This window comes from Brachybacterium squillarum M-6-3, from assembly GCF_000225825.1.
Taxonomy (GTDB): domain Bacteria; phylum Actinomycetota; class Actinomycetes; order Actinomycetales; family Dermabacteraceae; genus Brachybacterium; species Brachybacterium squillarum.
Genome location: NZ_AGBX01000007.1, coordinates 562,540 through 620,210, shown reverse-complemented (window position 1 = coordinate 620,210; position 57,671 = coordinate 562,540). Strand labels below are relative to the sequence as shown.

The 57,671-nt window shown below is 73.7% G+C and carries 49 protein-coding genes and 1 tRNA gene (2 of these 50 only partly in view); 42 read left to right on the top strand and 8 right to left on the bottom strand.

All coding sequences use genetic code 11. The features are described 5' to 3' along the window. Together OM98_RS12470 and OM98_RS12465 are read right to left on the bottom strand one after the other, a co-directional pair. Positions 1-350 carry the 5' portion of a HAMP domain-containing sensor histidine kinase gene (locus OM98_RS12470; RefSeq protein ID WP_010534966.1) on the bottom strand. Its footprint begins 916 nt before the window's first position, so only the first 350 of its 1,266 coding nucleotides appear in the window; it begins with the start codon at positions 348-350; the stop codon falls past the left edge of the window. After that, positions 347-1,156 carry a response regulator transcription factor gene (locus OM98_RS12465; protein ID WP_050812668.1) on the bottom strand — a complete coding sequence of 270 codons (810 nt, stop codon included), beginning with the start codon at positions 1,154-1,156 and terminating at the stop codon, positions 347-349. The genes OM98_RS12470 and OM98_RS12465 overlap by 4 nt, the downstream gene beginning before the upstream one ends. Positions 1,157-1,509: 353 nt before the next feature. Between OM98_RS12465 and OM98_RS12460 the strand changes: the two genes are divergently transcribed. The 5 genes from OM98_RS12460 (at position 1,510) to pabB (ending at position 6,280) form a co-directional block, all read left to right on the top strand. After that, positions 1,510-2,397 (top strand): M23 family metallopeptidase, encoded by an 888-nt coding sequence (locus OM98_RS12460; protein WP_245528776.1) that lies wholly within the window; start codon positions 1,510-1,512, stop codon positions 2,395-2,397. Next, entirely contained in the window at positions 2,394-3,446 is a 1,053-nt protein-coding gene (gene tsaD / locus OM98_RS12455; RefSeq protein ID WP_010534963.1) for a tRNA (adenosine(37)-N6)-threonylcarbamoyltransferase complex transferase subunit TsaD, read from the top strand. Before OM98_RS12460 ends, tsaD begins: the two co-directional genes overlap by 4 nt. 78 nt (positions 3,447-3,524) lie before the next feature. Further along, a tRNA-Arg gene (locus tag OM98_RS12450) sits at positions 3,525-3,597 on the top strand. 71 nt (positions 3,598-3,668) lie between these two features. After that, positions 3,669-4,463, top strand: coding sequence for an SDR family NAD(P)-dependent oxidoreductase (locus tag OM98_RS12445; protein ID WP_010534962.1), 795 nt, complete (start codon positions 3,669-3,671; stop codon positions 4,461-4,463). A gap of 2 nt (positions 4,464-4,465) precedes the next feature. Then, positions 4,466-6,280, top strand: coding sequence for an aminodeoxychorismate synthase component I (gene pabB, locus OM98_RS12440; protein ID WP_010534961.1), 1,815 nt, complete (start codon positions 4,466-4,468; stop codon positions 6,278-6,280). A 28-nt stretch (positions 6,281-6,308) separates the two neighbouring features. Here pabB and OM98_RS12435 read toward each other — a convergent pair whose 3' ends face one another. Then, the gene (locus OM98_RS12435; protein ID WP_010534960.1) at positions 6,309-8,576 is read right to left on the bottom strand and encodes a bifunctional alpha,alpha-trehalose-phosphate synthase (UDP-forming)/trehalose-phosphatase; all 2,268 of its coding nucleotides are present in this window, start codon (positions 8,574-8,576) and stop codon (positions 6,309-6,311) included. Between the two features lie 296 nt (positions 8,577-8,872). Between OM98_RS12435 and lysA the strand changes: the two genes are divergently transcribed. The 22 genes from lysA (at position 8,873) to OM98_RS12325 (ending at position 32,139) form a co-directional block, all read left to right on the top strand. Beyond that, a complete protein-coding gene (gene lysA, locus OM98_RS12430) occupies positions 8,873-10,285 on the top strand; it encodes a diaminopimelate decarboxylase (RefSeq protein ID WP_010534959.1) in 1,413 nt (470 codons plus the stop codon). A 176-nt stretch (positions 10,286-10,461) separates the two neighbouring features. Then, positions 10,462-11,787 (top strand): homoserine dehydrogenase, encoded by a 1,326-nt coding sequence (locus OM98_RS12425; protein WP_010534958.1) that lies wholly within the window; start codon positions 10,462-10,464, stop codon positions 11,785-11,787. A gap of 5 nt (positions 11,788-11,792) precedes the next feature. Further along, positions 11,793-12,851, top strand: coding sequence for a threonine synthase (gene thrC / locus OM98_RS12420; protein WP_010534957.1), 1,059 nt, complete (start codon positions 11,793-11,795; stop codon positions 12,849-12,851). Continuing rightward, positions 12,848-13,762 carry a homoserine kinase gene (gene thrB, locus OM98_RS12415; RefSeq protein ID WP_010534956.1) on the top strand — a complete coding sequence of 305 codons (915 nt, stop codon included), beginning with the start codon at positions 12,848-12,850 and terminating at the stop codon, positions 13,760-13,762. The genes thrC and thrB overlap by 4 nt, the downstream gene beginning before the upstream one ends. A gap of 333 nt (positions 13,763-14,095) precedes the next feature. Beyond that, on the top strand, positions 14,096-16,057 hold the full coding sequence (rho, locus tag OM98_RS12410) for a transcription termination factor Rho (RefSeq protein WP_010534955.1): 1,962 nt from the start codon (positions 14,096-14,098) through the stop codon (positions 16,055-16,057). A 161-nt stretch (positions 16,058-16,218) separates the two neighbouring features. After that, a complete protein-coding gene (locus tag OM98_RS12405; protein WP_029362847.1) occupies positions 16,219-18,246 on the top strand; it encodes an aldo/keto reductase in 2,028 nt (675 codons plus the stop codon). Beyond that, positions 18,243-19,229 (top strand): LacI family DNA-binding transcriptional regulator, encoded by a 987-nt coding sequence (locus OM98_RS15935; protein ID WP_010534953.1) that lies wholly within the window; start codon positions 18,243-18,245, stop codon positions 19,227-19,229. The genes OM98_RS12405 and OM98_RS15935 overlap by 4 nt, the downstream gene beginning before the upstream one ends. A gap of 166 nt (positions 19,230-19,395) precedes the next feature. Then, positions 19,396-19,608, top strand: a complete 213-nt coding sequence (gene rpmE, locus OM98_RS12395; RefSeq protein WP_010534952.1) for a 50S ribosomal protein L31 — start codon at positions 19,396-19,398, stop codon at positions 19,606-19,608. Between the two features lie 130 nt (positions 19,609-19,738). Continuing rightward, positions 19,739-20,863, top strand: a complete 1,125-nt coding sequence (gene prfA / locus OM98_RS12390; RefSeq protein ID WP_010534951.1) for a peptide chain release factor 1 — start codon at positions 19,739-19,741, stop codon at positions 20,861-20,863. Next, entirely contained in the window at positions 20,860-21,810 is a 951-nt protein-coding gene (locus OM98_RS12385) for a N5-glutamine methyltransferase family protein (protein WP_010534950.1), read from the top strand. Before prfA ends, OM98_RS12385 begins: the two co-directional genes overlap by 4 nt. Then, positions 21,807-22,715, top strand: coding sequence for an L-threonylcarbamoyladenylate synthase (locus OM98_RS12380; RefSeq protein ID WP_010534949.1), 909 nt, complete (start codon positions 21,807-21,809; stop codon positions 22,713-22,715). Before OM98_RS12385 ends, OM98_RS12380 begins: the two co-directional genes overlap by 4 nt. Then, on the top strand, positions 22,712-23,890 hold the full coding sequence (locus OM98_RS12375; RefSeq protein WP_010534948.1) for a glycosyltransferase family 4 protein: 1,179 nt from the start codon (positions 22,712-22,714) through the stop codon (positions 23,888-23,890). Before OM98_RS12380 ends, OM98_RS12375 begins: the two co-directional genes overlap by 4 nt. After that, positions 23,877-24,371: a Cg1360 family ATP-synthase-associated protein gene (locus OM98_RS12370; protein WP_010534947.1), complete on the top strand. Its 495-nt coding sequence runs from the start codon at positions 23,877-23,879 to the stop codon at positions 24,369-24,371. Before OM98_RS12375 ends, OM98_RS12370 begins: the two co-directional genes overlap by 14 nt. Before the next feature lie 148 nt (positions 24,372-24,519). After that, complete coding sequence (gene atpB / locus OM98_RS12365; RefSeq protein WP_010534946.1) at positions 24,520-25,509, top strand: F0F1 ATP synthase subunit A; 990 nt, start codon at positions 24,520-24,522, stop codon at positions 25,507-25,509. A gap of 84 nt (positions 25,510-25,593) precedes the next feature. Then, entirely contained in the window at positions 25,594-25,821 is a 228-nt protein-coding gene (gene atpE, locus OM98_RS12360; RefSeq protein WP_010534945.1) for an ATP synthase F0 subunit C, read from the top strand. A 10-nt stretch (positions 25,822-25,831) separates the two neighbouring features. Further along, on the top strand, positions 25,832-26,371 hold the full coding sequence (locus OM98_RS12355; protein WP_050812667.1) for a F0F1 ATP synthase subunit B: 540 nt from the start codon (positions 25,832-25,834) through the stop codon (positions 26,369-26,371). Positions 26,372-26,380: 9 nt separating this feature from the next. After that, the gene (locus OM98_RS12350; protein WP_010534943.1) at positions 26,381-27,196 is read left to right on the top strand and encodes a F0F1 ATP synthase subunit delta; all 816 of its coding nucleotides are present in this window, start codon (positions 26,381-26,383) and stop codon (positions 27,194-27,196) included. Between the two features lie 77 nt (positions 27,197-27,273). After that, complete coding sequence (gene atpA, locus OM98_RS12345) at positions 27,274-28,899, top strand: F0F1 ATP synthase subunit alpha (protein WP_010534942.1); 1,626 nt, start codon at positions 27,274-27,276, stop codon at positions 28,897-28,899. 69 nt (positions 28,900-28,968) lie between these two features. Continuing rightward, positions 28,969-29,892, top strand: a complete 924-nt coding sequence (locus tag OM98_RS12340; protein ID WP_010534941.1) for a F0F1 ATP synthase subunit gamma — start codon at positions 28,969-28,971, stop codon at positions 29,890-29,892. Between the two features lie 48 nt (positions 29,893-29,940). After that, complete coding sequence (gene atpD / locus OM98_RS12335) at positions 29,941-31,416, top strand: F0F1 ATP synthase subunit beta (protein WP_010534940.1); 1,476 nt, start codon at positions 29,941-29,943, stop codon at positions 31,414-31,416. Further along, on the top strand, positions 31,413-31,682 hold the full coding sequence (locus tag OM98_RS12330; protein WP_010534939.1) for a F0F1 ATP synthase subunit epsilon: 270 nt from the start codon (positions 31,413-31,415) through the stop codon (positions 31,680-31,682). Before atpD ends, OM98_RS12330 begins: the two co-directional genes overlap by 4 nt. A 13-nt stretch (positions 31,683-31,695) precedes the next feature. Next, positions 31,696-32,139 carry a DUF2550 family protein gene (locus OM98_RS12325; protein ID WP_010534938.1) on the top strand — a complete coding sequence of 148 codons (444 nt, stop codon included), beginning with the start codon at positions 31,696-31,698 and terminating at the stop codon, positions 32,137-32,139. A gap of 7 nt (positions 32,140-32,146) precedes the next feature. Here OM98_RS12325 and OM98_RS12320 read toward each other — a convergent pair whose 3' ends face one another. Next, complete coding sequence (locus OM98_RS12320; RefSeq protein WP_010534937.1) at positions 32,147-33,379, bottom strand: N-acetylglucosamine-6-phosphate deacetylase; 1,233 nt, start codon at positions 33,377-33,379, stop codon at positions 32,147-32,149. A 58-nt stretch (positions 33,380-33,437) separates the two neighbouring features. Continuing rightward, positions 33,438-34,148: an endonuclease NucS gene (gene nucS / locus OM98_RS12315; RefSeq protein ID WP_010534936.1), complete on the bottom strand. Its 711-nt coding sequence runs from the start codon at positions 34,146-34,148 to the stop codon at positions 33,438-33,440. Positions 34,149-34,273: 125 nt separating this feature from the next. On the opposite strand from nucS, the gene OM98_RS16390 reads away from it, so the two are divergent. The 3 genes from OM98_RS16390 to OM98_RS12300 all read left to right on the top strand — a co-directional run bounded on the left by OM98_RS16390 (position 34,274) and on the right by OM98_RS12300 (position 37,469). Continuing rightward, positions 34,274-35,368: a hypothetical protein gene (locus OM98_RS16390; RefSeq protein ID WP_139017709.1), complete on the top strand. Its 1,095-nt coding sequence runs from the start codon at positions 34,274-34,276 to the stop codon at positions 35,366-35,368. Then, a complete protein-coding gene (locus tag OM98_RS12305) occupies positions 35,365-36,462 on the top strand; it encodes a hypothetical protein (RefSeq protein WP_010534934.1) in 1,098 nt (365 codons plus the stop codon). Before OM98_RS16390 ends, OM98_RS12305 begins: the two co-directional genes overlap by 4 nt. Positions 36,463-36,566: 104 nt before the next feature. Then, complete coding sequence (locus tag OM98_RS12300) at positions 36,567-37,469, top strand: tetratricopeptide repeat protein (protein ID WP_010534933.1); 903 nt, start codon at positions 36,567-36,569, stop codon at positions 37,467-37,469. A gap of 73 nt (positions 37,470-37,542) precedes the next feature. Here the strand turns inward: OM98_RS12300 and glgB are convergent, their stop codons facing one another. From glgB to glgX, 3 genes are all read right to left on the bottom strand, one after another. Continuing rightward, complete coding sequence (gene glgB, locus OM98_RS12295) at positions 37,543-39,756, bottom strand: 1,4-alpha-glucan branching protein GlgB (protein ID WP_010534932.1); 2,214 nt, start codon at positions 39,754-39,756, stop codon at positions 37,543-37,545. Then, entirely contained in the window at positions 39,749-41,728 is a 1,980-nt protein-coding gene (locus tag OM98_RS12290; protein ID WP_050812682.1) for a maltotransferase domain-containing protein, read from the bottom strand. Before OM98_RS12290 ends, glgB begins: the two co-directional genes overlap by 8 nt. 156 nt (positions 41,729-41,884) lie before the next feature. Further along, positions 41,885-44,146: a glycogen debranching protein GlgX gene (gene glgX, locus OM98_RS12285; protein WP_010534930.1), complete on the bottom strand. Its 2,262-nt coding sequence runs from the start codon at positions 44,144-44,146 to the stop codon at positions 41,885-41,887. A 226-nt stretch (positions 44,147-44,372) separates the two neighbouring features. Between glgX and OM98_RS12280 the strand changes: the two genes are divergently transcribed. The 12 genes from OM98_RS12280 to OM98_RS12225 all read left to right on the top strand — a co-directional run. Further along, positions 44,373-45,557: an AAA family ATPase gene (locus OM98_RS12280; protein WP_010534929.1), complete on the top strand. Its 1,185-nt coding sequence runs from the start codon at positions 44,373-44,375 to the stop codon at positions 45,555-45,557. 20 nt (positions 45,558-45,577) lie between these two features. Continuing rightward, a complete protein-coding gene (locus tag OM98_RS12275) occupies positions 45,578-46,474 on the top strand; it encodes a DUF58 domain-containing protein (protein WP_010534928.1) in 897 nt (298 codons plus the stop codon). Then, on the top strand, positions 46,461-46,952 hold the full coding sequence (locus OM98_RS12270; protein WP_010534927.1) for a hypothetical protein: 492 nt from the start codon (positions 46,461-46,463) through the stop codon (positions 46,950-46,952). Before OM98_RS12275 ends, OM98_RS12270 begins: the two co-directional genes overlap by 14 nt. Then, a complete protein-coding gene (locus OM98_RS12265; protein WP_010534926.1) occupies positions 46,943-47,965 on the top strand; it encodes a vWA domain-containing protein in 1,023 nt (340 codons plus the stop codon). Before OM98_RS12270 ends, OM98_RS12265 begins: the two co-directional genes overlap by 10 nt. Next, a complete protein-coding gene (locus tag OM98_RS12260; RefSeq protein WP_175285983.1) occupies positions 47,962-48,960 on the top strand; it encodes a vWA domain-containing protein in 999 nt (332 codons plus the stop codon). The genes OM98_RS12265 and OM98_RS12260 overlap by 4 nt, the downstream gene beginning before the upstream one ends. Next, the gene (locus OM98_RS12255; protein ID WP_010534924.1) at positions 48,957-49,871 is read left to right on the top strand and encodes a hypothetical protein; all 915 of its coding nucleotides are present in this window, start codon (positions 48,957-48,959) and stop codon (positions 49,869-49,871) included. Before OM98_RS12260 ends, OM98_RS12255 begins: the two co-directional genes overlap by 4 nt. After that, positions 49,865-51,061, top strand: a complete 1,197-nt coding sequence (locus OM98_RS12250; RefSeq protein ID WP_010534923.1) for a cysteine desulfurase family protein — start codon at positions 49,865-49,867, stop codon at positions 51,059-51,061. The genes OM98_RS12255 and OM98_RS12250 overlap by 7 nt, the downstream gene beginning before the upstream one ends. A gap of 136 nt (positions 51,062-51,197) precedes the next feature. Continuing rightward, complete coding sequence (gene mnmA / locus OM98_RS12245; protein ID WP_010534922.1) at positions 51,198-52,274, top strand: tRNA 2-thiouridine(34) synthase MnmA; 1,077 nt, start codon at positions 51,198-51,200, stop codon at positions 52,272-52,274. Next, a complete protein-coding gene (locus OM98_RS12240; RefSeq protein ID WP_010534921.1) occupies positions 52,271-53,341 on the top strand; it encodes a hypothetical protein in 1,071 nt (356 codons plus the stop codon). Before mnmA ends, OM98_RS12240 begins: the two co-directional genes overlap by 4 nt. Before the next feature lie 30 nt (positions 53,342-53,371). Then, positions 53,372-54,061 (top strand): aspartate/glutamate racemase family protein, encoded by a 690-nt coding sequence (locus OM98_RS12235; protein ID WP_010534920.1) that lies wholly within the window; start codon positions 53,372-53,374, stop codon positions 54,059-54,061. A gap of 244 nt (positions 54,062-54,305) precedes the next feature. Continuing rightward, positions 54,306-56,768, top strand: coding sequence for an NAD-dependent DNA ligase LigA (gene ligA, locus OM98_RS12230; RefSeq protein WP_010534919.1), 2,463 nt, complete (start codon positions 54,306-54,308; stop codon positions 56,766-56,768). Continuing rightward, a protein-coding gene (locus OM98_RS12225) for a dihydrodipicolinate synthase family protein (protein WP_010534918.1) crosses the window boundary here: on the top strand, positions 56,761-57,671 show its 5' portion. It continues 34 nt past the right edge of the window; the window shows 911 of its 945 coding nt (coding positions 1-911); the start codon lies at positions 56,761-56,763; its stop codon lies off the right edge, out of view. Before ligA ends, OM98_RS12225 begins: the two co-directional genes overlap by 8 nt.

Genomic DNA, 57,671 nt, shown 5'->3' with positions numbered 1-57,671 from the left:
CGGGTCATCTCCCGCAGCGGGGAGGTCATGCCGCGCGCCATGATCTGGGTGAACACCAGGGCGGTCAGCACCACCACCGGGATCGTCAGCAGCGGGGTCAGGCCCACGGCGCTGCCCAACCAGGTGAACCCCGCGGCGCCGGTGACGACGGTGACCACCAGCACACCGAGCTTCACCTTGAAGGAGCGCACGCTGTCCAGCGGTCGCACGTCCAGGGTCTCCTCGACCCGGCGACGGGCGGCCGTGCGCACCTGCGGGCCCACCCAGCGCCGCGGCGGGACGCTGCCGCGCGGGGCCGACCCGCCCGGCAGCCCGGTGGGATCGGAGCCGGCGGGATCGGAGGAGGTCATGGCCGCTCCGGCTCCTCCGGCAGCTCGGGGGTGGCGGGGGAGGTCGGCACCTGCTCGGGGTGCTCGAGGGCGTAGCCCACGCCGTGCACCGTGCGCACCAGGTCGGAGCCCAGCTTCCGGCGCAGCGCCTTGACGTGGGAGTCGACGGTGCGGGTGCCGGTGGCGTCCACCCAGTCCCAGACATCCGCCAGCAGCTGCTCGCGGGTCAGCACGGTGCCCGGGGCGCTCGCCAGGCACAGCAGCAGGTCGAACTCGGTGGGGGTGAGGTGCGCGGGCACCCCGGCGCGCATCACCCGTCGCCCGGCGCGGTCGATCACCAGGTCACCGATCTGCAGCGCCATCTGCTGCTCCGCGGGCGCGGCGGGCGCCGGGGCCTGACGCACCCGGCGCAGCAGGGCCTTCAGCCGGGCCACCAGCTCCCGCATGGAGAAGGGCTTGGTCATGTAGTCGTCGGCGCCGACGCCGAGTCCCACCAGCATGTCGGTCTCGTCGTCGCGGGCGGTCAGCATGAGCACCGGCACCGGTTCTGCGGCCTGGATCCGCCGGCACACCTCGAGACCGTCGAATCCGGGCAGCATCACGTCGAGCACCACCACGTCGGGCCGCACCTCCTCGACGGTGCGCACCCCGGAGGGGCCGTCGCCGGCGGTGGTGACCTCCCACCCCTCGGCGGCGAGGCGGTCGGCGATGGCGCGGGTGATGGTGGGCTCGTCCTCGACCACCACCACACGCACGGGGGACTCGGGGCCGTCCGGGCCGCTCGCGGAGGCGGCGCCGGACACGGCGGAACTCTCGGGCGTCGACATGCCGCCACTGTAGACCGCGGGCCCTCACCGGGACCGGCCGGGCGGCGCCCCTGCCCCGGGGCTCCCCGCCCCCTCCACGAACCCTGCACGCGACCCCGGTGGGAAGTGGGGTGCATCACCCGTGTCGCTGCAGGCTGTGGCGCCAGCGTCAAGAGGTCCCCTCACCCCCGGGGCGCTCGGCAAAGAATCTGCAAAAGGCCAGTTGACGGCCTCGGAGGTCCCGGCGGGACGCCCCTAGATTGGCGGGGCAGTTCGATGACCCGCCCTCCTTCCCCGTTCGGCGTCACGGACCCCCATCCGGCAGTTCCCCCGCATCCCCTGACGCCCCACCCCACGACGGAAGCAGGTCACCAGTGGCGAATCATCGCGCCGACGGACGCGCCCATGTGCGCAAGCGCCGCCTGAGCGGCGGCACCCACTGCGAGGCCGCCCTCCCCGCCGGCCTGGTCAAGGTCGGGGTGCTCGGCGCCCTGGCGACCGCCACCATCGCCGCGCCGCTGGCCGCGGCCGCCGCCGGGGTCGAGGACGCCGGCACCGCCGTCGCCGACACCGTCACCGCCGAGGCCCCCGTCGAGGTCGAGGCCGCCGCCGTCGAGCTGCCCGTCGCCTCCACGCCCGAGGCCCGCGAGGACGAGGACGCCTCCCGCTCCGAGGACCGCGAGGACGCCGAGAGCACCGAGGACGCGGAGGGGGCCGAGGGGGCGACCGCCACCGGCGTCGCCGCCGTCGAGGCCACCGAGCTCTCCGTCGAGGTCCCCGAGCCTGAGCCCGAGGTCACCGAGGCCGCCGCCTCCAGCGACGAGGCCGCCGAGGAGGGCGCCGGGGGCACCGAGGAGTCCGCCCCGGCCAGCTCCACCGGCTACATCGCCCCGGTGAACGCGCCCACCACCTCCGGCTACGGCTACCGCACCCACCCCGTGCTCGGCACCAGCAAGATGCACGACGGCGTGGACTTCGGCGCCACCTGCGGCACCCCCGTCAAGGCCGCCGCCGCCGGCACCGTCGTGGCCGTCGAATACCACAGCGCCTCCGGCAACCGGGTGAAGATCGACCACGGCAACGGCGTCGTCACCGGCTACTACCACCTGCAGGGCTTCAACACCTCGGTGGGCGCCACCGTCGCCCAGGGCGACACCGTCGGCTACGTCGGCTCCACCGGTCGCTCCACCGGCTGCCACCTGCACTTCTCCAAGATGGACGAGGCCGGGAACTACTCCGACCCGATGTCGCTGCTGCGGTGACCCGCACGCCGCTCGTCCTCGGCGTCGAGTCCTCCTGCGACGAGACCGGCTTCGGCCTGGTCTCCGGGGGCGTCCTGCTCGGGCAGGGTCTCGCCTCCAGCGCCTCCCAGCACGCCGACTTCGGAGGGGTGGTGCCCGAGATCGCGGCCCGTGCCCATCTCGAGGCGGCCGTGCCGACCCTGCGGATCGCCCTGGCCGACGCCGGCGTCGAGCTCGGGGACATCACCCACGTCGCCGCGACCTCCGGGCCGGGCCTGGCCACCGCCGTGCACGTCGGCCTCGCCGCCGCGAAGTCGGTCGCCTGGTCGCTGGACGTGCCGCTGTACGGGGTGCACCACCTGGCCGGTCACGCCGCCGCCGACACCCTCGAGCACGGTCCGCTGCCCGCGCAGAGCATCGTGCTGATCGTCTCCGGCGGGCACACCTCGATCCTCGCCGTCGGCGACCTGGTGCGCGACCCCATCGAGCACCTCGGCGACACTCTGGACGATGCCGCCGGGGAGGCCTTCGACAAGGTGGCCCGCCTGCTGGGCCTCGGCTACCCGGGCGGCCCCGCGATCTCCCGCGCCGCCTCCACCGGCGACCCCACCGCCTTCGCCTTCCCCCGCGCCATGCTGCGGCCGGGCGATGCCCCCTTCTCCTTCTCCTTCTCCGGGCTGAAGACCGCCGTCGCCCGCACCGTGGAGACCATCCGCCGCGCCGGGGACGAGGTGCCCGTGGCCGACATCGCCGCCTCCTTCGAGCAGGCCGTGGTGGACGTGCTGGTCACCAAGGCGATCCGCGCCGTGCAGGAGCGGGACCTGGGCACCATGGTCATCGTCGGCGGCGTGGCCGCGAACGCCCGACTGCGGGAGGTCGCCGCCGAGCGCTGCGCCGCCGCCGGCATCGAGCTGCGGGTGCCGCCGCCGCGGCTGTGCACCGACAACGGCGCGATGATCGCCGCGGTCGGGGACCTGCTGGTGCGCTCCGGCGCCGAGGCCAGCGGGCTCGGCATCGCCGCGGACCCCTCCGCCGTGCTGCACGGCGCGCAGCTCCCGCTGCCGCGGTGAGTCCTCTCTCACTCCCGTCCCGCGCGGCCGGTGCGTGCGCTCGCGCGACCCCCGCCCCTTGCTAGACTTCCGAGGTCCGCCCGCGTAGCTCAGTGGATAGAGCGTCTGCCTCCGGAGCAGAAGGTCGTAGGTTCGAATCCTGTCGCGGGCACCGGATGCCCCGAGGCCCGTCACCATCACGGTGGCGGGCCTCGCGGCACGTCCGGGCAGTACCGTGAGGCCATGCAGATCGACCTCAGCTCCCGCACCGCCCTCGTCACCGGCTCCACCCAGGGCATCGGCCGCGCCATCGCCGCCGACCTCGCCGACGCCGGCGCGACCGTCGCCATCAACGGCCGCCGCGCCGAGACGGTCGAGTCCACCATCGCGGAGCTGCGCGCCGAGAACCCCGAGCGTCGCCTCGTGGCCGCCGCCGGCGACGTCACCGCGGCCGAGGGCGCCGAGGCGGTGCTCGCGGCGACCGGCGAGGTGGACGTGCTGGTCAACAACCTCGGCATCTTCGGCGCCACCCTGGCCCTGGAGGTCACCGACGAGGAGTGGCTGCGCTACTTCGAGGTGAACGTGCTGGCCGCGGCCCGCCTGATCCGCCTGGCGCTGCCCGGGATGATGGCGCGAGGCTGGGGCCGGGTGCTGTCGATCGCCAGCGACTCCGCTCTGGTGATCCCCGCGGAGATGATCCACTACGGCATGTCCAAGACCGCGCTGCTGGCCGTCTCCCGCGGCTACGCCAAGGAGGCCGCCGGCTCCGGCGTCACCGTGAACTCCGTGATCGCCGGCCCCACCCACACCCCGGGCGTGGAGGACTTCGTGTACGAGATGGTGGACGCCTCCCTGCCCTGGGACGAGGCCCAGCGCGAGTTCATGCGCGCCCACCGCCCGCAGTCCCTGCTGCAGCGCCTCATCGAGCCCGCCGAGATCGCCCACCTGGTGGCCTACCTCGCCTCCCCGCTGGCCTCGGCGACGACCGGTGCGGCGGTGCGGGTGGACGGCGGCTACGTCGACTCGATCGTCCCCTGAGCGTGCCCCCCGCGCGCCGTGAGTTCCTCGCGCCGCGGGCGCGGTTCGACGATGCCGCCCGCGGCCGCTCCCTGATCGTCGATGCGGTGGACGAGGCGATCGTCGTCGATCGCCCCGCGGAGCTGCGTCCGGCGCTGCGTCGGGTGCAGGCGGCCGTCGACGGGGGCGCCTGGGCGGTGGTGATGCTCTCGTACGAGGCGGCTGCGGCCTTCGATCCCGCCGCGCGGGTGCAACCCGGCCGCGCCCCGGAGCCGCTGGCATGGTTCGGGCTCTGCGACCCGCCGCGAGAGGTGCCCTACCTCGCCGAGTTGCCGCAGGGCCTCGGCGGTTACCAGGCCGAGCCGTGGCAGTGGGCCTGGGAGGAGTCCGAGCACGCCGCCGCCGTGCAGCGGGTGCGGGCCGCGATCGCCGCGGGGGAGACCTACCAGGCGAACCTCACCACCATGCTGCACGGACACCTGGGCGGCGACCTGCTCGCCGCCTACCGGGACCTCGCCGCCGCCCAACACGCCGCCCACGCCTGCTGGCTCGACCTCGGCGGGCAGGCGATCCTCTCCGCCAGCCCCGAGCTGTTCCTGCAGCGCGAGGGCCAGCGGATCACCACCACGCCGATGAAGGGCACCGCCGCCCGCGGCGAGGGCCCCGCGGCCGACGCCGCCGCCCGCGCCGACCTCCGCGCCAGCGCCAAGGAGCGCGCGGAGAACGTGATGATCACCGACCTGCTGCGCAATGACCTGGCCCGTCTCGCCGTCCCCGGCAGCGTGGACGTGCCCTCGCTGCTCGCCGTCGAGCCGTATCCGACCCTCTGGCAGATGACCAGCACCGTCACCGCCCGGGCGCGGCCGGGCGCCGGCCTGGAGGACATGCTGGAGGCCACCTTCCCCTGCGGCTCCATCACCGGCGCCCCGAAGCTCGCCACCATGGGACACCTCGCCGCCCTGGAGACCGAGCCGCGCGGCGTCTACTGCGGCACCCTCGGCCTGCTCGGGCCGGACACCGCACGGCTCTCCGTCGCCATCCGCACCCTGGTGGTGGATCGGGCCACCGGTGCCTCCCGCTACGGCGTGGGAAGCGGGATCACCTGGGCCTCCGAGCCCGCCGCCGAATGGGCCGAGCTGCACGCCAAGACCCGCGTGCTCGATGCCCTGGCCGGGGGAGCGGCCCCGACCCCGCAGCCCGACCGGGACCTGGCCGGCTTCGGCCTGATCGAGACCCTGCGCGTCCAGGACGGCGCGCCGCGGCACCTGGCCGCGCACCTGGACCGCCTGCTCGCCGGCGCCGAACGCTTCGGCATCGAGGCCGAGCGGGAGGCGCTCGCCGCACAGATCCGGCAGTGCGCCGCCGCGGCGGGGGAGGGCGTGCTGCGGGCGTGCCTGCTGCTGGACGGTGCGCTCGACCTCACCGTACGCGCCCAGCCGCCCGCTCCGGAGCGCCCCGTGCGGCTCTCCCTGGACACCGTGGTGCAGGATCCCGAGGCGCCCGCGATCCGCCACAAGACCACCGAGCGCGGCCACTACACGGCGGCGCTCGACCGGGCCCTCGCCCGCCACCCGGAGGCCGAGGACGTGATCCTGCGCGGCCGGGACGGCCGGGTCACCGAGACCACCATCGCGACCCTCGTCGCCCGCGTCGACGGCACCTGGGTCACCCCGCCGGTCACCGACGGCCTGCTGCCAGGCATCGCCCGCCGCCTCGCCCTGGAGGCGGGGGAGATCACCGAGCGTCCGCTCACGGCGGACGACCTGCGGGCGGCGGAGGAGATCACCCTCCTCAGCGCCGTGCGCGGATGGCGGCCAGCCGTCCTGCTCGAACGGTAGGTCGCGCGAGGCAGCCGCTCCCGGAGGCTCAGGCGCTGCGGCGCAGCTCCGCCATCCGGGTCAGAACCTCGCGCACCGCCTCCGGGTCGGCCACCCGGTGATGCGCGGCGGTGTCGCCCTCGCCCACCTTGATGCCGAGGTCCCGCTCGCCGAGCCGCCCGAAGACCGATTCGTCGGTGACGTCGTCGCCCAGGTACAGGATGGCGTCGGCGGCGCTGGCCCGTGCCAGCGCTTCCACCGCGATGCCCTTGGAGGTGTCGACCACCGAGAACTCCACGACCTCCTTGCCGGGGGTCACGGTCACGTCCGGCAGGGTCTGCGCGTACTCCAGCGCCGCCTCGGTGGCGTTGGTGCCGCCGCGGCCGCGGGCGTTGCGGGTGTGCAGGACGGCCGCCGCGGGCTTCGTCTCCACCTCCGCGCCCGGGTGGGCGGCGGCGATCCGGTGCAGGGTGCGGGTGATCGAGGCGAGCAGGTGCTCCTTCTCCTCGGTCATGGTCAGCGCCGCCGAGTCCAGCACCTCCGCGTGCATCCACGGCGGCAGCGCGCCCACCTCGGCGCCGTGCGAGCCCACCAGCACCACCGAGCTCGGCATCCGGGTGTGGTGGTCCAGGTTCGTCAGCGCCCGACCGGAGACCAGCGCCACCGCGGCGCCGTCCATCTCCGCCAGCTCCCGCAGCGCGCCGAGGGAGCGGTGGTCGGCCTCGACCGCGTGGCGGTCCGCCACGATCGGCGCCAGCACCCCGTCGAAGTCGCTCGCCACCAGGATCCGCGGCACCTCGGCGAAGGCTTCCAGCGCCGCCGCCAGGGCGTCCGGCCCAGGCGCCTCGTTCCCGGCCAGCCGCACCGGCACCGTCGTCGACTCGGGGCGGCCCACCTGTTCCAGCTCCTGCAGGAAGGCGTGGGCCCAGGCCTGCACGTCGTGGTCGACCACCTGTCGGCGCAGGGAGGTCATCGCCTCGCGCTGCTCCTCCTCCGGCAGCTTCAGCGCGCGCAGGATCGCGGACTTCAGGTCGTCGATGTCGTGGGGGTTCACCCGGATCGCGGCGCGCAGCTCGTCGGCGGCGCCCGCGAACTCGGAGAGCACCAGCACCCCCTGCTCGTCGGCGCGGGAGGCCACGTACTCCTTGGCCACCAGGTTCATGCCGTCCCGAAGGGCCGTCACCAGCACCACGTCGGCGGCCATGAACAGGGCCGTCATCTCGCGCCGGTCGAAGGAGCGGTGCAGGTAGGACACGGCGGGACGGCCGATGGGGGCGTGGTCGCCGTTGATCCGGCCCACGGTCAGCTCCACCTCGTCGCGCAGCTGCCGGTAGGCCTCCACCCGCTCCCGCGAGGGCGTGGCGACCTGCACCATCACCACTTCGCGGGGGTCCACGGCGCCGTCGTTCAGCAGCTCGCCCCAGGCCTTCAGTCGGTGGCGGATGCCCTTGGTGTAGTCCAGCCGGTCCACGCCCAGCACGATCTTCTCCGGGTTCCCGAGGTCCTCGCGCAGCTGACGGGCGCGCGCCCGGATCTGCTCGTCCTCGGTGAGGGCGGAGACCGCCTGGGTGTCGATCGAGATCGGGAAGGTGTGGGCGACGACCTCCCGGGCCGGCGCCGAGCCGAGGCCGGGCACGGTGATCCGCTGCCCGTCCACGTGATGGCCCAGCAGCTTGCGCACCGCGGCCACGAAGTTCTGGGCGTCGCTCTCGCGCTGGAAGCCGACCACGTCGGAGCCGAGCAGGCCCCGCAGTATCTGGTTGCGCTTGGGGAGCTGGCTGAACAGCTCCACCGGCGGGAAGGGGATGTGGTTGAAGAAGCCGATCCGCACGTCGCTGCGGGTCTCGCGGATCATCTGTGGCACCAGCTGCAGCTGGTAGTCGTGCACCCAGACGATCCCGCCCGGCTCCGTCACCGCCGCCGCGGCCTTCGCGAAGCGACGGTTCGCGGCCACGTAGGCGTCCCACCAGGTGCGGTGGAACTCTGGATCGACGATCACGTCGTGGTACAGCGGCCACAGGGTGGCGTTGGAGAAGCCCTCGTAGTACTTCTCCACCTCCTCCTGGGCGAGCGCCACCGGGTACAGGGACATGCCGTCCGCCTCGAAGGGCTCCGGCGCCTCGCCCGCGGAACCCGCCCAGCCCACCCAGGCGCCCGAGTCGACCGTGCGCATCACCGACTCCATCGCGGTGACCAGACCGCCCGGGCTGGTGACCCACTCGGTGGCCCCGTCGGGCAGGGTGCGGGCATCCACCGGCAGCCGGTTCGCGACCACCACCAGCTCGTGCAGGGCATCGGGGCGGGGGGCTTCGGTCACGGCGGGTCCTCCAAGGGGTCGCGGCTCGGCGGTGGGCGGGACCCACGCTATCAAGTGCGATGCCTCACGGCCGTGCTGCGGGGGTCCCGTTCCCGGGGTGTTCACCTGCCCGCTGACCTGCGCGGATGGTGACCAATCGGGGCAGCGGGGACGCGGGGACGCCGGGCGGTCGGCCCACGGGCCGGACCGGTCGCCGGAGCCCGTGCGGCGCCCGTCTAGGGTTCTGGGGTGCCCGCGCGGCGGACCCGCCCGCACCGGCCGCCCGCCCCCTGAGTTCCCGTCCCCCAGGAGAGACCATGCGCGCCCACGAGGCCGGAGCCCTCCACGGCAACGACGCCGCCCCCACCTGGCTGCCCTACCCGGCCGACGTCAACCACCTGATCCCCGGGCTGTGGTCGCAGACCTGCCGCCGCGATGCCGACGGCGCCGTCGAGGTGGGCGGCGTGAGCGTCACCCGGCTCGCCGAGGAGGTCGGCACCCCCGCCTTCGTGCTCGACGAGGACGATTTCCGCGCCCGCGCCCGGCGATTCCGCGACGCCGCCGCTGAGGCCTTCCGCGCCCACGCCGGGGGAGAGGTCTACTACGCCGGCAAGTCCTTCCTGTGCACCGAGGTGGCCCGCTGGGTGGACGAGGACGGCCTGGGCCTGGACGTCTGCACCGGCGGCGAGCTCGCCGTCGCCCTGCGCGCCGGCTTCCCGCCCGCCCGCACGGCGCTGCACGGCAACAACAAGTCCGACGCCGAGATCCGCCGCGCCCTCGAGGTCGGGGTGGGCCGCATCGTGGTGGACTCCCTCGGCGAGATCGACCAGGTGGAGCGGATCGCCGCGGCCCTCGGCACCACCGCCCCCGTGATGCTGCGCATCACCACCGGCGTCGAGGCGCACACCCACGAGTTCATCGCCACCGCCCACGAGGACCAGAAGTTCGGCCTCTCCCTCAGTGCCGGCGACGCCTTCGAGGCCATCCGCCGCACGCTGGAGGCCACGCACCTGGAGCTGGTGGGCCTGCACTCCCACATCGGCTCCCAGATCTTCGACGTCGGCGGCTTCGAGGTCGCCGCGCGCCGCGTGATCGACCTGGTCGCCCGGGTGCGCGAGGAGCTCGGCCACACGATCACCCAGCTCGACCTGGGCGGCGGCTTCGGCGTCATGTACAACACCCAGCACACGCCCTCCACGCCCGAGGCGCTGATGGACGGCATCGCCGGGATCGTGGAGAAGCAGTGCCACGAGGCGGAGCTGCCGGTGCCCCACGTCTCCTTCGAGCCCGGCCGCGCCATCGCCGGCCCCTCCACCCAGACCCTCTACACCGTCGGCACCGTGAAGGACGTCCGCCTGGGCGGCCCCCACCACCGGGTGTACGTCTCCGTGGACGGCGGCATGAGCGACAACATCCGCACTGCCCTCTACGACGCCGACTACTCCTGCCTGCTCTCGAACCGGGTCTCGGGGGAGCGCCCCGAGGTGGTGCGCGTGGTCGGCAAGCACTGCGAGAGCGGCGACATCGTGGTCAAGGACGAGTACCTGCCCGCCGACGTCGAGGCCGGGGACCTGGTCTCCGTGCCCGTCACCGGCGCCTACTGCTACGCCCTGGCCTCCAACTACAACCACGTGCCCCGCCCGCCCGTGGTCGCCGTGAAGGACGGCGCCTGGCGCACCCTGCTGCGGCGGGAGACCGAGGAGGACCTGCTGGGCCTGGACCAGGGCTGAGCCGGCCAGGGACGACCGGATCGCGGCCCGCCCGGTCTCACCCGTTCATCCCCGCCGCCCGGCCCCGCGCCGCTCGGATACAGTGCCAGTGCCTCCCGGGCGCCCCCGCGCGCCCGACCCCGGGTCCTCTCCCCACGACGGCCCCGCGAACCTCCCACGGAAGGACGACCACGCCCATGACCTCCGTGTCCCCCGCCTCCCTGCCCGCCCTGCGCGTCGCCGTGCTCGGCGCCGGCACCGTCGGCACCGAGGTGATCCGCCTGATCGCCGAGCAGGGCGAGGACCTCGCCCACCGCATCGGCGCCCGCCTCGAGGTGATCGGCGTCGCCGCCCGCGACCTCGAGCGCGACCGCGGCCCCCACGTGCCCCGCGCGCTGCTCACCGCCGACGCCTCCGCCCTGGTGCGCCAGGCCGACCTCGTCATCGAGGTGATGGGCGGCATCGAGCCCGCCCGCAGCCTGCTGCTCGAGGCCATGGAGCACGGCGCCAGCGTCGTCACCGCCAACAAGGCGCTGCTGGCCCAGGACGGCGTCACCCTCTACGAGGCGGCCGACGCCCACGGCGTGGACCTCCACTTCGAGGCCGCCGTCGCCGGCGCGATCCCCCTGGTGCGCCCCGTGCGCGAGTCCCTCGCCGGCGACCGCATCCAGCGGGTGCTCGGCATCGTCAACGGCACCACCAACTACGTGCTCGACGCGATGACCCGCACCGGCGCCAGCTTCCAGGACGCCCTCGCCTCCGCCCAGGAGCTGGGCTACGCCGAGGCCGACCCCACCGCCGACGTGCAGGGCCACGACGCCGCCGCGAAGGCCTCGATCCTCGCCTCCCTCGCCTTCCACTCCCGGGTGAACCTCTCCGAGGTGCACTGCGAGGGCATCACCGAGGTCTCCGCCCAGGACATCGCGGCTGCCTCCCGGATGGGCCGCACCATCAAGCTGCTCTCCATCGTCGAGCGCGTCGGCGAGGGCGAGTCCGAGCGGATCTCCGCCCGCGTCTACCCGGCGCTGATCCCCTCCTCCCACCCGCTGGCCTCCGTCTCCGAGGCCTTCAACGCCGTGTTCATCGAGGCCGACGCCGCCGGTTCCCTCATGTTCTACGGCCAGGGCGCGGGAGGCGCCCCCACCGCCTCCGCCGTGCTCGGCGACGCCGTCTCCGCCGCCCGGCAGCGGGTGCACGGCGGTGTCGGCCCCCGCGAGTACAGCTACGCCGAGCTGGCCGTGGCGCCGCTCGCGGAGCTGCGCAGCGCCTTCTACGTCTCCCTCACCGTGCAGGACCGGCCCGGCGTGCTCGCCGCGATCGCCGGCACCTTCTCCGCCCACGGCATCTCCATCTCCACCATCCACCAGGAGCTGCTGGAGGACGGGGAGGAGCCCGCCCGCGCCCACATCGGTATCACCACCCACACCGCCGTCGAATCGGCCATGACCGCCGCCCTGACGGACTTCGCCGGGACCGCGACGGTCCTGGACGTCGACTCCGTCCTGCGCATCGAAGGAGAATGACCCGCATGGCCCACCAGTGGCGCGGCGTGCTCGCCGAGTACCGCGAGCACCTGCCCTTCGCCGAGACCGACACCCTGCTGAGCCTGGGGGAGGGCGGCACCCCGCTCGTCGCCGCCCCCGCGCTGTCCCGCCGCACCGGCGCCGAGGTGCACGTGAAGGTGGAGGGGCAGAACCCCACCGGCTCCTTCAAGGACCGCGGCATGGTCTCCGCGATGACCAAGGCGCTCGCCGACGGCGCCACCACCGTGGTGGGCGCCTCCACCGGCAACACCTCCGCCTCCGCCGCGGCCTACGCCACCGCCGCGGGCATGTCCTGCGTGGTGCTGCTGCCCGAGGGCAAGATCGCCGCCGGGAAGCTCGCCCAGGCCGTCGTGCACGGCGCGCAGCTGGTGCAGGTGCAGGGCAATTTCGACGACTGCCTGGAGATCGCCCGCAAGCTCCACGCCGAGCACCCCGTCGAGCTGGTCAACTCGGTGAACCCCTACCGCCTGCAGGGTCAGAAGACCGCCGCCTTCGAGGTCTGCGACGCCCTCGGCCGCGCCCCCGACCTGCACCTGCTGCCCGTCGGCAACGCCGGCAACATCTCCGCCTACTGGATGGGCTACCGCGAGTACCACGAGCAGGGTGTCGTGGACTCGACCCCCGCCATGTGGGGCTTCCAGGCCGCCGGCGCCGCCCCCTTCGTGGCCGGGCGCCCGATCCCGAACCCGGAGACCGTCGCCACCGCCATCCGCATCGGCGCCCCCGCCTCCTGGCACCTGGCCGTCGAGGCGCGGGACACCTCCGGCGGCGTGATCGAGGCCGTCACCGACGAGCAGATCCTCGCCGCCCAGCAGATCCTCGCTGCCGAGGTCGGCGTCTTCGTCGAGCCCGCCTCCGCCGCCGGCGTCGCCGGGCTGCTGGCCAAGGCCGAGCGCGGCGAGGTGCCCGCGGGCGCCACCGTCGTCATCACCGTCACCGGCAACGGCCTCAAGGACATCGACACCGCACTGCGCGGCCACGAGCTCACCCCCACCGTGGTGCCCGTGGACCTCGGCGCCGTGGTCGAGGCCATCGGCCTGTGAGGATCCAGCACACCCGGGTCCGCGTCCGGGTCCCCGCCACCTCCGCGAACCTCGGCCCCGGCTTCGACGCCCTGGGCCTGGCCCTGGACCTGGTGGACGACCTCGAGCTGGAGGCGACCACCGGGGGCCTGGACATCGAGGCCACCGGGCAGGGCGCGGACACCGTGCCGACGGGGGAGGAGCACCTGGTGGTGCGCTCCCTGCGGCACGGGCTCGACCACGTGGGCGCCCCGCAGGTCGGGATGCGGCTGCGCACCGTGAACCGGATCCCGCACGGCCGCGGCCTCGGCTCGAGCGCCGCCGCCACCGTCGCCGGGCTGCTGCTGGCCCGCGGCCTGCTGGCCGAGCCCGAGGCACTGGACGACGACACCCTGCTGCAGCTCGCCACCGAGATCGAAGGCCACCCGGACAACGCCGCCCCGGCGCTGCTGGGCGGGGTCACGCTCTCCTGGATGCACGGGGAGCAGGCCCGCACCGCCTCGCTGCGGGTGGCCGAGGACGCCCTGGCCCCCCTGGTGCTGCTGCCCGACGTGACCCTGTCCACCCACGCCGCCCGCGGTCTGCTGCCCGCCGAGGTGCCCCACCGCGACGCCGCCTTCACCGCCGCCCGCGCGGCGCTGCTGGTGCACGCCCTGGCCGCCGAGCCCGAGCTGCTGCTGGAGGCGACCGAGGAGCGGCTGCACCAGGAGCAGCGCGGCGAGGGTATGCCCGAGAGCCTCGAGCTGCTGCGCGTGCTGCGCCAGGAGGGGCACCCTGCCGTGATCTCCGGCGCCGGCCCCTCGGTGCTGGTGATGCGGGGCCGCCGCGCCGAGCTCGCGCCGCTGGTGCGCCGCGTGGTCGGCGACCCGCGGGCCTGGCGCCTGGCCGAAGTCCCGCTGCGGGTGGACGGCGCCCGCTGTGTGGTAGGTTGATCGCGCGTCCAGGCGGCATCGCCGGTCTGCACCGTCGCAGTGCCTCGGAGCACTCCCCGGTACACATCCCTGTGAAGACCATGACGGCGATCCACGCCTGATCCGCGTCCCGCTCGAGCCCGCACCCGGCGCTCCTGCGCCCCGCTGCAGCTCGTGCACCGACGTCGACGCACCCCGAACCACCCCCGGCAGGCCCGCCCCGGTGCCCCGCACCTGATTCCGCGTGCCTGCACGGCAGAGCCCCGCCGCTCCGGGCCCCGCGCCCGACCATCGCGCCGCGGCTCCCTCACCGACACGGGACCGGGATTCCGGTCCGACAAGGAAGGACACCGGGTGAACGACTCCACCCCCACCTCCGATCTCGCCGCCAAGAAGCTCCCCGAACTGCAGGCGATCGCCTCCGGGATGGGCATCAAGGGCGTGCGCAAGCTGCGCAAGGGCGAGCTCGTCGAGGCCATCCGCTCCGGCGGCCCCGCCCCGTCCTCCGCCGCCCAGGGCGGCGGCTCCGCGCCCGCCGAGCGTCCCGCCCGCGTGGAGCGCCCCGCGCGCGAGGCCTCCTCCGAGCGCCAGGACTCCGGCCGCCAGGACAACGGCCGCCAGGATTCCGGCGAGGGTTCCCGCCCCCGCCGCGACGGCGGCTCCGAGCCCGAGCTGGGCATCGAGCTGCCCGACCGCTCCGGCGGCGAGCAGCAGCAGAAGCGCTCCGAGCGCCAGGACCGCGGCGACCGTCAGGACCACGGCGACCGCAATGATCGCCAGGACCGGGGCGACCGTGGCGACCGTCAGGACCGCGGCGACCGCCAGGATCGCGGCAACCGCGGCAACCGCGGCGATCGCAACGATCGCCAGGACCGCAACGACCGGGGCGACCGCCCCTCCCGCGTGGAGGACATCGCCCTGCCGGACCGCTCCGGCGAGTCCGAGGACGACCGCCGCGGCACCCGCGGCGGGGACGACGACGACCGTCGGGGGCGGAATCGCAACCGCAATCGCAACCGGGACCGCAAGCGTCGTGGCCGCGGCCAGGGCAATGAGCAGGGCCAGCAGGGCGGCGGCCAGAACCAGAACGACGAGCCCGAGGTCCGCGAGGGCGAGGAGCTGGTGGCCGTCGCCGGCATCCTCGACATCCGCGACAACAACGCCTACGTGCGCACCACCGGCTACCTGCCCGGCGCGAGCGACGTCTACGTGACCATGAACCAGGTGCGCAAGCACGGCCTGCGCAAGGGCGATGCGATCACCGGCCAGGTCAAGGCCCCCCGCGACGGCGAGGAGCAGCAGGCTCCCGAGCCGCAGCAGGGCGGCGGCCGCAACCGTCGCAACAAGGGCGGGCAGGGCAAGTTCGCGGCCCTGGTCTCCCTGGACTCCATCAACGGCATGACCCCCGAGCGGGCCCGCCAGCGGGTGGACTTCACCAAGCTCACCCCGCTGTACCCGGACCAGCGCCTGCGCCTGGAGACCTCCGGCAGCTCGCTCGCCCCCCGCGTGATCGACCTGGTCTCGCCGATCGGCAAGGGGCAGCGCGGCCTCATCGTCGCCCCGCCCAAGGCCGGCAAGACGATCATCATGCAGCAGATCGCCAACGCGATCACCGAGAACAACCCGGAGGTCCACCTCATGGTGGTGCTCGTCGACGAGCGCCCCGAGGAGGTCACCGATATGCAGCGCACGGTGAAGGGCGAGGTCATCGCCTCGACCTTCGACCGTCCGGCCTCGGACCACACCATCGTCGCCGAGCTCGCCATCGAACGCGCCAAACGCCTGGTGGAGATGGGGCGCGACGTGGTCGTGCTGCTGGACTCCCTCACCCGTCTCTCGCGGGCCTACAACCTCGCCGCCCCCGCCTCCGGCCGGATCCTCTCCGGCGGTGTGGACGCCTCCGCGCTGTACCCGCCCAAGCGGTTCTTCGGCGCCGCCCGCAACATCGAGCACGGCGGCTCGCTGACCATCCTCGCCTCGGCGCTGGTGGAGACCGGCTCCAAGATGGACGAGGTGATCTTCGAGGAGTTCAAGGGCACCGGCAACATGGAGCTGCGCCTCTCGCGCAACCTCGCCGACAAGCGCATCTTCCCCGCCGTCGACGTCAACGCCTCCGGTACCCGCCGCGAGGAGGAGCTGATGGGCCGCGAGGAGCTCGCGATCATGTGGAAGCTGCGCCGTGTGCTCGGTGCGCTCGAGCAGCAGCAGGCGCTCGACCTGCTGCTGGAGCGGCTGAAGAAGACGCAGTCCAACACCGAGTTCCTGATGACGGTGCAGAAGAACACCCCCAGCGTGGGGCAGCGCCAGGGCGACTGACCCTCCCGCCCCCGACGACCCCGAGGACGCCCCCGGCGACCTCGGGGTCGTCCGCGTCCGTCAGGGCGCCCGACGGCTTGGCGGGGCGCGGGGGAGCGTGTAGCGTCGGAGCGGTCGTGAACGTTCACGTGGATCTGCTCCCCACCGACAGCGAGGTCGTCATGTCCGCACCCTTCCGCTGGGCCGTCCTCGGCCCCGGCTCCATCGCCCGCCGCTTCGCCGGACAGCTGCCCTTCAGCGAGCACGGCGTGCTCGCCGGGGTGGGCAGTCGCGACCCCGAGCGCGCCCGCGCCTTCGCCCACGAGCACGAGCTTCACCATCCGGGCGTCGTGATCGGCAGCTACGAGGAGATCCTGGCCTCACCGGACATCGACGCCGTCTACGTCGCCACCGTGCACACCGCCCACGCGGCCCTGACCATCGCTGCGCTCGGGGCCGGCAAGCACGTGCTCTGCGAGAAGCCGCTGGCCCCGAACCACGGCACCGCGATGGCCATGGCGGACGCCGCCCGCCGCAGCGGCTCCACCCTGCTCGAGGCCTTCATGTACCGCTTCCACCCCCAGATCGCCCGGGTGCTGGAGCTGGTGGCCGAGGGCGCCATCGGCGAGCTGGTCCACGTGGACGCCTCCTTCGCCTTCGACACCGGCCGCCGCGAGGGCCGCCTCTTCGACCCCGCCACCGCGGGCGGCGGCATCCTCGACGTCGGCACCTATCCACTGTCCCTGGCCCGCCTGGTCGCCGGGGCCGCCGCCGGCACCCTCGCCGCCGATCCCACCGTCGTGCGCGGCGCCGGCACCCTCGGCCCCACCGGCGTGGACGAATGGGCCACCGCCCAGCTCACCTTCCCCTCCGGCGCCACCGCGACCCTGCGCACCGGCGTCCGGCAGGACGACCCCCGCAGCGCCGTCATCACCGGATCCGCCGGGGTGATCCGCCTCGAGGACCCCTGGGCCCTCGGCGACCGCCAGCTGCTGGTGCTCGAGCGCGTCGGCCAGCAGCGCGTCGAGGAGGACCTCACCGCCCCGCGCCCCTACGCCGCCGAGGCCGACGCCCTGGCCCGCGCCGCGGGCCAGGGCGAGGTGCCCGAGCTGCCGCTCGAGTTCTCCCTCGGCCAGGCCCGCGCCCTGGACCGCTGGCGCGCCGCGATCGGCCTGCGCTACCCCTTCGAGCGCGAGGACGGGATGATCCCCACCGTCACCGGTCGCCCGCTCGCCCTGCCCGCCGGGGAGCTCGCCCCCGCCGCCGAGCACGATCCCGCCACGGGCATGCGCTACGGCACCCTGCCCGGGGTGGACAAGTCGCTGTCCCGCCTGGTGATGGGCTGCGACAACCAGCCCGACCTCGCCCACGCCTCCGCGCTGTTCGACGCCTTCGTCGAGTCCGGCGGCACCGTCTTCGACTCCGCCTACGTCTACGGCGCCGGCCTGCACGAGGCGCAGCTCGGGCAGTGGATCGCCAACCGGGGCGTGCGCGAGGACGTCGTCGTCATCACCAAGGGCGCGCACACCCCGTCCTGCGACCCCGAGTCGCTGACCCGGCAGCTGCACGAGTCCCTGGAGCGCCAGCAGACCGACTACGCCGACCTCTACATGCTCCACCGCGACAACCTCGAGGTGCCCGTCGGCGAGTTCGTCGACGTGCTCGACGAGCACGTGCGCGCCGGCCGCATCCGCGCCGTCGGCGTCTCCAACTGGACCCTGCCCCGCATCGACGAGGCCCGCCACTACGCCGCCTCCCACGGCCGCCACGGCATCGACGCGCTCAGCAACCACTTCGGCCTCGCCGAGGCGCTGGACGTGCCCTGGGCCGGCTGCGTGCAGGTCACCGACCCCGCCTCCCAGCGCTGGCTGGCCGAGCGGAAGCTGCCGATCTTCCCCTGGTCCTCCCAGGCCCGCGGCTTCTTCGCCGGCCGCGCCCACCCCGAGGACCGCTCCGACGCCGAGCTGGTGCGCTGCTACTACAGCGAGGGCAACTTCGAGCGCCTGGAGCGCGCCCGCGCCCTCGCCGCCGAGCACGGGGTGCCCGCCACAGCCATCGCCCTGGCCTACGTGCTGGCCCAGCCCTTCCCGACCTTCCCGCTGTTCGGGCCCCGCTCGATCACCGAGATGCGCTCCTCGATGCAGGGCCTCGGCGTGGAGCTCACCCCCGAGCAGGTGGCCTGGCTGGACCTGCGCGGGGAGCGCCCGTGAGTCCACGCGCCGGAGGCGGACGCGCCACCATCGTGGACGTGGCCGCCCGCGCCGGGGTCTCCCGGCAGACCGTCTCCCGCGCCATCAACGACCTCCCCGGCATCCGCGAGGACACCCGGCAGCGCGTGCTGGAAGCCGCCGAGGAGCTGCACTACCGTCCCTCCCGCTTCGGCCGCGGCCTGGTCAGCGCCGAGCCGCCCACCCTCGGGCTGCTGGTCGACGATCTCGCCAACGCCTTCTTCCCCGAGATCGCCCGCGCCGTGATCCGCGAGGCCGCCGCCCGCAGCTGGAACGTGGTGGTGGCCGAGACCGGCGGCGCCGCGGATCCCGCCGCGGTGGGCGCGGACCTGGCCCGCCGCGCCGACGCGCTGCTCGGCTACGGCCTGCCCGCCCCCACCGGGGAGGCCGTCCCCGCCCGGATGCCCCTGGTCGCGCTCGACGCCCCCGCCGCCGGCGCCGGCGTGGTCTTCGACGACACCGCCGCCCTCGCCGAGCTCGCCGCCCACCTGGAGGCGGCCGAGGCCGGCCCGGTCGCGATGCTCGACGGGCAGGGCGCCCCCGGTGCCCCGGAGCATCCGAGCCCCCGCGCCGCGCGGATCCGGGACGTCCTCGCCCCGCGCCTGGGGGAGGTGGCGATCGTGCCGCCCGGCCCCGGGGGAGTGCCCGGCCAGCTCGCCGAGGCCGCGGCGCGGGAGGCCGGCACCCTGGTCTGCTTCCACGACGTGCAGGCCCTGGCCGTGCTGCAAGAGCTGCGCCGCGCCGGCCGCGCCGTCCCCGAGGACGTCCGCGTGGTGGGCGTGGACGGCCTGCACCTGGGCACCCTGGTGCACCCGGAGCTCACCACGCTGGGCGTGGACCGCGAGGAGGTGGCCCGGCACGCCCTGGACCTCGTCGAGGGCCTGTTCGGCGGCACCATCGCGCCGGGCTCGGCGGCCGCGCGCCGCCGCGTCGAGTACGGTCTGCTGCGGCGGCAGTCGGCCTGACCCCCGGGCCCGCCCGGTGGCGGCCCTGACGGGTGACCAAGCAGACACCGCGCCGGGCCCGTTCCCCCTTCCCACCTGCGTCGCCGCATGGCACAATCGTCCCTCGGTTCTGGTTCACGGCACCCGCCGGGTGCCGACCCAGCGACCCGGACGAAGGAGAGATTCGATGAAGGCCGATATTCATCCCGAGTACGTCGTGACCCAGGTGTCCTGCACCTGTGGCAACTCGTTCACGACCCGCAGCACCAAGAGCGACGGCACCATCCGTGCCGAGGTCTGCTCCGCGTGCCACCCCTTCTACACCGGCAAGCAGAAGATCCTCGACACCGGCGGCCGCGTCGCCCGCTTCGAGGCCCGCTACGGCAAGAAGAAGGCCTGAGCCCAGCTTCCGACGCCGGTGCACGCATCCCGCGTGCACCGGCGTCGTCGTCTCCGGCCGGGGACGGCCCGGTCACGACGGGGCAGGGCCGCCGGCGCAGGGCTGACGGGGCAGAACATAGGGAGCAGGGATGAGCAGCGCGCACGGGGACACCGGCGGTGACCGCCTGGCGCCGCTGCGCGCCGAGCACGCCGCCCTGCAGCAGCAGATGGCCGACCCCTCCCTGCACGACGACGCCTCCCGCGCCCGCCGCGTCGGCCGCCGCTACGCCGAGCTGGACCAGGTGCTCTCCGTCGCCGACGACCGCGACCAGGCCCGCGCCGATGCCGCCGCCGCCCGCGAGCTGGGCGCCGAGGACCCCGACTTCGCGGCCGAGGCCGAGCAGCTCGCCGCCCGCGCCGAGGACCTGGACGTCGAGCTCGAGGAGCTGCTGGCCCCCCGCGACCCCGATGACGCCCGCGACGTGATCCTCGAGATCCGCCCCGGCGCCGGCGGCGAGGAGTCCGCGCTGTTCGCCCTCGAGCTGCTGCGCATGTACCGCTCCTACGCCGAGCGCCGCGGCTGGCGCACCGAGCTGCTCGCCTCCGCCGACTCCGAGCTGGGCGGGATCAAGGACGCCACCCTCGCCATATCGGCCACGCCGACAACGTCATCGGAAGGTGTCTACGCGCACCTCAAGTACGAGGCCGGGGTCCACCGCGTGCAGCGCGTGCCCGTCACCGAGTCCGCCGGACGCATCCACACCTCCGCCGTCGGCGTGCTGGTGCTGCCCGAGGCCGATGCCACCGACGAGGAGGAGCTGCTGGGGGAGGAGATGGCCCCCGCGAACCTCCGCATCGACGTGTTCCGCTCCAGCGGTCCCGGCGGCCAGAGCGTGAACACCACCGACTCCGCCGTGCGCGTCACCCACCTGCCCACCGGCATCGTCGTCTCCTGCCAGGACGAGAAGAGCCAGCTGCGCAACCGCGACCAGGCCCTGCGGATCCTCCGCACCCGCCTGCTGGACGCCCGCCGCCAGGAGCAGGAGGCCCAGGCCTCCGCCGCGCGCCGCTCCCAGGTGCGCACCGTGGACCGCTCCGAGCGGATCCGCACCTACAACTTCCCCGAATCGCGCGTGGCCGACCACCGCACCGGCTTCAAGGCCAACACCCTGTCGCAGGTGCTCGGCGGGGACCTCGACGAGCTGGTCGCCGCCGCGCGCGCCGCCGAGCGCAGCGCCCGCCTCGAGGCCGCCGCCCAGGAGCAGCAGGCATGAGCACCGAGGCGGTGGAGGGCATGCGCGGCGACGACGTCCGTGCCTGGCTGCGCACGGCCCTCGCCGCGGCCACCGCCCGGCTCGGCGCCGCCGGGGTGCCCTCCCCGAGCGTCGACGCCCGCGCGCTGATCGCCGCCGCCGCGGACACCGAGCGCCCCCTGGTCCTGCTCGACGCCCTGCCCGCCGACGTCGAGGACCGTCTCGAGGCCCTGCTGGCCCGCCGCGAGGCCCGCGAGCCCCTGCAGCTGATCCTCGGCGAGGCCCCCTTCCGGCGCCTGATGCTGCGGGTGCGCCCCGGCGTCTTCGTGCCCCGCCCCGAGACCGAGCTGGCCCTGGACCTGCTGGCCGCCCACCAGGACGCCCCGCCGAGGCGCGTCGTGGACCTGTGCACCGGCAGCGGGGCGCTGGCCGCCGCCGTGCTGGACGAGCTGCCGCAGGCGGAGGTGCTCGCCGTGGACCTCTCCCCGGAGGCCGTCGAGCTGGCCGCCGAGAACCTGGAGGCCGCCGGGCACGGCCGCGGCCGGGTGCTGCGCGCCGACCTCGCCGGCTCCCCGGGGGACGCCGACCCGGCCCTGGCCGGACTGGCCGCCGCGGCCGGTGTCGACGCCGTGCTCTCGAACCCGCCCTACGTGCCCCCGGACGCCGCCCCGCGCGACCCCGAGGTGGCCCGGCACGACCCCGCCGCCGCCCTGTACGGCGGGGGAGCGGAGGGCCTGGAGCTGCCCCGCCAGGTGCTGCGCTGGGCCCGGCACCTGCTGCGTCCCGGTGGGCTGCTGGTGATGGAGCACGCCGACGTGCAGGGGGAGGTCACCCGTGCCCTGGCCGCCGAGGTCGGCGGCTTCGGGACCCCGATCACGGCCCGCGACCTCACCGGCCGCGACCGCTTCCTGGTGGTGCGCCGCGCCATCGGGCCTGCGCAGGACAAGGATGAGAGACTGACCCCGTGAGCGTGCACGACACCCAGAACCCCGAGACCCGCGAGGACGCCCTGTCCGCCGCGGTGCAGGCCGTCCGCGACGGCGACCTCATCGTCCTGCCCACCGACACCGTCTACGGCATCGGTGCGGACGCCTTCACCCCCGCGGCGGTCACCGCGCTGCTCGAGGCCAAGGGCCGCGGCCGTGACACCCCGCCGCCCGTGCTGGTCGGCGACCACGCCGTGCTGCTCGCCCTCGCGGTCGACGTGCCCGACTACGCCGAGCGTCTCGCCGAGGAGTTCTGGCCCGGCGCCCTGACCCTGATCCTGAACGCCCAGCCCTCCCTGACCTGGGACCTGGGGGAGACCCGCGGCACCGTGGCCCTGCGCATGCCCGACGACGAGACCGCCCTGGAGCTGCTGCGCCGCACCGGCCCGCTCGCCGTCTCCAGCGCCAACCGCCACGGCAAGGACGCGGCCCTGACCGTCCTGGACGCCGCCACCCAGCTCGGCGACGCCGTGGAGATCTATCTCGACGGCGGCACCGCCCGCATCGGCACCAGCTCCACCATCATCGACACCACCGTCGAGCCGGCCGAGATCCTCCGCGAGGGCACCCTGACCCGCGAGCAGATCATCAAGGCCGTCGGCGACATCTTCACCGCCCGCGAGCCCGAGCCCGCCGAGGGCGAGGACGACGTGGCCGCCGAGGCGCCCGAGGGTGCGGAGCCCTCCGCGGACGACGCGGCCGACGGTGCTGAGGCCGACGCCGACTCGCCGGCCTCCGAGGCCGCCTCGGAGACCGCGGCCCCCGCCGCCGAGCACACCGCCCCCGCCGGGGTGCTGGACCTGCCGGCCGAGCCCACCGCCGAGCAGACCGCCGGCACGACCGCCGCCGGGGACGACGCCGCCGCGTCCCCGCGGACGCCCGGGTGAGGATCTACCTCTTCCTCCTCCTGGTCTCGGCGGCGGTCACCTACCTGATCACCCCCGCGATCCGCTTGTTCGCGCGCCGCTACGGCGCCATGACCGCCGTCCGCGAGCGCGACGTGCACGACGCCGCCACCCCGCGGCTGGGCGGGGTGGCCATGCTCGCCGGGGTCGCCGCCGCCCTGCTCATCGCCGCCTCCGTGCCGTTCCTGCACCCGCTCTATCTGGGCTCCAGCCAGCCCTGGGCGATCCTCGGCGCCGCCGCCCTGGTCTGCCTGCTGGGCGCCGCCGACGACAAGTGGGACCTGGACTGGTGGACCAAGCTCGCGGGGCAGGCGCTGGCCGCGCTGCTGATGGCGTGGCAGGGCGTGCAGCTGGTCTCCCTGCCGATCAACGGCGTCACCCTGCTGTCCACCCACACCGCGCTGATCCTCACCGTGCTGGTCGTGGTGGTCAGCATGAACGCCGTGAACTTCGTGGACGGACTGGACGGCCTGGCCGCCGGGGTGATGGCCATCGGCGGCGGCGCCTTCTTCGCCTACGCCTACATGCTCACCCGCAGCGCCTCCGCCTCGGACTACTCCTCCCTGGCCGCCCTCATCACCGCCGTGATGATCGGGGCCTGCCTGGGTTTCCTGCCGCACAACCTCACCCGGGCCCGCATCTTCATGGGCGACTCCGGCTCGATGCTGCTGGGCCTGCTGCTCGCGGCCAGCACCATCGCCGTGACCGGCCAGGTGGACCCCGCCCGCCTCTCCGGCGCGGACGTCCTCGGCCAGTTCCTGCCGATCCTGCTGCCCATCGGCGTGATGGTGATCCCCTTCCTCGACTTCGCCCTCGCCGTGGTGCGCCGCATCGGCGCCGGCAAGAGCCCCTTCCACGCCGACAAGGCACACCTGCACCACCGTCTGCTGCGGCTCGGGCACTCCAAGCGCACCGCCGTGCTGATCATGTACGTGTGGACCGTCGTGGTCTGCGTGGGCCTGCTGCTGCCGCTGCTGGCGGAACCCCCTACCGTGGTCGTGTTCTGGGCGGTGGGCCTGCTGTTCGCCCTGCTGATCACCCTGGACCCGCTGAGCCGGCTGCGCCGCCACCCGGTGCCGCCCGAGGCCGCCCTGCCGGGCCCCGAGACCGACCCGACCCGCAACGACCCCGTGGAGGACGCCGATGCCCGCCGCTGACCCCCCTGCCGCCGCGCGGACACCCGTCCCCGACCCCCGCGACCCCGGCGTGCAGCGGGCGCGCTCCCGCAACGACGCGATGATGGGTCGGGCGCTGCTCGTCGCCGTCGCCGCCGGCCTCGTGATCGACCTGGTGGTGATCGTGCTCGCCGCGACCCTCGGCGGGGACGGCGCCCTGATGGGCGCCCTGGTCGGCAGCGGCCTCGCCCTGGTGGTGACCCTGCCCACACTGGGCAGCGCCGTGCTCTCCCGCCGCCTGCCGCCGATGGCCTGGGCCACCGTGCTCATGGGTAGCTGGATGGTGAAGATGTTCGTGCTGATCATCGCGCTGCTGCTGCTCCGGGACGCCGAGTGGCTGTCCCGCCCCTGGCTCGGTCTGGCCCTGCTCGCGGGTGCCCTGGTCGCCGCCGTGGTCGAGGCCGTCGGGATGGTGCGCACACGGCCCCGTCTCGAGGTCGCCGAGGTGCGCGACGAGCCCTGATGCTCTGTTATGCTCGATCTGTCTTCGCGCGGCCTGAACCGGGCTCCCGCCGACTCCCTCTCCCTACCCCCTCCCGGGGTGAGAGACGGTCTCGACCGGGTCCGGTGCCACCGCCAGATCATCGCCCGCCTCCTCGGGCGCGGTCGCGGTGGGGCGGCCATGCGGCGCTCACGACCCCGGTCGTCAGCGTGACCGAGACTGCACGACCATCCAGGCGGACCCTCAGCCCGGGACGGCCGAGCCGAAGCGCCCCCGCGCCAGCGGACTCGCAGCCCCGACACCGGGCACGGACGCCCGGACGCCGCCACGACGACCACGGGAGATCGCGCTGAACACCTCCGACGCCACCGGTAGCCTCCTCGCCGAAGGCGACTCCTTCTTCCACGTCCCCACGATCGCCGAGTTCTTCCCCGACGCGATCCTCTTCGAGGGCACCTGGTTCGAGTTCAACCGCGTCCAGCTGGTGCGCCTGATCATCCTGGTCGTGGTGCTGGTGGGCATGAGCGTGATCGCCTCCCGCTCCAAGCTGGTCCCCGGCCGCATCCAGAGCATCGTCGAGATCCTCATCGAATTCGTGAACACCTCGATCATCGCGAACACCCTCGGCCTGCGCGAAGGCAAGCGCTTCGCGCCGATGCTGGTGACGATGTTCTTCTTCATCTTCGCGATGAACCTCGGCGGCGTGATCCCCGGCCTGAACCTCGCCGGCACCTCCGTCATCGGCATGCCGCTGCTGCTGGCCCTGTGGACCTTCGTGACCTACCTGTTCTTCGGCATCAAGAAGCACGGCCTGGGCGGCTACCTCAAGCACGAGACCATGCCCCCCGGGGTCCCGAAGCCCATCTACGCGCTGCTCATCCCGATCGAGCTGCTGCAGGTGGTGCTCATCCGCTGGGCCTCCCTGACCATCCGACTCCTGGCCAACATGGTCGCCGGCCACATCATGATGGTCGTCTTCATCGGCATGACCCAGGCGCTGCTGTTCTCCGGCTCGGCGCTGATCGCCCTGGCGCCCTTCTCCGGCGCGCTGGCCATCGGCATCTACGGCTTCGAGATCTTCGTGGCCGCGCTGCAGGCCTTCATCTTCACCATGCTGACCGCCGTCTACATCCAGATGGCCACCGCCGACGAGCACTGACCCACCCCGGTCTCGTCCCCCGTACCTCCCCTTCCCTCCCCGAACCTTGCCGTCCGACCGGTCGGCACAACGAAAGGAAACCCTGTGGACACCACGCTCCTCGCCGCTCTCGACGGAAACATCGCGACCGTGGGCTACGGTCTCGCGGCGATCGGTCCCGGCATCGGCATCGGAATCATCGTCGGCAAGACCGCTGAGGCCATGGCCCGCCAGCCCGAGCTGCGCGGCCAGCTGCAGACCACCATGTTCATCGGCATCGCCTTCACCGAGATCCTGACGCTGCTGGCGATCGTCACCGGCTTCATCTTCTGAGGACCCCTCGATGATTCAGGCTGAAGAAAGCGTGCCGGGCTGGAGGCTCCTCGTCCCGGCCCCCGCGGAGATCATCTGGACGCTGATCTTCCTGGTGATCTTCGCCCTGGTCTTCATGCGCTTCATCCTCCCGCGGCTCAACGCCGTGCTGGACGAGCGCTCCGAGAAGATCGAGGGCGGGCTGAAGAAGGCCGAAGAGGTCCAGCAGCAGGCGGACCAGCTCAAGGACACCCAGGAGCAGGAGCTCGCCGCCGCCCGCCAGGAGGCCGCCTCCATCCGCGAGAAGGCCCGTGCCGACGGCGCCCGCATCGTCGAGGAGGCCAAGACCCGCGCCGAGACCGAGAACGAGCGGATCCTCGCCGCCGGCCGCCAGCAGCTGAGCGCGGAGCGCACCTCCGCCGAGGCCCAGCTGCGCGGTGAGGTCGGAACCCTCGCCAGTGACCTGGCCTCCAAGATCGTGGGGGAGTCCCTCTCCGACGACGAGCGCTCCCGCCGCGTGATCGACCGGTTCCTGGACGACCTCGACCAGGCCCCGACTGCGACCCGATAAGGACCCCCGATGCGAGGAACCTCCTCCACCTCCCTGCGTGAGGTGACCCAGCGATCCCAGCAGCTGCTGGGCGGCGCCGACGCGCCGCTCGAGCGGACCGCCGCGGATCTGTTCTCCCTCGCCGACGCGATCGACTCCAGCAATCAGCTGGTGCGCGCGCTCAGCGACGGCGGCCGTCCCGCCGAGGTCAAGCAACAGGTCGTGCGCTCGCTGTTCGAGGGGAAGGTCGGCGCCCCCGCGCTCGAGCTCGCCCTCGAGGTGGTCGCGCGGCGCTGGTCCGAGCAGGAGGACCTGCTCGACGCCCTCGAGCAGCTCGGCCTCGAGTCCCTGCTCGAGCTGGCCGACCGCCAGGGCGTGCTCGGCCGGGTCGAGGAGGAGCTGTTCCAGGTCTCCCGCGTCATCGAGGACAGCCCCGCCCTGAGCGCGGCCCTGGACGACGCGCGGGACGACACCGCGGCCCGGGAGGGCATCGTCTCCCGGCTGTTCGAGGGGCGCATCCACGCCCTGTCGGTCCTGCTGGCCCGACGGGCCGTCGGACGCCGCACCGAGGCCAAGCCCGTCCGGCGCCTGCTGGACATCGCCGAGATCGCCTCCGAGCGTCGACGTCGGCTGCTCGCCGTCGTCACCAGCGCCCGGCCGCTCTCGCCCGAGCAGCAGTCCCGGCTGGAGGGCATCCTCGCCCGGGTCTACGGGCAGGCCGTCCAGTCCAACTACGAGCAGGACGAGGACGTCGTCGGCGGCCTGCGCATCCAGGTCGGCGACGACCTGTACGACGCCACCGTCCTGGCGCGCCTGGCCACGGCCCGCACCCGCCTGGTGGCCTGACGGCCCCGCCCCGACACCCGCAGCATCACGACGATTCCCCCGCCCAGCGAGGGGACGAGAGGAAGCGAAGCACCCCGATGGCTGAGCTCACGATCAACCCGGAGGACATCCGGAACGCCCTGGACACCGCCGTGTCCACCTACCAGGCCGGCACCCCCGACCGCGAGGAGATCGGCCGCGTCACCGAGTCGGCCGACGGCATCGCCCGCGTCGAGGGCCTGCCCACCATCATGGCCAACGAGCTGGTCCGCTTCGAGGACGGCACCCTCGGCCTGGCGCTGAACCTCGACCTGCGCGAGATCGGCGTCGTGGTGCTCGGTGAGTTCACCGGCATCGAGGAGGGCCAGCAGGTCCGCCGCACCGGCGAGGTGCTCTCCGTCCCGGTCGGCGACGGCTACCTCGGCCGCGTGGTCGACCCCGTCGGCGCCCCCATCGACGGTCTCGGCGAGATCGCCGCGGACGGCCGCCGCGCCCTCGAGCTGCAGGCGCCCGGCGTGATGCAGCGCAAGAGCGTGAAGGAGCCGCTGCAGACCGGCCTCAAGGCCATCGACGCGATGACCCCGATCGGCCGCGGCCAGCGCCAGCTGATCATCGGCGACCGCCAGACGGGCAAGACCACCGTCGCGATCGACACCATCCTGAACCAGAAGGCGAACTGGGAGTCCGGCGATCCCAGCAAGCAGGTGCGCTGCATCTACGTCGCGGTCGGCCAGAAGGGCTCGACCATCGCCTCGGTGCGCGCCACCCTCGAGGAGAACGGCGCGCTGGAGTACACCACCATCGTGGCGGCCCCGGCCTCCGACCCGGCGGGCTTCAAGTACATCGCCCCCTACACCGGCTCGGCCATCGGCCAGCACTGGATGTACCAGGGCAAGCACGTCCTCATCGTCTTCGACGACCTCTCCAAGCAGGCCGAGGCCTACCGCGCCGTGTCGCTGCTGCTGCGCCGTCCGCCGGGCCGTGAGGCCTACCCGGGCGACGTCTTCTACCTGCACTCCCGTCTGCTGGAGCGCTGCGCGAAGCTCTCCGACGAGATGGGCGGCGGCTCGATGACCGGCCTGCCGATCATCGAGACCAAGGCCAACGACGTCTCTGCGTACATCCCGACCAACGTCATCTCGATCACCGACGGCCAGTGCTTCCTGCAGTCGGACCTGTTCAACGCGAACCAGCGTCCCGCCGTGGACGTCGGCATCTCGGTGTCCCGCGTGGGCGGCTCCGCCCAGATCAAGGCCATGAAGGCCGTCTCGGGCACCCTGAAGATCTCCCTGGCGCAGTTCCGTGACCTGGAGTCCTTCGCGATGTTCGCCTCCGACCTGGACGCCGCCTCCAAGCAGCAGCTGAACCGCGGCGCCCGCCTGATGGAGCTGCTCAAGCAGTCCCAGAACTCGCCCTTCCCGGTCGAGGACCAGGTCGTCTCCGTGTGGGCCGGCACCACCGGCCACTTCGACGACATCGACGTCGAGGACGTCCGCGAGTTCGAGGAGCAGCTGCTGGAGCACCTGCGCCACAACGGCTCCGTGCTCGAGGACATCCGTACCACCCAGAAGTTCTCCGACGAGACCGAGCAGCAGCTCACCGAGATCCTCGGCCAGGTCAAGCAGGACTTCCTGGCGGGCAAGGGCAAGGACCCGGCCGGTCATGACGTCCACGGCAGCGCCGAGGACGAGGACATCGACCAGGAGCGCATCGCCCGCGGCTGATCCGGCATCGCCTCCCGCCTGCGGGCGGGAGGCCCCGGACCACCGCGGATCGGCCCCCGAAGGAGAGACATGGGAGCGCAGCAGAGGCAGTACAAGCAGCGGATCGGCTCCGCTCAGGGCATGAAGAAGATCTTCAAGGCCAAGGAGATGGTGGCCGCCTCGCGCATCTCGAAGGCCCACGCCCGGGTGCAGGCGACCACCCCCTACGCCGAAGCGATCACGCAGGCCATCGGGGCCGTCGCGACCCATTCCGGGGAGCTGGACCACCCATTCCTGGAGACCGACCGCCAGCAGACCGGCCGCGCCGGCATCCTGCTGATCACCGCGGACCGCGGCATGACCGGCTCCTACTCGCACAACGTGATCCGTGCGGCCGAGGAGCTCGGCAACCGCCTCCGCGAGGAGGGCAAGACCCCGGTCCTCTACGTCGTCGGCCGCAAGGGCGAGACCTACTTCCGCTTCCGCAACCGCGAGCCGGAGCGCGCCTGGGCCCCCTACTCGGAGAACGAGCTGGCCTCCCTCGGCCACGAGGTCTCCGAGCAGCTCACCGCGGACCTCCTCAGCGAGGACGCCGAGCGCCACCTCGACGAGCTGTACCTGGTGGGCACCCGCTTCCTCAGCCGGTTCCAGCAGGTGGCCCGCGCCACCCGCCTGGTCCCGATCGAGGTGGTGGACGGCGAGGAGAACGCCGGCGGCATCGGGGCCCCCTCGTACCCGCTGTACGAGTTCACCCCGGACGCGGAGACCGTGATGGACGAGCTGATGCCGCGCTACATCGAGTCGCGCATCGTCAACCTCCTCATGCAGTCGATGGCCTCCGAGCACGCCGCCACCCAGCGCGCCATGAAGACGGCCACCGACAACGCCGAGACCCAGATCCGCAAGTTCACCCGCCTGGCCAACTCGGCCCGCCAGGCGGAGATCACCCAGGAGATCTCCGAGATCGTCGGCGGCGCCGACGCCCTCTCGGGATCCGGTCGCACCGAACGCTGAGCAGCCCCGGACGCTCACGCGCCGGACGAACCCATTGGAGAGAACCCCATGAGCACCCCCGTCCTCCCTGACACCACCGCCGCGGCCGGCGAGACCCAGCCGGGCACCGGTCGCATCGCCCGCGTCACCGGCGCGGTCGTCGACATCGAGTTCCCCCCGGGGCAGATCCCGGACCTGTACAACGCGCTGACCACCGCGATCTCCGCCGAGGCGGGCCTGGACTCCACCAGCCTGAGCCTGGAGACCGCCCAGCACCTCGGCGACGGCATGGTCCGCGCCATCGCGCTGAAGCCCACCGACGGCCTCGTGCGCGGCCAGGACGTGGTCGACACCGGCGCCGCGATCTCCGTGCCCGTGGGCGACGCGACCCTCGGCACCGTGTTCGACGTGGTGGGCAACCCGCTGAACAAGGAGGCCTCGCAGCTCGAGGTCAAGGAGCGGTGGCCCATCCACCGCACCGCCCCGAACTTCGACCAGCTCGAGTCGAAGACCACCATGTTCGAGACCGGCGTGAAGTCGATCGACCTGCTCACCCCCTACGTGCAGGGCGGCAAGATCGGCCTGTTCGGCGGCGCCGGCGTGGGCAAGACGGTGCTCATCCAGGAGATGATCTACCGCGTGGCCAACAACCACGACGGCGTCTCCGTGTTCGCCGGCGTGGGCGAGCGCACCCGTGAGGGCTGGGACCTCATCGAGGAGATGACCGAGTCCGGCGTCATCGAGAAGACCGCCCTGGTCTTCGGCCAGATGGACGAGCCGCCGGGCACCCGCCTGCGCGTGGCCCTCTCGGCGCTGACGATGGCGGAGTACTTCCGCGACGTGCAGTCCCAGGACGTGCTGCTGTTCATCGACAACATCTTCCGCTTCACCCAGGCGGGCTCCGAGGTCTCCACCCTGCTGGGCCGCATGCCCTCCGCGGTGGGCTACCAGCCGAACCTGGCCGACGAGATGGGCGTGCTGCAGGAGCGCATCACCTCCACCCGCGGCCACTCGATCACCTCGATGCAGGCGATCTACGTGCCGGCCGACGACTACACCGACCCGGCGCCGGCGACCACCTTCGCCCACCTGGACGCGACCACGGAGCTCTCCCGCGAGATCGCCTCGCGCGGCCTGTACCCCGCGATCGACCCGCTGACCTCCACCTCGCGCATCCTGGACCCGCGCTACATCGGCCAGGAGCACTACGACACCGCGGTGCGCGTGAAGCAGATCCTGCAGCGCAACAAGGAGCTGCAGGACATCATCGCGATGCTCGGTGTGGACGAGCTCTCCGAGGAGGACAAGGTGACGGTGGCGCGCGCTCGCCGCATCCAGCAGTTCCTCTCGCAGAACACCCACATCGCCAAGCAGTTCACGGGTGTGGACGGCTCCGACGTGCCGCTGCGCGACACCATCGAGGGCTTCAAGGGCATCTGCGACGGCGAGTTCGACCACATCGCGGAGCAGGCGTTCTTCAACGTCGGCGGCATCGACATGGTGATGGAGAACTGGCACCGCATCCAGAAGGAGCTGGGCGAGTGAGTGCCCTCGACGTCACCTTCGTGACCTCCGACCGGACCGAGTGGTCCGGGAAGGCGGCGCGCGTGGTGGTGCCCGCGGCCGACGGCTCGATGGGCATCCTGCCGCGGATGCAGCCGACCCTCGCGGTCCTGGACCGCGGCATCGTCCGCATCACCTCGGACTCCGGCGAGGTCACCGAGCGCGAGGTACGCGGGGGTTTCGTCTCCGTGGACGCCGACGTGGTGACCATCGCCGTGGACCACGCCGACCGTCCGGCCTCCCGCTGAGCCGACCCGCGTCATGAGCATGCCGAGCATCCCGATCCTCCTCGTGGGGGTCGGGATGCTCGTTCTCGTGCTGCTGGCGCTCGCGCTGGTGGTGCGACGGGTGCTGGTCTACCGCCAGCCCGCCACCGTGCCCTGCTCCCTGCGCCGGCGCTCGCTGGGCGGGGGAGAGCTGTGGGCCACGGGCCTGCTGCGCATCGGCGGCCAGCAGCTGCGCTGGTTCCAGGCGCTGTCCCTGCGGCCCGGACCCGAGCTGGTGATCCCGCGCGGGGAGATCGTGGAGGTGGAGCGGCACCGCCTGCTCCCCAAGGACCCCGACGCGGAGCCGTTGTACCGGGTCGAGATGCGCCTGGCCCACGGCCGTCGCAGCGGGCTGCTGCTGGACCCCTCCTCCGCCGCGGTGCTCACCGCCTGGCTGGAGGCCGCCCCCACCGGCGCCGTGGCGGGCGACGCGGACTGAGCGACGCTCAGACCTCGACGTCCTGCCCGGCGCGGAGGACGCGGCGGGGGCGGAGGTCGCGGTCGGTGATGAGCACGTCGGCGCGGCGGCCGGGGGCGAGGGAGCCGAGGCGGTCCTCGGCGCCGAGCACCCGGGCGGGCACCAGGGAGGCGGCGCGCACCGCGCGGGCCAGGTCCACCCCGGCCTCCAGCACGCTCGCGCGGACCACGTCGATCAGGTGGGCGGTGCCGCCGGCGATCGCGCCGCCCTCGGCGAGACGGGCCACGCCGCCGGAGACCTCCACGGCCAGCGAGCCCAGCCGGTAGGCGCCGTCGGCCATCCCGGCCGCGGCCATCGCGTCGGTCACCAGCGCCACCTGGTCCTCGGCGGCAAGGGCGAAGACGTGGGCGACCGTGCGCGGGTCCAGGTGGACGCCGTCGCCGATCACCTCCACCACCATCTCGCCGCGCGCGGCGGCATCCAGGGCCGCCAGCGCCGGGCCGGGGTCGCGGTGGTGGACGGGGCGCATCCCGTTGAACAGGTGGGTGGCGGTGGGCAGGGGGCTGCGGCCGCGGTGGCGGCGCAGCGCCTCCCGCGAGCGGGCGATGCCGGCGGTGAAGCTCGCCGAGTCCGCATCGGAGTGGCCGAGGGAGGGCACGGCGCCGGTCTCCGCCAGCGCCTCGATCACGGCGTCGGCGCCCGGTACCTCGGGGGCGACGGTCATGGTGGCCAGCGCCCCGCCGGCGAGCTCCGCCAGCGCCCGCACCTCGGCGGCGTCGCCCGCGCGGATCTCCGCGGGGTTCTGCGCGCCGCAGCGGTCGACGGAGAGGAATGGCCCCTCCAGGTGGATGCCCTCGACCTCCCCGGCGCGGGCCAGGGCCGCCAGCTCCGCCACCCGCGCCCGCAGGGTGTCCGGGGATGCGGTGACCAGGGAGGCCACCAGCGAGGTGGTGCCGTGGCGGCGGTGCTCGCGGACCGCGGCGGTCATGGTCGCGGCGTCCTCGGCGTCGGGGAAGGAGACCCCGCCGCCGCCGTGGCAGTGCAGGTCCACCAGCCCCGGCAGGATCATCCCGCCCGCGACATCCTCCACCAGGGTGGGGTCGATGTCAGGGGCGGAGGCGGCCGGGCCGGCGTGGGTGATGCCCGCGCCGCTGATCGCGATCAGCGCGTCGGGTACCAGGCCCTGGGGGAGCACCGCGGGGCCGCGCAGGAACCGCTGCGCGGCGGGGGAGTGCTCGGCGTGCTCGGCGGTGGTGCTCACGGGGCCTCCCCGGGCTCGGTGCGGATGCGGTGGGGGACGGGGCTCAGCAGGTGCGGGCTCAGAACAGGCGGGAGTCCACGTCGTCGATGCCGCGCAGGGCGTCGTAGTCCAGGGTCACGCAGTCGATGCCGCGGTCCCCGGCCAGGACCTTCGCCTGCGGCTTGATGGCCTGGGCGGCGAAGATCCCGCGCACGGGCGCCAGCAGCGGGTCGCGGTTCAGCAGCTCCAGGTACCGGGTGAGCTGCTCGACGCCGTCGATCTCGCCGCGCCGCTTGATCTCCACGGCCACGTGGGCGCCGTCGGCGTCGCGGGCCAGGATGTCGACCGGGCCGATCGCGGTGCCGTACTCGCGGCGCACCAGGGACCAGCCCTCGCCGAGGGTCTCGATGTGCTCGGCCAGCAGCGCCTGCAGGTGCGCCTCGACGCCGTCCTTCTGCAGGCCCGGGTCGGTGCCCAGGTCGTGGGAGGAGTCCTCGAGCACCTCGTGCAGCCGCACCCGCAGGCGGTCGCCGGACTTGTCGTGGGTGACGTCCCACTGCTCGATCCAGGGGCCCTCCACCTCGTCGGCGGCGGCCTCCTCGTCCCCGCGGCGCGTGGTGCGCAGCGTGCAGGGCGGGCTCATCCAGTTCAGCGGCTTGTAGCTGCCGCCGTCGGAGTGCACCAGCACGCTGCCGTCGGCCTTGACGATCAGCAGGCGCGGGGCGAGCGGGAGATGGGCGGTGAGCCGACCGGTGTAGTCGACGGAGCAGCGGGCAACCACGAGACGCACCCGGCAAGGGTAGCCGATCACGGGTGGAAGTCCTCACGATGACCTGACCCGTGCCCGCCGGTTCCGTAGGGTGGTCGGGTCCCCTGTCCGGGCGGTGCCCGGCGACGATGAAGGAGCCCTCGAACGTGCAACGTCTGCTTGCCCTGCTGCTGGTCCTGCTCGGCCTGATCGGCCTGGTCCTGGGCCGACTCGGCGACACCGTCTGGGCGCCCGCCACCGAGACCACCGCCACCGTCCAGCTGTCCGACCCGGGCCCCGCCGTGGTCATCGACCCGGGCGTGCTCTACATCGGCGGCACCGAGGGCGAGGTCGAGATCACCGGCGCCTCCGACGTCTCCGTGATCACCGCCCCCAACGGCGACATCGACGACTACCTCGAGGGCACCCACTACACCCGCATCACCGGGGCCAGCGACTGGACCACGCTGAGCACCGAGGAGGTCGAGCCCGAGGGCGAGGACGAGCTCTCGAACCCGACCGACTCCGACCTCTGGCGCACCGTGGAGACCTCCCCGTCCCCGGTCACCATCGACGTGGCCGACTTCGCCGCCGCCGAGCAGGGCGACAACGCCCAGCCGGCGCGCGCGATCCTGCTGGTCACCGACGGCACCGAGGCCGGCGCCCAGTCCGTGAGCATCACCTGGCCGGTGGACGACGAGAACGAATGGGTGCCCTTCGCCTATGCCGGCGGCGCCGCCCTGGCGATCATCGGCCTGCTGCTGGGCCTGGTGTCCCTCACCGGCGTCGGCCGCCGCGGCCGCGAGGACGACGCCGAGGAGATCGAGGACGAGGAGGAGCTCGCCGAGGACGGGAGCCCGGAGGCCGTCGAGGACGGCGCCCGGGGCGAGGAGGGCACCGCCCCCGTCGACCTCGACGACGCGGCCGCCGCCGACGCCGCCGGGGAGGACGACACCCCGGACACCGTGGTGCTCGCCCCCGTCGAGCCCGACCTGGCCGCCCGCGCGGACGAGCAGGGCCTCGTCGACGACCGGGAGCCGGCCGGGGCCGAGGAGGACGCCCTGGGCGCCCCCCGCGACGAGGACGACACCGACGTGCTCGCGCCCGTGACCGACGAGGACCCCGCCCCGTCCGCGCCCACTGCCGGGGAGACCACCGACGTGCTGCCCCCGACGGTCGCGGACGGGCAGGACCAGACCGACGTGCTCCCGTCCGTGCAGGACGAGGAGCCGACCGCGCAGGACCCCGAGGAGCAGCGATGACCCGCCCCACCCCCCGAGCCCTCCCGGCCCTGAGCCGCCGCCGCCTGGTGGGCGGCGCCGGCGCCCTGCTCGCCGGCGGGCTGCTGGCCGCCTGCGCCGAGGAGCCCGGGACCCCGCCGGCGCCGTCGACCGGCACCGAAAGCGCGACCCCCACCCCGAACACCACCGAGGAGCAGCTGACCGCCTTCGTGACCGCGGTCAACGACCAGCTGACCGAGGCCGACGAGGAGCGCGACGCCGAGCTGCTGGCTCCCCGCGTGGTCGGCTCCGCCGCGACCTTCCGCGAGGACCTCTACGAGCTCATCGGCCGCGCCGAGAACGAGGAGGACTTCGAGGACAACTGGAACCAGGAGTTCAGCCGTCCCGGCCCCACCCTGTACACGGCGCTGACCTCCACCAGTGCCGAGTTCCCGCGCGTCGCGATCGCCCTGTCCACCCCCGAGGTGGCCGAGGGCGAGGACAGCACCGTGTTCTCCTTCCTGGCCCTGCGCCAGGAGGACGCCCGCTCCCCGTACACCACCTGGGGCTGGGCGCAGCAGATGGACGGGGTGGAGATCCCCGAGAAGCTGCCCAACGCGCTGACCGGCTCCGAGCCCGTCGGGCTGGAGGCCGAGGGCCTGCTGATGACCCCGAAGGACGCCCTGGCGCTGTACGCGAAAGTGCTCTCCGACGGCAACGGCCCCGACAGCGAGGACCAGCTCGCCCCGAACCCCTACCAGGACACCGTCCACGATCAGATCCAGGCCGAGCGCGCCAGCCTGAACGAGGACGTGGAGGAGGACGAGGCCCCCACCGTCAAGGAGGTCTACGAGGTCGTCGAGGACGATCTGCTGGGCCTGCGGCTCGAGGACGGCGGCGCCATCGTGATGAGCACCTTCACCTCCACCCGCACCCTCACCATCCGCGCCGACGCCACCCTGAGCTACGACGAGGAGAACCCCATCACCGACGTGCTCGGCACCCGGGAGCTGACCGACGAGCTGGTGCGCACCTACGGCACCACCGTCGCGCTGTACATCCCGGCGGAGGGCTCCGACGCCCAGATCCAGCCCATCGCCGCCACGCGCATCATCACCGGCGTCGAGGGCTCCTGAGCCGGGCCTGATCGCCCAGAGCGGACGGGGCGCCCCCACGCGGCGCCGCGGACGCGGCGGTCCCTAGACTGGTCCCGATACGACCTCGTCGAAGGAGCACCCCCGTGACCGACCCGTACGGCATCATCGACCTCGCCTCGCTCAAGCAGCCCGCCCCGGGCGCCCCCGGTGCCTCCGGCACCGCCGGAACCCACGAGGTGGCCGTCACCGAGCAGGGCCTCGAGCAGATCGTGGCCGACTCGCAGACCGTGCCGACCCTGCTGGTGGTCTCCAGCGCCCGGGTCCCCGACGGCCCCGCCTTCCTGCAGGACCTGCGCGACGCCGTCGACGCCCAGCACGGCGCCCTGCGCCTGGCCACCGTCGACGCCGACACCCAGACCCGGGTCGCCCAGGCGCTGCGCGTGCAGCAGCTGCCCACCCTGCTGCTGCTGATCATGGGCCAGGTGCAGCCGATCGTGGAGTCCGTGCTGCCGCGTGCCGAGATCGACAACCTGGTCTCCCAGGTGCTGCAGCTCGCCCAGCAGCAGGGCATGGAGGTCGCCCCGGTCGAGGGCGACCAGGCGAACCAGGCCGAAGAGCCCGCTGACGAACCCCTGCCCCCGCACATCGCCGAGGCCTACGCCGCGATCGAGAACGGCGACCTGGACGCCGCCGTCGCCGCCTACGAGGCGCAGCTGCGCGAGGCCCCCGCCGATGCCGAGGCCACGGCGGGACTGGCCACCGTGCAGCTCATGCGCCGCACCCAGGACGCCCAGCTGGAGGCCGCCCGCACCGCCGCCGCCGAGCGTCCCGAGGACCTCGACGCCCAGCTGCTGGTGGCCGACATCGACATGCTCGGCGGACACGTCGAGGACGCCTTCGATCGCCTGCTCACCCAGCTCCGCGGCGCCGACCAGGAGACCAAGGACCGCGTGCGCGCCCGCCTGCTGGAGCTGTTCGAGGTGGCCGGCCCCGGCGACCCGCGGGTGGCCGCCGCCCGCAAGCGCCTGGCGAACCTGCTGTACTGAGCCTGCGCGCGCAGGACGACGGCCCGGTCACCCCGAGAGGGGCGCGACCGGGCCGTCGACGTGAGGAGGGGGCTCAGCCCTGCTGCAGGCGCTCCGGGGTGAGCACCACGGCGCCCAGCGGCGGCACCGCCAGGCGCACCGAGTGGTCCCGCCCGTGCTGCGGCAGCGACTCCGCATCGACCTTGCCCAGGTTGCCGACCCCGCTGCCGCCGTAGACGGTGGCGTCGGAGTTCAGGCTCTCGATCCAGGTGCCGCCCTCGGGCAGCGGCACCCGGTAGTCCACCCACGGCTCCGGCGAGAAGTTCAGCACCACCACGACCGGGTCCCCGGCCTGGTCGCGCCGCACGAAGGCGATCACGTTGTGGCCGGCGTCGTCGCCGATCAGCCACTCGAAGCCGCCCGGGTCCTGGTCCCGCTCGTGCAGGGCCGGGAAGTCCCGCTGCAGGGCGTTGAGGTCCTTCACGAACTGCTGGACGCCGCGGTGCAGGGGGTACTCCAGCAGCCACCACGGCAGGCCGGACTGCTCGGACCACTCAGTGCCCTGGGCGAACTCGGAGCCCATGAACAGCAGCTGCTTGCCCGGGTGGGTCCACTGGAAGGCCAGGTAGGCGCGCACCGAGGCGGCCTGCTGCCAGTCGTCCCCGGGAGCCTTGCGCAGCAGCGAGCCCTTGCCGTGCACGACCTCGTCGTGGCTGATCGGCAGCACGAAGTTCTCCGAGTACTGGTACACCATCGAGAAGGTCAGCTCCCCGTGGTGGTACTGGCGATGGATGGGGTCCTCGCCCAGGTAGACCAGCGAGTCGTGCATCCAGCCCATGTTCCACTTGAAGCCGAAGCCCAGGCCGCCGGCGTCGGTGGGACGGGTGACGCCGGGGAAGGAGGTGGACTCCTCCGCGATCATCACGATGCCCGGGGCGCGCTTGTAGGCGGTGGCGTTGGCCTCCTGCAGGAAGGCGATGGTGTCCAGGTCCTCGCGGCCGCCGTACTGGTTGGGCACCCACTGGCCGTCCTCGCGGGAGTAATCCAGGTAGAGCATCGAGGCGACCGCGTCCACGCGCAGGCCGTCGACGTGGAACTCCTCCAGCCAGTAGCAGGCGTTGGCGACCAGGAAGTTGCGCACCTCGTTGCGGCCGACGTCGAAGACGTAGGTGCCCCAGTCGGGGTGCTCGCCGCGGCGCGGGTCCGCGTGCTCGTACAGCGGGGTGCCGTCGAAGCGGGCGAGGGCGAACTCGTCCTTGGGGAAGTGGGCGGGCACCCAGTCCATGATCACGCCGATGCCGGCCTGGTGGAGGGTGTCGATGAGGTGGCGCAGTTCGTCGGGGCTGCCCAGACGCGAGGTGGGGGCGTAGTAGCCGGTCACCTGGTAGCCCCAGGAGCCGCCGAAAGGGTGCTCCGCGAGCGGCATGAACTCCACGTGGGTGAAGCCCATCTCGGTGACGTACTCGACCAGCTCGTCCGCGAGCTCCCGGTAGCCCAGGCCCTGGCGCCAGGAGGGCAGGTGCACCTCGTAGATCGACATCCGGGAGGCCAGGGCGTCGGCCTGGGCGCGCTCGGCCAGCCAGGCGTCGTCGCCCCACTCGTAGTCCGAGGCGGTGACGATGGAGCCGGTCGCGGGCGGCACCTCGGCGGCGCGGGCCATCGGGTCGGCCTTGTCCCGCCAGGTGCCGTCGGCCCCCAGGATGCGGAACTTGTAGGTGGAGCCGACGCCGACGCCCGGCTCGAAGATCTCCCAGACGCCGGAGGAGCCCAGGGAGCGGAGGGCGCTGGAGCGGCCGTCCCAGCCGTTGAAGTCACCGATCACCTGGACGGCGCGGGCGTTGGGGGCCCACACGGTGAAGGAGGTGCCTTCCACGCCGTCGACGGTGGTGGGGTGGGCGCCGAGGGTCTTCCACAGCTCCTCGTGGCGGCCCTCGCGGACCAGGTGCAGGTCCAGCTCGCCGACGGTGGGCAGGAAGCGGTAGGGCTCCTCCACCTCGACCGGCTCGCCGCCGCCGCTCCAGGTGACCCGCAGCGTGTAGCGCGCGGGCACGGCGCCCTCGAGCGCCGCCACCCAGATGCCGTCGTACTCGTGGGTCATGGGCACCGCGGTGCCGTCCTCGAGCAGCACCTCGACGGCCTCGGCGAAGGGCTTGAGGGTGCGCACGGTGGTGGCGCCCTCGTACTCCTGGGCGCCCAGCACCGAGTGCGGGTCGTGGTAGCTGCCGGTCGCGGTGGCGCCCAGTTCGTGCTCGCCCAGGGGCAGCACGGCGGGGCCCGCCGCGGGGGTGGTCTCGGGCGTCTCAGCCATGATGGTCCTCCTCGGGGTGGATGATGCGCAGCACGTGCGCGGGGCGAGCCTCGGGGTCGAGGATCACGAAGGGGTCGCTGCCCCAGGTGAAGCGTTCGCCGGTGAGGAGGTCCTCGACCTCGACCACCGGGGGGAGACCGAGCGCCTCCAGGTCGATGTGCAGGGTGGTCCAGGCGCCGCGGTCGTGCTCGGTCAGCGAGGCCACGATCACGGTGTCCGGGGTGCCGGTGCCGGTCTCGTGGGCCTCCAGGTGCTTGGAGAACACCAGCACCTGCGGGTCGTCGGCGGTGTGGAAGCGGATCGCCCGCAGCGACTGCAGGGCCGGGTGCTCGGCGCGGGCCCGGTTCAGGCTGCGCAGCAGCGGGGCCAGGCTGCGGCCCTCCGCCTCGGCGGCCGCGAAGTCACGGGCCTTGTACTCGTACTTCTCGTTGTCGATCTGCTCCTGCGCACCCGGCCGGGGCACGTCCTCCACCAGCTCGTAGCCGGCGTAGATGCCCCAGGTGGGCACCAGGGTGGCGGCGAGGATCGCCCGCAGCGCGAAGGCGCGGCGCCCCCCGGAGCTCATGAAGGGGGTGAGGATGTCGTGCGTGGTGGGCCAGAAGCTGGGCCGCATGTAGGGGGCGGCCTCGACCAGCTCCTCCAGGTACTCCTGCAGCTCCTCGGCGCCGTGGCGCCAGGTGTAGTAGGTGTAGCTCTGGTGGAAGCCGGCCTTGCCGAGGGTGTGCATCATGGTGGGCCGGGTGAACGCCTCCGCCAGGAAGATCACCTCGGGGTGCTTCTCGTCGAACTCGGCCAGCAGCTCCTCCCAGAAGCGCACCGGCTTGGTGTGGGGGTTGTCGACCCGGAACAGGGTCACCCCGTGCTCGACCCACAGCTCCAGCATGTCGCGGATCGCCGCGTAGAGCCCCTCGTAGTCGGTGTCGAAGCTCAGCGGGTAGATGTCCTGGTACTTCTTGGGCGGGTTCTCGGCGTAGGCGATGGTGCCGTCGGGCCGCACCTGGAACCACTCGGGGTGCTCGGTGACCCAGGGGTGGTCCGGGGAGCACTGCAGCGCGATGTCCATCGCGACCTCGAGGTCCAGCTCCTTCGCGCGGGCCACGAAGGCGTCGAAGTCCTCCATGGTGCCCAGCTCGGGGTGGATCGCGTCGTGCCCGCCGTCGGGGGAGCCGATCGCGTAGGGCGAGCCGGGGTCGCCGGGCCGCGGGTCCAGGGTGTTGTTGCGGCCCTTGCGGAAAGTGGTGCCGATGGGGTGGATCGGCGTCAGGTAGGCGACGTCGAAGCCCATGTCGGCGATGCGGTCCAGGGAGTCCGCGGCGGTGCGCAGGGTGCCGGGCACCCAGCCCCGCTCGGGGTCGAAACGCGCACCCTCGGAGCGGGGGAAGATCTCGTACCAGGAGCCGTACAGGGCGCGCTTCCGGTGCACGATCAGCGGGTGCGGCCCGGAGACGGTGACGCCCTCGCGCAGGGGCCGCTCGGCCATCACCCCGCGCAGGTCGGCGGCGAGCGCCGGGGCGACCCGGGCGGCGGGGGAGAGACCGGTCTGGCCGAGGGACTCGATGGCGGCGCGCAGCAGGGAGGCCTCGGCAGCGGGGCGGGTGCCCTCCTCGATCTCGGCCAGGGCGCGGCCGAGCACCTGGGCGCCCTCCGCGCAGACCAGCTCCTCGTCGATGCCGGCGGCGAGCTTCACCTCGGCGACGTGGGCCCAGGTGTCGTAGGGCGCGGAGAAGGCCTCCACCCGGAAGGACCAGTGGCCCGGCGAGGTGGGGCGCACCTCGGCCTGCCAGAGGTCGAGCCCGGGGTTGGTGGAGCGGGCGCGGTGGATGCTCTCGCCTCCGTCGGGGTCGAGGAGCACCACCTGCACGCCCATCTCGTCGTGGCCCTCGCGGAAGGCGTTGACCACCACGGGCACGGTCTCGCCCTCGGCGCAGGAGGCGGGGAAGCGGCCGCCGTCGACGACGGGGCTGACCTGCATGATCGGGATCCGGCCGAGGCCGGCCTCGAGGCCACGGGGGGTGGGCCTCCGGCCGGGGCGCGTGGTGTCGACGTCTGTGGGGGTGGGCTCAGCTGGGGTCGGCACGGCCTCTCCTGGGTCGGGGTCGATGCCCGATATCGGGCACGGTGACGGTGATCACGATAGCGGGTCCGGGACGGTGATCTGCAGGACGACCACGGAGCCGGGCCGGACCCGCACCCCCTCCGGTCCCAGCGGCGAAATGGGAAGCTCCTCCTGGTTCGCGAGCGCGGTGTCCAGCAGCACCCGGGCGGTGCCCTCCGGCCACGGCGCGGAGGGCGGCGTGACCTGCACGTCCTCCGTCTCGGCGGAGAGGATCACCAGCAGGTGGGCGGTGCCGCCGTCCGGGCCCTCGCCGGGCACGCCCGGGCGCAGCATCGCCAGCAGGTGGCGGTGGGGGTCCATCCAATCGCCGTGGTCGAGCATCCGGCCGTCGGCGGCGAACCAGGCCACCTGGTCGGGGGCGAGGTCGGCCGGGTCGGCCGGGCGCAGGAAGCGGGCCGAGCGCAGCTGGGCGTGCTCGCCGCGCAGGGCGATCAGGCGCCGCACCACGTCCCGCTGGGCGAGGGCGCGGGCGTCGAGGTCCCAGTCGACCCAGGAGATCTCGTTGTCCTGGCAGTAGGCGTTGTTGTTGCCGCGCTGGCTGCGGCCCAGCTCGTCGCCCGCGGTGAGCAGCGGGGTGCCGGAGGCCAGCAGCAGGGTCGCCAGCACCGCGCGGGCGCTGCGGTCGCGGGCCTCGTGCAGGGCCTCCGTCTCCTCCTCGGCGCGGCGCCGGGCCGCGCTGCCGGCGCGGCCGGCGGGCTCGCCCTCGACCCCGTGGTTCCAGGAGCGGTTGTTGGTGGTGCCGTCGCGGTTGTCCTCGCCGTTGGCCTCATTGTGCTTGGACTCGTAGGCGGTGAGGTCGGCGAGGGTGAAGCCGTCGTGCGCGGTCACGTAGTTCACCGAGGCCCAGGGGGCGCGCAGGCTGCGGCCCGCGGGCAGCTGCGGCGGATCGGCGCGGGTGAACATGTCCGCGGAGCCGGCCAGGCGGGTGGCGAGGTCCCGCACCCCCACCCCGGCGCGCTGACCGCTGCGCAGGCGGTGGCCGCGGTCGGCGAGCCAGAAGCTGCGCACGTCGTCGCGGAAGGCGTCGTTCCACTCGGCCCACGGCGGGGGGAAGTTGCCGGTCTGCCAGCCGCCGGTGCCCACGTCCCACGGCTCGGCGATGAGCTTCACCGTGCGTAGCACCGGATCGGCGGCGATGGCCCGCAGCAGCGGGTGGTCGGGGCGGAAGCCGCCGGAGTCCCGGCCCAGGGTGGCGGCCAGGTCGAAGCGGAAGCCGTCGACGTGGACCTCCTGCACCCAGTAGCGCAGGGAGGCCAGCACCAGGTCCAGCACGTGGGGGCTGCGCGGGTCCAGGGTGCCGCCGGTGCCGGTCACGTCCTGGAAGGCGCCGTGCTCGTACCAGTAGTACTCGCGGCCGTCGAGGCCGCGCAGCGACAGCGAGGGGCCCTCGGCGCCGCCCTCGGCGGTGTGGTTGTAGACCACGTCCAGCACCACCTCGAGGCCCGCGGCGTGCAGGCCCCGCACCATCGTCTTCACCTCGTCGAGCACCGCCTGGGCGCCGGCCTTCTGGGCGGCGGCGGTGGCCAGGGACGGCTCGGGGGCGAGGTAGGCCATCGTCGAGTAGCCCCAGTAGTTGACCAGGCCGCGGCGGGCCAGGTGGGCCTCGTCCATCGCGGCCTGGACGGGCAGCAGCTCCACGGTGGTCACGCCCAGCTCCCGCAGGGCGGTGGTGACGGCCGGGTGGGCGAGGGCCGCGTAGGTGCCGCGCTGCGGGGCGGGCACAGCGGGGTTCTGCTGGGTGTACCCCTTCACGTGCAGCTCGTACATCACGGTCGCGTCCCAGTCGGTCATCGGCCGCAGGTCGCCCTGCCAGTCGAAGGCGTCGGAGACCACCTCGGACCAGATCGCGTCGGCAGCGTTGTCCTCGCTGCGGCGCGCGCCGAGCCCGTCGCGCGGGTCCAGCATCGAGTCCACCGGGAAGGGGAAGAAGGAGCTCAGCAGCGGGGAGGCGTGGGAGAGGCCGCGCGTGTAGGGGTCCACCAGCAGCTGGCCGGGGTGGAAGAACAGTCCCTCGGCCGGGTTCCAGGGGCCGTGGGCGCGGATCCCGTAGCGGGTGCCGGGGACCATCCCGCGCACATGGTCCCAGTGCAGCCCGCCGTCGACGTGCCGCAGCCGCTGGCGCCGCTCGGTGCGGCCCTCCCGCACGCAGAGGTCGATCGCCTCGGCGCGGGGCGCAGCCACCGCGAAGGTGCCGTCGCCGCGGGCGTCGACCTGGAGGCCGGGGGAGGTGGGGGCCACCGGGGGCGTGGCGCGGAGGAAGGGATCGACCTGCATCCGGGCATTCTCCCACCTGCGGCGGAGGCTCCGACCGCCGGACCGCGACAGCGGTTAGGATCGCCGTGGCGGCCCGCGCACCGTGCCGGGGGGACGGACCGGGACCGCAGGCGGCACCATGGTGACCGCGAGGCCCCCGGGCCCTCGCACCGGTCACCACCGGCACCGGGGCGCCGCCGTCGACCGCCACACGGGATCAGTCCGCGACACGGGGGAGCAGCCACCGATGACCCAGCCTTCCAGCCCGCAGTACGGCGCCCCGCCGCAGGACGGTGCCGGCCCGCAGCAGGGATTCCCTCCGCAGGGACAGCCCTCGGGTCCCGCGCCCTCGCCCGCCCCCGCTCCGCAGGGCGGTCCCGCGGGGCAGCGCGCGCCCTCCGGCCAGGCCGGCCAGGCCGGGCGGGCCACCTTCACGCCCTCCAGCCGGGCCATCTCCCCGGCGGACATGGAGCGGGCCACCGACCTCGTCGGCGCCATCACCGGGGTGTTCCAGTCCCGCGTGGTCGGCCAGGAGAACCTGCGCCAGACCCTGCTCGCGGCGCTCGCCGCGGGCGGCCACGTGCTGCTGGAGTCCGTGCCGGGCCTGGCCAAGACCACCGCCGCCTCGGCGCTGGCCTCCGCGATCACCGGCTCCTTCGCCCGCATCCAGTGCACGCCGGACCTGATGCCCAACGACATCATCGGCACCCAGATCTTCAACTACGGCTCGGGCACCTTCACCACCCAGCTCGGCCCCGTGCACGCCAACGTGGTGCTGCTGGACGAGATCAACCGCTCCAGCGCCAAGACCCAGTCGGCGATGCTCGAGGCGATGCAGGAGCGCCAGACCTCCATCGGCGGCGAGGTGCACAGGCTGCCCGAGCCCTTCATGGTGCTGGCCACCCAGAACCCCATCGAGGAGGAGGGCACCTACGTCCTCCCCGAGGCGCAGATGGACCGCTTCCTGATGAAGGAGGTGCTCACCTACCCGCGCCCCGGCGAGGAGCACGAGATCCTGGACCGCTCCACCGCGGGCAGCCTCACCGGGCCCCGGGTGGCCCCGCGCACCGTCTCCCTCGACGACATCCGCTTCCTGCAGGAGAAGGTCGACGAGGTCTACGTCGACCCCGCCGTGAAGCGCTACATCATCGACCTGGTCTTCACCACCCGCGGCTCCGGCCCCCGGCCGGTCCCCAACCTCACCCAGTCGGTGCGGGTGGGTGCCAGCCCCCGCGGTTCCCTCGCCCTGATGCGGGTGGGCCAGGCCAATGCGCTGCTGCAGGGCCGCGACTACGTCACCCCCGACGACGTGCGGGCCATGCGCTACGCCGTGCTGCGGCACCGCCTGGTGCTCACCTTCGACGCGCAGGCCAGCGGCATCACCTCCGAGCAGATCATCGACGCGGTGTTCCACGCCGTGCCGATGCCCTGAGCGCGGACGGGACGGCGCCGATGGCCACCTCGCTGATCACCCGGGTCAAGGCCCGGGTGGACCTGCACACCTCGAACCGGGCGCGCGGCCTGATCCAGGGCCGCGGCCGCTCCATGTTCAAGGGCAGCGGCGAGGACTTCGACGACCTGAAGTACTACCAGCCCGGGGACAAGATCTCCGACATCGACTGGAAGGCCACCGCCCGCTCCGGGGAGCCGCTGATCCGGCAGTTCAACGAGGAGCGGGTGCGGCACCTCTCGATCGTCGCCGACACCTCCGCGGGCATGGCCGCGACCGCGGCCGACGGCACCTCCAAGCGCGACGCCGCCGTGATGGCCGCCGGGCTGATCTGCTTCCTGGCCCAGCAGAACGGCGACCTGATCGGCCTGGTGGGCGGCAGCGAGGGGCGGCCCCTGCAGCTCCCGGCCCGCTCCAGCGACGGCCACCTGGAGCTGCTGCTGCGCACCATCCAGCAGGGCACCACCGCGGGCGCCCCCGGCCCCGACAGCGCCTGGCTGCTCGAGCGCGCCTTCCGGGTCACCTCCCGCTCCACCCTGATGACGATCATCACCGACGAGGCCCACCCCGCCGTCGAGGACTTCGCCGCGCTGCGCCGCCTGACCACCCGCCACGACGTGATGGTGGTGCGCATCGCCGACGCCGACCCGCTGCTGGGCGAGGACCTCGACCACGAGGTCGTCGACGTCGAGCAGCCCCGCGAGGTGACGGCCCTGGCCCGCGGCTCCGCGAAGGTCGCCCGGGACGTCGAGGCCTACCGGCGGGCCCGCCGCGAAGGGATCACCGAGATGCTGGACCGGCTGCACGTCAGCCACGTGCTCACCCAGGGGGAGACCACCGTCGTCGAGGACATGATCGCGATGCTGAGGGCGAGGGAGTACCGCCATGCGCGCGCCTGAGCTGCTGCTGGCCGCCCCGGAGGCCGAGATCATCGACCCGCCCCAGTACTCGGTGGCGTGGCTGATCCTGGCCGCCCTGTGCGTGCTGGTGATCGTCGCGCTGATCGTGGGGACCCTGCGCATCACCCGTTCGATCGAGAAGCGCGCCGCCTACCGCCGCCGGCCCACCGAGGTGGAGGGCCTGAAGGCCGAGTTCCTGCGCGCCGTCAACGACGTCGCCGCCCGCCACGGGGCCGGCGAGGTCGACGCCCGCGCCGGCCACCACGAGCTGACCGGGGTGATGCGCCGCTTCGTGCGCCGCACCACCGGGCACGACGTCACCAGCCAGGACGTGCCCACCCTGCGCGCCGACCCGCGCACCCGCGCCGTCGGCGAACTGATCGGGGACCTCTACGAACCCGACTTCGCCCAGGACCCCGAGGCCGAGCTGGACGACTCGGTGCGCCGCGCCCGGGAGGTGATCCGCGCATGGTCATGATCCTGTGGTGGGTGACCGCCCTGCTGCTGCTCGCCGGGCTCGCCGTCTGGGCGATCACCTTCTGGAACCGCCGCGCGATGCGGACAGCGCCCGTGCTGGTCGCCAACTCCCGCTTCCTCGAGCGCATCCCCAGCTTCCAGCGCGCCCAGCGCTGGGCGCGGGTGCTGCGGGTGGCACAGGTGGGGCTCGCCGTGATCGGCGTGCTCGCCGCCTCGATGCTCGCCGGACGGGTGGCCGACGAGCGCATCGAGACGCCCTCCTTCGACTCCCGCGACATCGTGCTGTGCCTGGACGTCTCGGGCTCCATGTACCAGTACGACACCGAGATCCTCACCACGATGGCCGACATGGTGCAGGACTTCGACGGCGAACGGGTGGCGCTGTCGATCTTCAACTCCACCAGCCGTACCGTGTTCCCGCTGACCAACGACTACGACCTCATCGAGCGCGAGCTGCGCGAGGCCTCCGAGGCCATCGACTTCGACGAGGCCGGGGCCTACGCCGGCACCCAGTCCTACTCCGATGAGAAGCGGGCTGCCTACTACGACTTCGTGGCCGGCACCCGCGGCATCGACGACGAGGCCTCGATCGTGCCCGACGGCCTGGCCTCCTGCGGCCAGCTCTTCGACCAGGCCGAGGAGGACCGCTCCCGCTCGATCATCCTGGCCACCGACAACGAGGTGAACGGCGAGCCGATCTTCACCCTCGACGAGGCCGCCGAGGGCGTCGCCGCCCGCGACATCTCGCTGTACACCTTCTACCCCGGCTCCTACGAGTGCTCCTCGAGCTGCCTGGAGGAGCTGCGCAGCGCCACCGAGGAGCACGGCGGCACCGTCTTCGAGAGCTCCGACCCGGACGCGATCCCGACGATCCTCGACCAGATCCAGCGCACCCAGGCCGAGGAGATGGGCGCCACCCCCACGGTGGTCCGCACCGACCTGCCCGGGGCGTTCTTCGTGCTGACCCTGGTCAGCCTGGTCGCGATCCTGGTGGTCGGATGGAGGTCGCGATGATCCGCCTCGAGCCGCTGCTGCCGCTGTGGGCCCTGATCCCGCTGTTCACCGGGATGCTGGCGCTCGCCGTGGTGCTGCTGGTGCGGCGCCCCCGGCAGCGCACCGCCTGGCTGCGCCGCGGGTTGATGGTCCTGCTGCTGCTGGCGGTGGCCCTGCGCCCGGTCACCCCGCTGGACGACGAGCCGACCGAGCGGATGAACGCCAACGTCTTCTTCGTCGTGGACCGCACCGGCTCCATGAACGCCGAGGACTACGCCGGCTCCCAGCCGCGCCTGGAGGGCGTGAAGGCCGACATGCGCCGGATCATGGGGATGACCGAGGGCTCCCGCTACGCGATCCTCTCCTTCGACTCCACCGCCACCCAGCAGCTGCCGCTGACCACCGACGCCGGGGCCGCCGAGGCCTGGATCGACACCCTGGAGACCGAGCCCACCGCCTACTCGAAGGGCTCCAACGTCGACCGTCCCCTCGAGACGCTGGGCACCGAGATCACCGAGACCCGCGAGGAGGACCCCGACTCGTCGATCCTGGTGTACGTGCTCTCCGACGGCGAGAACACCGACGGGGAGGAGTCCCGGTCCTTCGCCCCGCTGGCCTCCCAGATCGACGGCGGCGCGGTGCTCGGCTACGGCACCGCCGAGGGCGGCCCCATGCAGGTGCAGGGCGGTGAGGACGACGGCGAGTACATCACCGACGCCGACGGCTCCCAGGGCATCTCCACCATCGACCAGGCCCAGCTCGAGACCATCGCCGAGCAGCTCGGGCTGCCCTACCTGCACCGCACAGACCCGGAGGAACCGATCGAGGGCACGATGGAGGGCATCACCCTGTCCCCGGTGCCGATCGAGAGCGCCCGCGAGGTCGACAGCTTCCGCGACTGGTACTGGATCGCCGCGATCCCCCTGGCGGGCCTGATGATCTGGGAGCTGGGCGCGACCACCTTCCGCCTGCCCCGGCGGCTGGACCGCCACGACATCCGAGGAGCGCAGCGATGAGCGCACCCACCGCCCCCGCCGGGCAGCAGCAGGAGCTGCCGCAGGATCAGGACAGGCCGGAGAGCCTGCGGCAGGACACCTCCGGCCGGCCCGGCGACTTCGGCCTGGACGTGCGACGGCTGCGCCGCACCCGCCGCATCGTCTTCGCGATCCTCGCCCTACCGATCCTGGCGCTGGCCCTGCTGGCGCTGAAGTTCGTCTCGATGCCGCTCACGCAAGCCTGGCACCAGGGCGCCTACGCCGAGGGTGACTACCCGGCAGCCATCGAGCGCCTCGCCCCGGTGCAGACCGCCAACTGGTTCGAGCCCTACCTGCCGCACCTGTCCGAGGGCACCGACCTGCTGCAGCTGGGGGACAACGCCGCCGCCGAGGCCGAGCTGCGCGTGGCCCTGGAGGCCTGGCAGAACGGCAGCGACCTGAACCAGCCCCTGCACGCCCAGTGCAAGATCATCAACAACCTCGCGATCGCCATCGAGCGCCAGGCCGCCGAGATCGAGGACCCGGCCGAGCGCGCCGACCGGCTCTACGAGGCCGAGGAGCTGATGGCCGTCTGCGCCGGCGGGGGCGGCGGCGGAGGCGGCGAGGGCTCCGGCAACGAGGACTCCGAGACCACCGAGGAGAACGGCGAGCGCATCGAGCAGGAGCGCCGCGAGGCCGACGAGGAGGCCGGGCAGGACCCCGACGCCCGCGGCGAGGAGGGCGAGGACGAGGGCGACGGCGACCCGATGGACCCGGGCGACCCCCGCCAGGAGGACCCCGAGGGCGACGGCCCCACCGAGGAGGCCACCACGCAGGGCCCCAGCGAGGACGAAGCCAAGGACGACGAGCTCGAGCAGCGCAACGAGGACGCGCAGGGTGAGGGCGAGGACGAGCAGGGCGGGTCCGAGGAGGACCCGGCGCAGCCGTGGTGAGCCCCTCCGCGCCCGCGGATCAGCGGGCCTACCTCGACCACGCCGCCACCACGATCCTGCGGCCGGAGGCGCGGGAGGCCTACCTCGAGGCGTCCCAGGTGGCCGGGAACCCCTCCTCGATGCACACCGCCGGTCGCCGCGCCCGGGCCGTGCTGGACCGGGCGCTGGAGCAGATCGCGGACCTGCTGGGCGTGCCCGTGTCCTGGCTGATCCTCACCTCCGGCGGCACCGAGGCCGACCACCTGGCGCTGCGCGCCGTGCCGCTGGGCCTGCACGCCGCGGACCCCGCCCGCGACGCCGTCGCCGTGGCCGCCACCGACCATCCCGCCGTGCTCGCCACCGCCCGCTCCCTGGGGAGCGGTGAGGGAGGCATCGCGGTGCGGGAGCTGCCCGTGGACGCCGCCGGCCGGGTGCGGGGGGACGCCGCCCAGGAAGCCCTCGCGGACGGCCGCGTCGGGGTGCTCTCGGCGGCGCTGGTGAACAACGAGACCGGCGCGGTGCAGGACCTCGCCGCCCTCTCGGCGCTGGCGCGGGAGCACGGCACCCTCCTGCACAGCGACGCCGTGCAGGCCGTCGGCCACGTCGACCTGCCCGCCCCGGGCACGGTGGATCTGATGTCCCTGTCCGGCCACAAGATCGGCGCACCCGTCGGCGTCGGCGCCCTGATCGCCCGGCCGGAGGTGCCCTTCGCGCCGCTCAGCACCGGCGGCGGCCAGCAGCGCGGGGTCCGCTCCGGCACCCTGGACGCCGCCTCCGCCGCGGCCTTCGCCGCCGCCCTGCAGGCGGCGCTGGACGGCCCGGAGGCGCACCGTGCCCACGTCGACGCGCTCACCGAGCGCCTGCTGGCGGGGGTGCGGGACATCGACCCGAGCGCCCGCCTCACCCTGCCGGATCCGACCACCCGCTCCGGGCACATCGTGCACCTGCTGTTCCCCGGCGCCGACGCCGAATCGCTGCTGTTCCTGCTGGACGAGCGCGGGGTGGACGCCTCCGCCGGCTCCGCCTGCTCCGCCGGGGTCACGCGCATCAGCCCCGTGCTGGAGGCGATGGAGGTGCCCGAGGCAGAGGCCCGCGGCGCCCTGCGGCTCTCGCTCGGCTGGTCGAGCACCGCCGCGGAGGTCGAGCAGCTGCTGTCCGCTCTGCCGGAGGCCCTGCGCCGCTCCCGCGCGGTCGCGGCCTTCAAGGCCTGAGCCCGCCCCTCGCCGCCGGACCGGGTTCGGCCGGGGCGAGGTGGACCGGGGCGGGGCATCTCACCCGGCCGCGCGCCCCTCGACGGCGGCTCGATCCGTAGACTGCCAGGCAGGTTTCCCGGAAGGAGCAGGGCGGATGAAGGTGCTGGCCGCGATGAGCGGCGGCGTGGACTCGGCGGTCGCCGCCGCCCGCGCCGCGGAGGCAGGCCACGAGGTGGTCGGCGTGCACATGGCGCTCTCCCGCAGCCGCGACCAGACCCGCCGCGGCTCCCGCGGCTGCTGCACCGTGGAGGACGCCTCCGACGCCCGCCGCGCCGCCGACCGCATCGGCATCCCCTATTACGTCTGGGACCTCTCCGAGGACTTCCACGACCTGGTCGTCGAGGACTTCCTGTCCGAGTACGCGGCCGGCCGCACCCCCAACCCCTGCGTGCGCTGCAACGAGCGCATCAAGTTCGCCTCCCTGATGGAGCGCGCCACCCTGCTGGGCTTCGACGCCGTCTGCACCGGGCACTACGCCCGGGTGCGCGCCGAGGGCCCCGGCGGTGCCGCCTCGTTGCACCGCTCCCGCGACGCCGCCAAGGACCAGTCCTACGTGCTGGCCGTGATGGGCCCCGAGGCCACCTCCCGCTCCCTGTTCCCGCTGGGGGACATGGAGGACAAGGCCGCCGTGCGCGAGGAGGCCCGCGCCCGCGGTCTCGGCGTCTCCACCAAGCCCGACAGCTACGACATCTGCTTCGTGGCCGACGGCGACACCCGGGGCTTCCTCGACCGTCACCTGGGCGAGGCACCCGGCGAGGTGGTCGACACCGACGGCACGGTGCTCGGCACCCATCAGGGCACCCACGGCTTCACCATCGGCCAGCGCAAGGGCCTGGGCCTGCAGCAGCCCGCCGCCGACGGTGCCCCCCGCTACGTGCTGGACGTGCAGCCCGAGACCCGGCAGGTGGTGGTCGGCGCCGCCGAGCTGCTCTCCACCCGGGTGCTCGAGGCCACCGAGGTCGTCGCCTTCGAGGAGGTGCCGGCCGGGCGCGAGGTCAGTGCCCAGATCCGCGCCCACGGCGAGGCGCTGCCCGGCATCGTCGAGCGCAGCGACGAGCGCCTCGTGGTGCGGCTGGCCGCCCCCGTGCGCGGCGTCGCCCCCGGGCAGACCCTGGTGCTGTACGACGGGGACCGCGTCATCGCCTCCGCCACCCTGGACCGCCGCGCATGAGCCGCGAGGTGCTGGTGACCGTCACCGGGGACGGGACCTTCCGGGCGCCCGCCCCGGCCTCCGTGCCCGCCGGCAGCGACGCCACCCTGGAGGCGCTGCTGCGGCTGCGCTCGATGCTGGGCGACGACCTCGAGGAGCAGATCGCCGCCCGCCTCACCCTGCCCGCGGCGCTCGGCACCGACGAGACCGACCACCTGCTGCCCGCCTCCCTGGTGCTGCTGGCCGGCACCACCGGCGACCTGGCCAGCTACGGCTGGCGCGTGGGCACCGGCAGCGGACTGGCCTGGCGGCGCGCCCGGGACCGCCGCGAGCAGATCCTCGATGCCGCCCGCATCGCCTGGCTGGGCTACGAGGGCCCGGTGCAGCTGACCACCCTGGGCCCGCTCACCCTGGCCGGGGCGACGTTCCTCGGTTCGGGGGAGCGCACCGTCGCCGACCGCGGCGCCCTGCGGGAGCTGCCCGTGCTGCTGGCCGAGGGCCTGATCGACCAGACCGCCCGGGTGCGCCGCCAGCTGCCCGGCGCCGCCGTCGAGCTGCTGATCCGTGAGGACGGCATCGCCGACGTGCTGCACGGCCGCCTGCCCACCCCCTCCGGCTACCGCCGCTACCCGGCGATCCCTGCCGAGGAGATCGCGCCGCTGTGGCGCTCCCTGCTGGCGATCCTCGCCGAGGAGGAGCTGCCCGTGACCCTCGCCCCGGGGGCCGAGGCCCCCCTCCTGCGGGCCGCGCGCTCCGCCGGGGCCGGTTCCCTGGCCGTCGACCCCGCCGGACTGCCCGCCCTGGAGGCCGGGCGCGGCCGGGACGCCTGGGAGACCCTGGCCGCGGCGCGCGAGGCGGGGGAGGCGATCACCTGGGTGCTGCGCGCGGGCCGGCCGGGACGCGCCCTGGACCACGTGGCCGCGAGCTGGGGGCGCCTGGGCCACGGCCGCGCTGAGCTGGCCGGCTTCACCCTGCAGGCCGCGGCGGCCCCGGTTTCGGGTTCCGTCGGCTCGGCGCTGCTCACCGAGGCCGAACTGACCGCGGTGCTGCGCCAGGCGCCGCCCTGGGCGGAGCGGATCCGCGACTGAGGACGGCCCGCGGGCCACGAGGGGGAGGCCATGCGCATGATCGGGATGCTCGGCGGGATGAGCTGGGAGTCCAGCCAGGAGTACTACCGCCTGGCGAACACCCTGGTGCGGGAGCGTCTCGGCGGAGTGCACTCGGCGCGGGTGCTGCTGGACTCGGTGGACTTCGCCGAGGTCGAGGAGCTGCAGCGGACCGGCCGCTGGCAGGCGGCGGGGGAGCTGCTGGCCGCCCGGGCGGCGGCCCTCGAGGCGGCGGGCGCCGAGCTGCTGCTGATCTGCACCAACACCATGCACGTGGTGTACGACCAGGTCGCCGCCGCGGTGTCCGTGCCCGTGCTGCACCTCGCGGACGCGACCGCCGCCCGCCTCACGGGGGCGGGGCTGGACCGGGTGGGGCTGCTGGGCACCTCCTTCACGATGGAGCAGCCGTTCTACCGCGAGCGCCTCGCGGAGCGCGGCGTCACCGCGCTGGTGCCGGGGGACGAGGACCGCGCCGAGGTGCACCGCGTGATCTACGAGGAGCTGGTGCGCGGCGTCGTCGCGGACCGCTCCCGCGAGGCCTACCGCGCCGTGATCGCCCGCCTGGTGGAGCAGGGGTCGCAGGGCATCATCCTGGGCTGCACCGAGATCGAGCTGCTGATCGGCCCCGAGGACTCCCCGGTGCCGGTGTTCCCGACCGCCCGCATCCACATCGAGGACGCCGTGGAGCGGGCGCTGGGCTGAGCGGTCTTCGCCGCGCGGGGATACCAGCGGCCGCGCCATCGTCACCCGCGGACCGAGGGCCGTGAGGCCGAGCTCGTCCTCGGTGCGGATCAGGCCGCGCAGGAACGCGGTCGGCGGAGGGTACGGCACGAGTATCCCGGTCCCGCCGCCGGTCGACGGGCGAAGCGGACGGAACCCACGGTCCCGGGGTAGCGGTGACGGACCCCGTCGTTCCTCGGTCAGGACCATGGGCGAGAATGGTCCCGTGAGCGTACAGACCAGCCCCGACGAGCCCTCCACCGACCCCGCCGCGACGGACGCGCGCGCCCCGCAGGAGCGCATCGCCGAGCTCACCGCGCTGCTGGAGCAGGCCCGCGAGGAGTACTACGTCCAGGACGCCCCCTCCCTGCCGGATGCCGAGTACGACAGGCTCGAACGGGAGCTGCGCGAGCTGGAGGCGGAGAACCCCCAGCTGGCCAAGGAGGACTCGCCCACCCGCACCGTCGGCGGCCGGGTCGAGGCCGGTTTCGCGCCCGTCGAGCACCTCGAACGCATGATGAGCCTGGACAACGCCTTCTCCCTGGAGGAGGTCGACGCCTGGGCGCTGCGCGCCGCCGAGGGCCTCGGTGGGCCCTCCGAGTCCCCGTACCTGGTGGAGCTCAAGATCGACGGCCTCGCCATCGACCTGGTCTACGAGAACGGCGTCCTCGCCCGCGGCGTCACCCGCGGCGACGGCCGGGTGGGGGAGGACGTCACCGCCAACGTCCGCACCATCGCCAACGTCCCCGAGCGCCTGGACACGGAGAACCCGCCCGCCGTGCTCGAGGTGCGCGGCGAGGTGTTCTACCCCTCCGCCGAGTTCGAGGCCCTCAACGAGCAGCGCCGCGAGGCGGGCCTGGCCGAGTTCGCCAACCCCCGCAACACCGCCGCCGGCTCCCTGCGGCAGAAGGACCCCGCCGTCACCGCCTCCCGCGCGCTGAAGGTGTTCGTCCACGGCATCGGCGTGCACGACGGCGTCACCGCCGCCTCCCAGTCCGAGGTGTACGCCCAGCTGGCCGACTGGGGTCTGCCCACCTCGCCCTACGCGACGGTGGTGGCGACCCTCGCCGAGGTGCGCGCGTTCATCGAGCACTACGGCGAGCACCGCCACGACGTCGAGCACGAGATCGACGGCATCGTCATCAAGATCGACCGCTTCTCCCAGCAGCGCGCGCTCGGCTCCACCTCCCGCGCCCCCCGCTGGGCGATCGCCTATAAGTACGCGCCGGAAGAGGTCACCACCACCCTGGTCGACATCCAGGTCAACGTGGGCCGCACCGGCCGCGTGACCCCCTTCGGCGTGATGGAGCCCGTGAAGGTCGCCGGCTCCACCGTCGAGATGGCCACCCTGCACAACCAGTTCGAGGTGGAGCGCAAGGGCGTCCTCATCGGCGACACCGTCATCCTCCGCAAGGCCGGCGACGTGATCCCCGAGATCCTCGGCCCCGTCGAGGCGATGCGCGACGGCACCGAGCGCGCCTTCGTGATGCCCACCGAGTGCCCCGCCTGCGGCACCCCCATCGGCCCCGCCAAGGAGGGCGACAAGGACTGGCGCTGCCCCAACACCAAGGACTGCCCCAGCCAGGTCACCGGCCGCATCGAGCACGCCGCCTCCCGCGGCGCCTTCGACATCGAATCCCTCGGCGAGGAGAGCGCCATCGCGCTCACCGACCCCGACAAGCGCCGCGGCGAGGCCCTCGCCGCCCTGCGCGCCGGCCACGCCGTGCACCTGCCCATCGACTCCCTGGAGGACGTCGAGCGGGACTCCTTCGCCGTGGTCAAGAACGGCGAGGTCACGGACGGCACCGACGGGGTGCCGCTGCTGCGCATCACCGATCCCGACGACGAACTGCTGCCCGGCCTGCAGACCCCCGTCGTCACCACCGGCGCCAACCTCTTCGACCTCACCGCCGAGGACCTGCGCGAGGTGGCCGTCTGGCAGCCCGAGCGCCGCGACGGCGCCCCCATCGGCGACTGGCGCGTCCACCGCGTGTTCTGGTCCCGCCCCACCTTCCGCCACTACAAGCGCGAGCAGGCCTGGAAGCAGCAGCGGGACTCCGCCCCGCTGAAGAACACCGAGCTGCTGCTGGACGAGCTGGAGCGGGCGAAGGAGCAGCCGCTGTGGCGGGTGCTGGTCGCACTGTCCATCCGGCACGTCGGCCCCACCGCCGCCCGCTCGCTGGCCACCGCCTACGGCTCGATGGACGCGATCCGCGCCGCGAGCCTCGAGGAGCTGGCCGAGACCGACGGCGTGGGCCCCACCATCGCCGAGAGCGTCCTGGAGTGGTTCGCCGAGCCCTGGCACGGGGAGCTGGTGGACGCCTGGCTGGCCTCGGGCGTGCGCCGCGCCGACGAGGTCGAGGAGGGCTTCGTGCGCACCCTCGAGGGCGTGACCGTCGTGGTCACCGGCGGTCTGGAGGGCTTCACCCGGGACGGCGCCAAGGAGGCGATCATCTCCCGCGGGGGCAAGGCCTCCAGCTCCGTCTCCAAGAAGACCCATGTGGTCGTCGAGGGCGAGAACGCCGGCTCCAAGGCCGAGAAGGCCCGTGACCTCGGCGTGCCGATCCTGGATGAGGCCGGCTTCGTGGCCCTGCTCGAGGGCGGACTCGAGGCTGTGCTGCCCACCGCGGACGACGAGGCGGAGACCCCGGAGACCACCGAGGGCGCGAGCGAGGGCGCCGATGACTGAGGCCCCCGCCGTCCCCGGGGACCTGCCCGCCATCGCGCGCGGCCTCAGCGCCTTCCCCCTCACCCCGCTTTCCGAGGAGCGCATCGACACCGCCGCCCTGGAGGGCATGGTCGCCCGCGCCGTCGAGGCCGGGGCCGATTCCATCGGCGTGCTCGGCTCCACCGGCGCCTACGCCTACCTCGACCGCGCCGAACGCCGCACCGCCCTGGACAGCGCCGTGCAGGCCGCCGGGGACGTGCCCGTGCTCGCCGGTATCGGTGCGCCCCGCACCGCGCATGTGAGCGCCTTTGCCGAGGACGCGCAGGCGGCGGGCGCCGCCGGAGTGATGCTCGCGCCGGTCACGTACCAGATGCTCACCGACGACGAGATCGTGGGCCTGTACCGGGACGTGTGCGCCGAGCTGTCCGTGCCGCTGGTGGTCTACGACAACCCCGCCACCACCCACGTGCGCATGACGCACGAGCTCTACGGGCGCCTCGCCGAGCTGCCCGGGGTGGCCGCGCTGAAGATCCGGCCCGTGCCCTCCGAGGCCGAGGCCGCCCGGGTGCGAGTCCACGGGGTGCGCGCCGTGATCCCCGCCCACGTCGGGATCGGCGTCTCGGGCGACGCGGTCGGGGCCCGCGGTGTCCTGGCCGGCTGCGACGCCTGGTACAGCGCCCTGGCCGGGGTGCTGCCCGAGGTGGTGGTGCCCTTGCACCGCGCCGCCGCCGCGGGCGACGAGCTCGCCGTGCGCCGCGCCGGCGTGCAGCTGGCCGGGCTGTGGACCCTGTTCGAGGAGCACGGCGGCAGCCTGCGCGTGCTCGCCGCCGTCGCCGAGGAGCGCGGACTCGTCCGCGGCCCGTGCCTGCCCCGGCCGCTGCAGGGCCTGGGGGAGGAGCCGCGGCAGCGGCTGCGAGCCGTGCT

What these genes read in the sequence shown, in the direction of transcription:
- OM98_RS12465 (WP_050812668.1), bottom strand. Translation starts at nt 1,156, where the DNA reads ATGTCGACGCCCGAGAGTTCCGCCGTGTCCGGCGCCGCCTCCGCGAGC.
- OM98_RS12445 (WP_010534962.1), top strand. Translation starts at nt 3,669, where the DNA reads ATGCAGATCGACCTCAGCTCCCGCACCGCCCTCGTCACCGGCTCCACC.
- lysA (WP_010534959.1), top strand. Translation starts at nt 8,873, where the DNA reads ATGCGCGCCCACGAGGCCGGAGCCCTCCACGGCAACGACGCCGCCCCC.
- OM98_RS12425 (WP_010534958.1), top strand. Translation starts at nt 10,462, where the DNA reads ATGACCTCCGTGTCCCCCGCCTCCCTGCCCGCCCTGCGCGTCGCCGTG.
- thrC (WP_010534957.1), top strand. Translation starts at nt 11,793, where the DNA reads ATGGCCCACCAGTGGCGCGGCGTGCTCGCCGAGTACCGCGAGCACCTG.
- OM98_RS12405 (WP_029362847.1), top strand. Translation starts at nt 16,219, where the DNA reads ATGTCCGCACCCTTCCGCTGGGCCGTCCTCGGCCCCGGCTCCATCGCC.
- rpmE (WP_010534952.1), top strand. Translation starts at nt 19,396, where the DNA reads ATGAAGGCCGATATTCATCCCGAGTACGTCGTGACCCAGGTGTCCTGC.
- prfA (WP_010534951.1), top strand. Translation starts at nt 19,739, where the DNA reads ATGAGCAGCGCGCACGGGGACACCGGCGGTGACCGCCTGGCGCCGCTG.
- OM98_RS12385 (WP_010534950.1), top strand. Translation starts at nt 20,860, where the DNA reads ATGAGCACCGAGGCGGTGGAGGGCATGCGCGGCGACGACGTCCGTGCC.
- OM98_RS12370 (WP_010534947.1), top strand. Translation starts at nt 23,877, where the DNA reads ATGCCCGCCGCTGACCCCCCTGCCGCCGCGCGGACACCCGTCCCCGAC.
- OM98_RS12355 (WP_050812667.1), top strand. Translation starts at nt 25,832, where the DNA reads ATGATTCAGGCTGAAGAAAGCGTGCCGGGCTGGAGGCTCCTCGTCCCG.
- OM98_RS12350 (WP_010534943.1), top strand. Translation starts at nt 26,381, where the DNA reads ATGCGAGGAACCTCCTCCACCTCCCTGCGTGAGGTGACCCAGCGATCC.
- atpA (WP_010534942.1), top strand. Translation starts at nt 27,274, where the DNA reads ATGGCTGAGCTCACGATCAACCCGGAGGACATCCGGAACGCCCTGGAC.
- OM98_RS12340 (WP_010534941.1), top strand. Translation starts at nt 28,969, where the DNA reads ATGGGAGCGCAGCAGAGGCAGTACAAGCAGCGGATCGGCTCCGCTCAG.
- atpD (WP_010534940.1), top strand. Translation starts at nt 29,941, where the DNA reads ATGAGCACCCCCGTCCTCCCTGACACCACCGCCGCGGCCGGCGAGACC.
- OM98_RS12325 (WP_010534938.1), top strand. Translation starts at nt 31,696, where the DNA reads ATGAGCATGCCGAGCATCCCGATCCTCCTCGTGGGGGTCGGGATGCTC.
- OM98_RS12305 (WP_010534934.1), top strand. Translation starts at nt 35,365, where the DNA reads ATGACCCGCCCCACCCCCCGAGCCCTCCCGGCCCTGAGCCGCCGCCGC.
- glgB (WP_010534932.1), bottom strand. Translation starts at nt 39,756, where the DNA reads ATGGCTGAGACGCCCGAGACCACCCCCGCGGCGGGCCCCGCCGTGCTG.
- OM98_RS12290 (WP_050812682.1), bottom strand. Translation starts at nt 41,728, where the DNA reads ATGCAGGTCAGCCCCGTCGTCGACGGCGGCCGCTTCCCCGCCTCCTGC.
- glgX (WP_010534930.1), bottom strand. Translation starts at nt 44,146, where the DNA reads ATGCAGGTCGATCCCTTCCTCCGCGCCACGCCCCCGGTGGCCCCCACC.
- OM98_RS12280 (WP_010534929.1), top strand. Translation starts at nt 44,373, where the DNA reads ATGACCCAGCCTTCCAGCCCGCAGTACGGCGCCCCGCCGCAGGACGGT.
- OM98_RS12275 (WP_010534928.1), top strand. Translation starts at nt 45,578, where the DNA reads ATGGCCACCTCGCTGATCACCCGGGTCAAGGCCCGGGTGGACCTGCAC.
- OM98_RS12270 (WP_010534927.1), top strand. Translation starts at nt 46,461, where the DNA reads ATGCGCGCGCCTGAGCTGCTGCTGGCCGCCCCGGAGGCCGAGATCATC.
- OM98_RS12265 (WP_010534926.1), top strand. Translation starts at nt 46,943, where the DNA reads ATGGTCATGATCCTGTGGTGGGTGACCGCCCTGCTGCTGCTCGCCGGG.
- OM98_RS12260 (WP_175285983.1), top strand. Translation starts at nt 47,962, where the DNA reads ATGATCCGCCTCGAGCCGCTGCTGCCGCTGTGGGCCCTGATCCCGCTG.
- OM98_RS12255 (WP_010534924.1), top strand. Translation starts at nt 48,957, where the DNA reads ATGAGCGCACCCACCGCCCCCGCCGGGCAGCAGCAGGAGCTGCCGCAG.
- mnmA (WP_010534922.1), top strand. Translation starts at nt 51,198, where the DNA reads ATGAAGGTGCTGGCCGCGATGAGCGGCGGCGTGGACTCGGCGGTCGCC.
- OM98_RS12240 (WP_010534921.1), top strand. Translation starts at nt 52,271, where the DNA reads ATGAGCCGCGAGGTGCTGGTGACCGTCACCGGGGACGGGACCTTCCGG.
- OM98_RS12235 (WP_010534920.1), top strand. Translation starts at nt 53,372, where the DNA reads ATGCGCATGATCGGGATGCTCGGCGGGATGAGCTGGGAGTCCAGCCAG.